The organism is Kitasatospora herbaricolor, from assembly GCF_030813695.1.
GTDB lineage: Bacteria > Actinomycetota > Actinomycetes > Streptomycetales > Streptomycetaceae > Kitasatospora > Kitasatospora herbaricolor.
Genome location: NZ_JAUSVA010000002.1, coordinates 8,026,348 through 8,084,018, shown reverse-complemented (window position 1 = coordinate 8,084,018; position 57,671 = coordinate 8,026,348). Strand labels below are relative to the sequence as shown.

At 72.9% G+C, this 57,671-nt stretch carries 42 protein-coding genes and 1 pseudogene (1 of these 43 running past the window's edge); 18 read left to right on the top strand and 25 right to left on the bottom strand.

Going from position 1 to position 57,671, the window contains the following annotated elements; translation table 11 throughout:
* Positions 1 to 30 precede the first annotated feature (30 nt).
* Positions 31 to 2,886 carry a helix-turn-helix transcriptional regulator gene (locus J2S46_RS35100; protein ID WP_191293630.1) on the bottom strand — a complete coding sequence of 952 codons (2,856 nt, stop codon included), beginning with the start codon at positions 2,884 to 2,886 and terminating at the stop codon, positions 31 to 33.
* Positions 2,887 to 3,987: 1,101 nt separating this feature from the next.
* On the opposite strand from J2S46_RS35100, the gene J2S46_RS35095 reads away from it, so the two are divergent.
* Positions 3,988 to 4,989, top strand: coding sequence for a collagenase (locus tag J2S46_RS35095; RefSeq protein ID WP_229913266.1), 1,002 nt, complete (start codon positions 3,988 to 3,990; stop codon positions 4,987 to 4,989).
* A gap of 334 nt (positions 4,990 to 5,323) precedes the next feature.
* On the opposite strand, the gene J2S46_RS35090 is transcribed toward J2S46_RS35095, so the two are convergent.
* Positions 5,324 to 5,770: a helix-turn-helix domain-containing protein gene (locus J2S46_RS35090; protein ID WP_191293628.1), complete on the bottom strand. Its 447-nt coding sequence runs from the start codon at positions 5,768 to 5,770 to the stop codon at positions 5,324 to 5,326.
* 144 nt (positions 5,771 to 5,914) lie between these two features.
* Between J2S46_RS35090 and J2S46_RS35085 the strand changes: the two genes are divergently transcribed.
* Positions 5,915 to 6,772, top strand: a complete 858-nt coding sequence (locus tag J2S46_RS35085) for a universal stress protein (RefSeq protein ID WP_191293627.1) — start codon at positions 5,915 to 5,917, stop codon at positions 6,770 to 6,772.
* A gap of 117 nt (positions 6,773 to 6,889) precedes the next feature.
* On the opposite strand, the gene J2S46_RS35080 is transcribed toward J2S46_RS35085, so the two are convergent.
* Positions 6,890 to 7,717, bottom strand: a complete 828-nt coding sequence (locus J2S46_RS35080; RefSeq protein ID WP_191293626.1) for an SDR family NAD(P)-dependent oxidoreductase — start codon at positions 7,715 to 7,717, stop codon at positions 6,890 to 6,892.
* A gap of 256 nt (positions 7,718 to 7,973) precedes the next feature.
* Here J2S46_RS35080 and J2S46_RS35075 point away from each other — a divergent pair, with 256 nt between their 5' ends.
* Positions 7,974 to 8,513: a MarR family winged helix-turn-helix transcriptional regulator gene (locus J2S46_RS35075; RefSeq protein WP_191293625.1), complete on the top strand. Its 540-nt coding sequence runs from the start codon at positions 7,974 to 7,976 to the stop codon at positions 8,511 to 8,513.
* Between the two features lie 178 nt (positions 8,514 to 8,691).
* Here the strand turns inward: J2S46_RS35075 and J2S46_RS35070 are convergent, their stop codons facing one another.
* The 3 genes from J2S46_RS35070 to J2S46_RS35060 form a co-directional block, all read right to left on the bottom strand.
* Positions 8,692 to 9,054, bottom strand: coding sequence for a hypothetical protein (locus tag J2S46_RS35070; protein WP_191293624.1), 363 nt, complete (start codon positions 9,052 to 9,054; stop codon positions 8,692 to 8,694).
* Between the two features lie 238 nt (positions 9,055 to 9,292).
* A complete protein-coding gene (locus tag J2S46_RS35065) occupies positions 9,293 to 9,805 on the bottom strand; it encodes a protein-tyrosine phosphatase family protein (protein ID WP_191293623.1) in 513 nt (170 codons plus the stop codon).
* Positions 9,806 to 10,072: 267 nt separating this feature from the next.
* A complete protein-coding gene (locus tag J2S46_RS35060) occupies positions 10,073 to 10,867 on the bottom strand; it encodes an SDR family NAD(P)-dependent oxidoreductase (protein ID WP_191293622.1) in 795 nt (264 codons plus the stop codon).
* A gap of 103 nt (positions 10,868 to 10,970) precedes the next feature.
* Here J2S46_RS35060 and J2S46_RS35055 point away from each other — a divergent pair, with 103 nt between their 5' ends.
* Positions 10,971 to 11,885, top strand: a complete 915-nt coding sequence (locus tag J2S46_RS35055) for a LysR family transcriptional regulator (RefSeq protein WP_191293621.1) — start codon at positions 10,971 to 10,973, stop codon at positions 11,883 to 11,885.
* A 78-nt stretch (positions 11,886 to 11,963) separates the two neighbouring features.
* On the opposite strand, the gene J2S46_RS35050 is transcribed toward J2S46_RS35055, so the two are convergent.
* Positions 11,964 to 12,467, bottom strand: coding sequence for a hypothetical protein (locus tag J2S46_RS35050; protein WP_191293620.1), 504 nt, complete (start codon positions 12,465 to 12,467; stop codon positions 11,964 to 11,966).
* Between the two features lie 271 nt (positions 12,468 to 12,738).
* Complete coding sequence (locus J2S46_RS35045; protein ID WP_191293619.1) at positions 12,739 to 12,921, bottom strand: hypothetical protein; 183 nt, start codon at positions 12,919 to 12,921, stop codon at positions 12,739 to 12,741.
* Between J2S46_RS35045 and J2S46_RS35040 the strand changes: the two genes are divergently transcribed.
* The gene (locus J2S46_RS35040) at positions 12,920 to 13,486 is read left to right on the top strand and encodes a hypothetical protein (RefSeq protein WP_191293618.1); all 567 of its coding nucleotides are present in this window, start codon (positions 12,920 to 12,922) and stop codon (positions 13,484 to 13,486) included. The two genes, J2S46_RS35045 and J2S46_RS35040, sit on opposite strands and share 2 nt — an antisense overlap.
* A 174-nt stretch (positions 13,487 to 13,660) precedes the next feature.
* On the opposite strand, the pseudogene J2S46_RS35035 reads toward J2S46_RS35040, so the two are convergent.
* Positions 13,661 to 13,927 (bottom strand): annotated as a pseudogene (locus tag J2S46_RS35035) (SUMF1/EgtB/PvdO family nonheme iron enzyme); the annotation flags it as partial.
* Between the two features lie 948 nt (positions 13,928 to 14,875).
* Between J2S46_RS35035 and J2S46_RS35030 the strand changes: the two are divergent.
* From J2S46_RS35030 to J2S46_RS35010, 5 genes are all read left to right on the top strand, one after another.
* Positions 14,876 to 16,870, top strand: coding sequence for an NPCBM/NEW2 domain-containing protein (locus tag J2S46_RS35030; protein ID WP_191293617.1), 1,995 nt, complete (start codon positions 14,876 to 14,878; stop codon positions 16,868 to 16,870).
* A gap of 168 nt (positions 16,871 to 17,038) precedes the next feature.
* Positions 17,039 to 17,866, top strand: a complete 828-nt coding sequence (locus tag J2S46_RS35025; RefSeq protein WP_191293616.1) for a DeoR/GlpR family DNA-binding transcription regulator — start codon at positions 17,039 to 17,041, stop codon at positions 17,864 to 17,866.
* A gap of 608 nt (positions 17,867 to 18,474) precedes the next feature.
* Entirely contained in the window at positions 18,475 to 18,930 is a 456-nt protein-coding gene (locus J2S46_RS35020) for an ATP-binding protein (RefSeq protein ID WP_191293615.1), read from the top strand.
* 95 nt (positions 18,931 to 19,025) lie between these two features.
* Positions 19,026 to 19,439, top strand: coding sequence for a recombinase family protein (locus J2S46_RS35015; RefSeq protein WP_191293614.1), 414 nt, complete (start codon positions 19,026 to 19,028; stop codon positions 19,437 to 19,439).
* Complete coding sequence (locus tag J2S46_RS35010; RefSeq protein ID WP_191293613.1) at positions 19,436 to 19,879, top strand: hypothetical protein; 444 nt, start codon at positions 19,436 to 19,438, stop codon at positions 19,877 to 19,879. The genes J2S46_RS35015 and J2S46_RS35010 overlap by 4 nt, the downstream gene beginning before the upstream one ends.
* Positions 19,880 to 20,118: 239 nt before the next feature.
* On the opposite strand, the gene J2S46_RS35005 is transcribed toward J2S46_RS35010, so the two are convergent.
* The gene (locus J2S46_RS35005) at positions 20,119 to 21,168 is read right to left on the bottom strand and encodes a substrate-binding domain-containing protein (RefSeq protein WP_191293611.1); all 1,050 of its coding nucleotides are present in this window, start codon (positions 21,166 to 21,168) and stop codon (positions 20,119 to 20,121) included.
* Between the two features lie 745 nt (positions 21,169 to 21,913).
* Here J2S46_RS35005 and J2S46_RS35000 point away from each other — a divergent pair.
* The 3 genes from J2S46_RS35000 to J2S46_RS34990 all read left to right on the top strand — a co-directional run bounded on the left by J2S46_RS35000 (position 21,914) and on the right by J2S46_RS34990 (position 27,144).
* On the top strand, positions 21,914 to 22,642 hold the full coding sequence (locus J2S46_RS35000) for a DivIVA domain-containing protein (protein ID WP_191293610.1): 729 nt from the start codon (positions 21,914 to 21,916) through the stop codon (positions 22,640 to 22,642).
* Positions 22,643 to 24,225: 1,583 nt separating this feature from the next.
* Entirely contained in the window at positions 24,226 to 25,593 is a 1,368-nt protein-coding gene (gene phoH2 / locus J2S46_RS34995) for an RNA 5'-3' helicase PhoH2 (protein ID WP_286158121.1), read from the top strand.
* A 249-nt stretch (positions 25,594 to 25,842) separates the two neighbouring features.
* The gene (locus tag J2S46_RS34990; protein WP_229913403.1) at positions 25,843 to 27,144 is read left to right on the top strand and encodes a serine hydrolase domain-containing protein; all 1,302 of its coding nucleotides are present in this window, start codon (positions 25,843 to 25,845) and stop codon (positions 27,142 to 27,144) included.
* 210 nt (positions 27,145 to 27,354) lie between these two features.
* Here J2S46_RS34990 and J2S46_RS34985 read toward each other — a convergent pair whose 3' ends face one another.
* The 10 genes from J2S46_RS34985 to J2S46_RS34940 all read right to left on the bottom strand — a co-directional run bounded on the left by J2S46_RS34985 (position 27,355) and on the right by J2S46_RS34940 (position 41,981).
* Complete coding sequence (locus J2S46_RS34985; protein ID WP_191294520.1) at positions 27,355 to 28,446, bottom strand: aldose epimerase family protein; 1,092 nt, start codon at positions 28,444 to 28,446, stop codon at positions 27,355 to 27,357.
* 121 nt (positions 28,447 to 28,567) lie between these two features.
* On the bottom strand, positions 28,568 to 30,073 hold the full coding sequence (gene araA, locus J2S46_RS34980) for an L-arabinose isomerase (RefSeq protein WP_191294521.1): 1,506 nt from the start codon (positions 30,071 to 30,073) through the stop codon (positions 28,568 to 28,570).
* Positions 30,074 to 30,087: 14 nt separating this feature from the next.
* On the bottom strand, positions 30,088 to 30,759 hold the full coding sequence (locus J2S46_RS34975; protein WP_191294522.1) for an L-ribulose-5-phosphate 4-epimerase: 672 nt from the start codon (positions 30,757 to 30,759) through the stop codon (positions 30,088 to 30,090).
* Positions 30,756 to 32,489: a ribulokinase gene (locus tag J2S46_RS34970; RefSeq protein WP_191294523.1), complete on the bottom strand. Its 1,734-nt coding sequence runs from the start codon at positions 32,487 to 32,489 to the stop codon at positions 30,756 to 30,758. Before J2S46_RS34970 ends, J2S46_RS34975 begins: the two co-directional genes overlap by 4 nt.
* 558 nt (positions 32,490 to 33,047) lie before the next feature.
* Positions 33,048 to 34,022: a galactofuranose ABC transporter, permease protein YjfF gene (gene yjfF / locus J2S46_RS34965; RefSeq protein ID WP_191294524.1), complete on the bottom strand. Its 975-nt coding sequence runs from the start codon at positions 34,020 to 34,022 to the stop codon at positions 33,048 to 33,050.
* Positions 34,019 to 35,068, bottom strand: coding sequence for an ABC transporter permease (locus J2S46_RS34960; RefSeq protein ID WP_191294525.1), 1,050 nt, complete (start codon positions 35,066 to 35,068; stop codon positions 34,019 to 34,021). Before J2S46_RS34960 ends, yjfF begins: the two co-directional genes overlap by 4 nt.
* Positions 35,065 to 36,588: a sugar ABC transporter ATP-binding protein gene (locus tag J2S46_RS34955; RefSeq protein ID WP_191294526.1), complete on the bottom strand. Its 1,524-nt coding sequence runs from the start codon at positions 36,586 to 36,588 to the stop codon at positions 35,065 to 35,067. Before J2S46_RS34955 ends, J2S46_RS34960 begins: the two co-directional genes overlap by 4 nt.
* Before the next feature lie 76 nt (positions 36,589 to 36,664).
* Positions 36,665 to 37,651: an ABC transporter substrate-binding protein gene (locus J2S46_RS34950; protein WP_191294527.1), complete on the bottom strand. Its 987-nt coding sequence runs from the start codon at positions 37,649 to 37,651 to the stop codon at positions 36,665 to 36,667.
* A gap of 490 nt (positions 37,652 to 38,141) precedes the next feature.
* A complete protein-coding gene (locus tag J2S46_RS34945; RefSeq protein ID WP_191294535.1) occupies positions 38,142 to 39,131 on the bottom strand; it encodes a LacI family DNA-binding transcriptional regulator in 990 nt (329 codons plus the stop codon).
* Positions 39,132 to 39,554: 423 nt separating this feature from the next.
* On the bottom strand, positions 39,555 to 41,981 hold the full coding sequence (locus J2S46_RS34940; RefSeq protein WP_229913401.1) for a M4 family metallopeptidase: 2,427 nt from the start codon (positions 41,979 to 41,981) through the stop codon (positions 39,555 to 39,557).
* A 731-nt stretch (positions 41,982 to 42,712) separates the two neighbouring features.
* On the opposite strand from J2S46_RS34940, the gene J2S46_RS34935 reads away from it, so the two are divergent.
* Positions 42,713 to 44,617 (top strand): alkyl/aryl-sulfatase, encoded by a 1,905-nt coding sequence (locus J2S46_RS34935; RefSeq protein WP_191294528.1) that lies wholly within the window; start codon positions 42,713 to 42,715, stop codon positions 44,615 to 44,617.
* A 208-nt stretch (positions 44,618 to 44,825) separates the two neighbouring features.
* Positions 44,826 to 45,422 (top strand): DUF1349 domain-containing protein, encoded by a 597-nt coding sequence (locus J2S46_RS34930; RefSeq protein WP_191294529.1) that lies wholly within the window; start codon positions 44,826 to 44,828, stop codon positions 45,420 to 45,422.
* A gap of 172 nt (positions 45,423 to 45,594) precedes the next feature.
* Here J2S46_RS34930 and J2S46_RS34925 read toward each other — a convergent pair whose 3' ends face one another.
* Positions 45,595 to 46,245, bottom strand: coding sequence for a hypothetical protein (locus J2S46_RS34925; RefSeq protein WP_191294530.1), 651 nt, complete (start codon positions 46,243 to 46,245; stop codon positions 45,595 to 45,597).
* A 690-nt stretch (positions 46,246 to 46,935) separates the two neighbouring features.
* Between J2S46_RS34925 and J2S46_RS34920 the strand changes: the two genes are divergently transcribed.
* Positions 46,936 to 48,375 carry an RICIN domain-containing protein gene (locus tag J2S46_RS34920; RefSeq protein WP_229913402.1) on the top strand — a complete coding sequence of 480 codons (1,440 nt, stop codon included), beginning with the start codon at positions 46,936 to 46,938 and terminating at the stop codon, positions 48,373 to 48,375.
* 131 nt (positions 48,376 to 48,506) lie between these two features.
* Positions 48,507 to 50,963 (top strand): RICIN domain-containing protein, encoded by a 2,457-nt coding sequence (locus J2S46_RS34915; RefSeq protein ID WP_191294532.1) that lies wholly within the window; start codon positions 48,507 to 48,509, stop codon positions 50,961 to 50,963.
* Positions 50,964 to 51,047: 84 nt separating this feature from the next.
* On the opposite strand, the gene J2S46_RS34910 is transcribed toward J2S46_RS34915, so the two are convergent.
* The 4 genes from J2S46_RS34910 to J2S46_RS34895 form a co-directional block, all read right to left on the bottom strand.
* Positions 51,048 to 52,112, bottom strand: a complete 1,065-nt coding sequence (locus tag J2S46_RS34910; RefSeq protein ID WP_191294533.1) for a LacI family DNA-binding transcriptional regulator — start codon at positions 52,110 to 52,112, stop codon at positions 51,048 to 51,050.
* A gap of 251 nt (positions 52,113 to 52,363) precedes the next feature.
* Positions 52,364 to 53,398: an ABC transporter permease gene (locus J2S46_RS34905; protein ID WP_307352294.1), complete on the bottom strand. Its 1,035-nt coding sequence runs from the start codon at positions 53,396 to 53,398 to the stop codon at positions 52,364 to 52,366.
* On the bottom strand, positions 53,395 to 54,984 hold the full coding sequence (locus J2S46_RS34900) for a sugar ABC transporter ATP-binding protein (protein WP_307352291.1): 1,590 nt from the start codon (positions 54,982 to 54,984) through the stop codon (positions 53,395 to 53,397). The genes J2S46_RS34905 and J2S46_RS34900 overlap by 4 nt, the downstream gene beginning before the upstream one ends.
* 141 nt (positions 54,985 to 55,125) lie before the next feature.
* Complete coding sequence (locus J2S46_RS34895) at positions 55,126 to 56,172, bottom strand: substrate-binding domain-containing protein (protein ID WP_191290336.1); 1,047 nt, start codon at positions 56,170 to 56,172, stop codon at positions 55,126 to 55,128.
* A gap of 565 nt (positions 56,173 to 56,737) precedes the next feature.
* Between J2S46_RS34895 and J2S46_RS34890 the strand changes: the two genes are divergently transcribed.
* On the top strand, positions 56,738 to 57,671 hold the 5' portion of the coding sequence (locus J2S46_RS34890; protein ID WP_073921209.1) for a carbohydrate ABC transporter permease. The gene runs 17 nt beyond the window's last position; 934 of the gene's 951 nt are visible here — the first part of the coding sequence; the start codon lies at positions 56,738 to 56,740; the stop codon falls past the right edge of the window.

Here is a 57,671-nt window from a genome sequence, read left to right as displayed (position 1 = left end):
CCGCCCCGGCGGCCGAGCGCCCCTTCGTCGCTAGGTGTGACGGGCGAGATCGTGCCTGGAGAGGGCACCGGTCTTGCGCATGGCACGGGCCACGTGCTGTTCCACCGTCCGGGAGGACAGGTGCAGGGTCGCCGCGATCTCCCGGTTCGTCAGCCCGCCGGCCGCGAGCTGCGCCACCTCGCTCTCCCGGGGCGAAAGCTCGTCCGCGTGCGAGGGCCGGCCCGGCGGACGGCCCTTCCGGGCCGGCTGCTGCGCGCGCAGCAGGGCCCGGACCCGGGCGGCGTCCCAGGTCGCGCCCAGGTCGCCGAACTGCCGGGTGCAGGAGTCCAGGGCGGCGACCAGCTGCGCCGTCGCGCCTGCCGCCGGGTCGCCGTCCCCCGCCGACTCCGACTCCGGCTCCGGCTCCGGTGCGCCGGGTGACCGCTCGGGCGGGGAGCCCGGGGTGGGCGCCGCCCCCTCGGCGCCGCCCGGCGGCCGGGCCGAGCCCGCCAGCAGGCAGCGCGCCGCGCCTTCCGCGGTCAGGGCACCGGCGTACGGCCGGCTCAGCGCCCGGTAGGCCGCCGCGGCCTCGCCGTACAGATCCGCCGCCTCCCGCGGCCGGTCCTCCAGCTCCGCCAGTACGGCCCGGCTCCAGGTGAGCGAGGCCCGGGCGGCGGGCACGTCACGGTCCTCGATGCCCTGGCCGAAGTCCCGCACCATGGCCCGGGCGGCGGCCGCGTCCCCCGCGCGTGCGGTCGCCTCCACGGCCCACGGGGCGAGTTCGGCGGCCCATACCCACACGCCCTTGCCGGCCACCTCCGACCAGGCCTTCCTGGCCTGCTCGGCCGCACCGGCCAGGTCCTGCCGCGCCAGCGCCAGCCGGACCAGGGCGCCCGAGGCGGTCGCGGCCAGCGCCGTGGGCATGCTCTCGGGCGCGATCGCGCCCTGTCCGGACAGCCAGGAGAGCGCCGCGCCCCAGTCACCCTCGGCGAAGGCGAGCAGGCCCCGCACCACGCGGGCGTCGGAGGCGATGAAGGGCATGTCGGCGGTCGTGGTGACGAGGCGCTCGCACCGCTCGGCCAGGCCGGCCCACCGGCCCGTCCACCACGCCAGCAACAGACTCGTCCCCAGCGCGGTGTGCTCGCTGTAGGGGGCGCCGCTGGTCGCGGACAGGTCGAGGCCCTCGGCCAGCAGGTCCTTCGCCCGGTCGTAGAAGCCCAGCCAGACCGCGGCGTCCGCCGCGTTGCACAGGCCGCGCGCGGCGTGCCTGCGACAACCCGGGTCCGGACTGTCGGTGGGCAGCGCCGCCACCAGCTCCCAGGCGTCCCGGTCACCGCAGCTCATGGCCAGGGAGGCGCGGGCGACGGCGGCCGTGGCGAGCGCGGCCTCGTCCCCGCTGTCGGCGGTGGCGGCCACGGCCTTGCGCAGCCAGCCCCGGTGGACGTCGATCGCGGGGCCCGGCCAGTAGGGCATGGCCAGCGCGGACATCGCCCGCGCCGCGAGATCGGGCCGGACGGCACGGAGCTCGGTCGCGGCGGTCTCCAGCTCCTGCCATCCGGCGGCGACCCGGCCGACCTGGTTGCACAGCATCAGTCCCAGGTCGAGCCGCAGTTCTCCGCGGACGGTCGCCGGCAGGGTCGGGTCCCGCACGATCTGCGTCAGCACCTCGACGGTCTGGTCCGACCGCAGGGCGAGCACGGCGCTGCGGGCCAGCAGTGGTGCGAGCCGGGCCCGGGTCTGCGGCGGGACGAGGGCGGAGGCGAGGGCCTCCTCCAGCAGGCCGATCGCCTGCTGGTGGCGGCCCGCGTCCGCGGCGGCCAGGGCCGCCCGCTCCACCGCCCGCAGCCAGCCGCCGACCTGGCCGGCTGCCCTGCGGTGGCGGGCCACCGCCGCCCACGGCACCGGCTGCCTGCCGGTCAGCACGTCCGCCGCCCGCTGGTGGAGCTCCTGGCGGAGCGGCCCGGGGACGGCCGCGTGCACGGCGGACGCGGCGAGCGGGGCGGGGAACCCGTAGGCGCCCTCGGCCAGCTCCGCCAGCGCCGCCCCCGTCAGGGCCGCCAGCAGGGCGCTCCGGCCCTCCACCGGGTCGAGCCCCGAGACGGCGACCAGTTCGTCCCGGCGGGCGGGCTCGCCCAGGACGGCGGCCGCCCAGACGACCGGCCGCTGGGCGGCGGACAGGGCGGACGTCCGGCCCAGGACCAGCTCGGCCAGACGGACCGGCACCCCCGCCGAGTCCACCCGGCCGGCCGTGCGCTCCTCCCCCGGGCGCTCGCGGAGCACGGCCAGCAGGTCCATGACCACCTGGGGCACCCCTCCGGAACGCTCCAGCAGCCGGCCGGCCACCTCGGGCGGGCAGTGGTCGCCCAGCGCCTGCTCCGCGGCCCGACGGACGCGCTCCTCGTCCCAGGCGACCAGCCGCTGCCTGAGCACGGTCAGCCCGGACGGGTACCTCGTCGCCGGTGCGCCCAGTGGCAGGCCCGGGGTGCGCAGTTCCTCGGGGCGGTAGGTGACCACGGCCGCCAGGCCGGGCCACGCCCCCTCCAGCAGCCGGCGCAGCCGTCCCCGCTCGTCCTCGTCGGCCCGGTGCAGGTCGTCCACCAGCAGCAGGACCGGCCCCTCCCGACGGCCCTGCGCCGGCGGTCCGGCGTCGGACCGGTCTTGCTCCGCCCCGCCTACCTCCCGGCAGTCATCCTCCGGCCGGTCCTGCGCCGGCCGGGCACCGGGGGCGCCGCACCGCCACTCCACCAGGGTCGCGTCAGCCGGCCTCGGCAGGGCGCCCAGTTCGCGCAGCAGGTGGCTCTTGCCCGCGCCGGCGGTTCCCTCCACCCAGACGAGCAGCGGCCCGCCGGCCTCGGCGGCGAGGGCGCGCCGCAGCACGGGCCGCCAGTCCAGTCCGTGCGTCGTCATGCCACCGCCCAAGTTCTCGGTCTCTGGTCGCCGTACACGCCTCAGGCGCGTCCGGGGACTCCCATGGAAGGGCGGCAGGGCCCCGGTGACAAGGGCAACAGCGGGCCGTCCTGTGCCGTCACCGGCTTCCCGGAGCCGGTCCGTACGCAGCCGAAAGGTACGCCGCCCTCGCCTGCGCCGCCACCGCTCGGAGCCCGGCGGGGTGCGGGCGTCGTCCGCGGACACACGTCCCAGGCTCCGGCCCCGCGCGGGGCTTCGGCGGGCGGCGCCGTCACGCCGTCCGGCCGGCGGCGGGCCGGCGGCCCTGGTGGATCGCCCCCACCGGTCGTGGTCGGCGGGTGGGGGGTGCCCGGGCATGCGGAGGAACCTCCGTCCCGCAGGTGCCGCTTGAGCACCTGCGTACGGCTGCCGGAAGCAGTGCGCCCTGCCGGTCGGCCGGGTAAGGCCGGAAGTCGGTGACGCAGCTCGGTCCGCATGCCCGTGCACAGGTGTCGGCCGACCGCGGCGGCGGCCAGGGATCCCCTGGTGGCTCCTGCACGTCCGGTCGGCCGACAGCCGGAATCTACGGTGCCGGCGCGGACCCCGACCATCCGTAGGGGCGCGGACCCGGATACCTCATTAATGCGATCCGCTGACACCGGCGGGCCGGCTGGGGAGGTTCAGGGGCGACGGGACGGCCTGGTCGGGGCCCCGAGCGACAGGACCGGCCCGGCGCGTCCGGGGCTCGGACGCGCCGGCCGGCTCCGCACCCGGGCGACGACCGCGCAGTGCACCGGACGGATCCTCCCGCGGGCGAAAACCCGGCCGCTCCGTCCAGCCGCGCCCTCCCGTGCCGGGTGACGCCCGATCAGCGGCGCCGCGGAAGCCGTGCTCAGGCCGTACCCCCTGCCGCGCGGCCGCAGCGCCGCCAATTCTGCGTATCCGTAAATCCGACTTCCTGATGGAACCCGCCGCAAGGCCGGTCCTATGGTTCCGGCCAAGCGGGACACCGGACTTGGCGCTCGTACCTGCGCCTTCCCCCGGGCCGAACGCGACACCCCCACACCCCACGGCCGGCCTTCACCTGCTCCCGGCCGGCCGGAGCATCCCCCAAGGAGAACCATGTCCAGGTCCGACATACCGTTCAGACGGTCCCTCGTACAGGCCGCGGTGTCGCTGCTGGCGATGTGCGCCGCCACCGCCGTCATGGCCGTCCCGGCCTCGGCCACCGCCGCCGTCGGGACCGCCACGGGCGTCACCGGGCCGGCCGGCGCCCAGGCCCCGCTGGGCTCCGTGCCGCACCCGGGAGCACCCGGTGCCGCGCCGCTGCCCGACCGGGTCGGCGTGGCGGGCCCGGTCGCGACGCAGGCGGCCGATGCCACCCTCCCCGTCAACCACACCTGCAGTGCCACGCTGCGCATCCGGGCCCAGCGGATGACCGCCCAGGATCTCAAGAACACCTGCGACAGCCTCGCCGGACAGGACGCCTGGTTCCACAGTGTGGTCAAGGACGGCGGGCAACCCGTCCGGGACGACCGCAACACCTCCCTGGAGGTGGTCGTGTTCGACTCCCGCGCGGAGTACGTGCGGCTGGCCGGAAGTCTCTACGGGGTGAGCACCAACAACGGCGGGGTGTACCTGGAGGGCAACCCCGCGGCGACGGGGAACCAGGCCCGCTTCGTCGCCTACCGCGACGAGACCGCGCAGACCTTCGCGGTGGTGAACCTCAACCACGAGTACACGCACTACCTCGACGGCCGGTACGACATGTACGGCGACTGGAACGCCAACGTCTCCACGCCCACCCTGTGGTGGATCGAAGGCCTGGCCGAGTACGTCTCCTACGGCTACCGGGGCGTGTTCAACTCCTGGGCCGCCGGCGAGGCGTCGAAGCAGACCTACGCACTGAGCAGCCTGTTCGACACCACGCAGCAGAACGACCAGAACCGGATCTACGCCTGGGGCTACCTGGCCGTCTACTACCTGGTGGAGAACCACCCCGCCGACGTGGCGAAGATCCTCGGGTACTACCGCACCGGCTCCTGGCAGACGGCGCGCAGCTACGTCAAGCAGACCATCGGAACCCGCTACGACGCCGACTTCCGCCGCTGGCTGCTGACCTGACCCCACGGCCGGCCCCGACCCGCACCCCGTGCCGGGTCGGGGCCGGCCGCCCCGGGCCGGTCGTCCCGCAGCGGCTTCGAGTTCGGCCTCCGGGCCCTTCTCGACGGCTTCGAGGCCCGCCTGGCCGCGGTCACCCCGACCGGGTGAACCGGGCGCGGGGGCTGCGGACGGCGAGCCGCCGAACCGCCCCGGCGGCACCGGCCCGGACCGCACCGACGGCCGGTGCACCCGGCCGGGGCGGTGATCCCGGGCTCGACCACCACCGCCACCACCACGACCCGGCGATCGACTCCACGGAGCAGGACGCTGCTCCCGCACGGCGGATGCCGGCGGTTCAGCCCGGGCCGCTCAGGCCGGTGTCCGGGCCGACGGCGCCGATCCGGTCCCGGCACTCGTCGTCGGTGAGGTGGACCAGGACGGGGTGGGTCGGCGCCCCGCCCTGTCCCGGCGACGGACCGCTGCGGCCTTCCAGCAGTTCCGCGTAGCTGAGTCCGAGGCCTGCGGCGATCCGCAGGAAAGCGGCCCGGTCGAAGTCCGGCCCGGCCTGGACTAGGTGGCGCAGGCAGGACGGGGCCATCCCGGCCCGGGCGGCGAGATCGTCCTCGCTGAGGTCGAGCCGGCCCCGGCGCGCGGCGATCCAGCGGGCGACGCCGGCCGGGTCGGGCCCGGTCGGGCGCGGCGCGCCATCGGAAGTCCCGTCGTGCTCCCGTCGGCGTTCGCCAGGGTGGGGGGTCGGCGGCCCGCTGCCACCGTCCGGCTCCAGGATCGGTCCGGGGGCCACCGGCCGCCACGGCGCCCCTTGGCCCGGCCCCCGTCGGGCCGACTACGCGCTGCCCCGGCGCGGGCCGCGGCTTAGCCTGGATCCACGGCCGCGACCGGGGCGGCCGGTCGCCCCGCACCGTCCCCGGGATCCGGAGGAGCCGCGATGAATGACCCCGTGGTCGTAGGCGTGGACGCGTCGGAATCGAGCCGGCACGCGCTCGACTGGGCCGCCGACGAGGCCTGGCTGCGCTCCCGGCCGCTGCACGTCCTGCACGCCTGGTTCGGCGAGACCTCGCGGGTGCCGGCCGGGCAGGAGTTGCGGGTCGCCCAGCAGGACGGGGAACGGCTGCTCGCCTCGGCGCGCGAGCAGGCCCTCGGCCGCCGTCCCGGCCTGAGCGTGACGACCGAGCTGGTCGACGACCACGCCCGCGAGGCCCTCGCCGCGGGCTCCAAGCGGGCGGCGCTCCTGGCGGTCGGCGCGCGCGGGTCCGGCGGTTTCACGCGGCTCCTGCTGGGCTCCACCACCCTGCACGCCACCGCGAACGCCGGCTGCCCGGTGGTCGTGGTCCACCCGGCGGCGCACGGCCCCGGCAAGGGCGGGGTGGTGGTGGGGGTCCAGGGCAACGGTCACGACGACCCCGCGCTCACCTTCGCGTTCGAGGCGGCCCAGCGACGCGACCTCCCACTGCTGGCCCTGCACACCTGGACCTACCCCCTGATCAGCGGCCCGGGCCACGAGCTGCCCCTGGTCTACGAGGAGGGGCACATCGAGGCGGACCACGACCGCCTGCTGGCCGAGGTGCTGGCCGACTGGCGCGAGCGCTTCCCCGGCACCCCGGTCAGCACCACCTCGCTGCGGGCCACCCCGGCCAAGGAGCTGGTGGCGGCCTCCCGGGAGCACCAGCTGGTCGTGGTGGGGCGCCGGGGCGAGCCGCGCGGTCCGCTGGGCCGCCTCGGGTCCACCAGCCAGGCCGTCGTCCAGCACGCCGAGTGCCCGGTGGCCGTGGTGCCGGCCGACTGAACCGGACGGGCCCCGCCCCGGGAAGCGTCTGCCCACCGAGCGGGTGCGGGCATCCCGGGCCCGCCCGCCCGGGGCGCCCGGGCGGGCGTCAGCCGGGCACGCCTCGGTGGGCAGGCCTCAGTGGGGCAGGCCGGCCAGCAGCTTCTCGGTCTCCTGGTGCAGGCGGGCGGCGTCCCGGGGGTCGAACCCCGGGCCCTCGGTGCTGACCCGCCGGCCCTCCAGCACCGCCGTGAGCCGGGCGGGCGGGGCGTCCAGGAAAGGCAGGATCTGGGCGACGGCCAGCGAGACCGGCTTGCCCGACGTCCGGAGCCGGTCGACGTGCGCCGCCGTCGAGCTGTCGTACTCGCCGGCGAAGCTGGTGGCGACCACCCCGGGGTGGTCGAGCACGTAGCGGATCGGGGTGTCGCGGTGGACCCTGCCGAAGTGCACCCCGAGGAGGTCGCAGAGCGCCCCGCCGTGGCCGAGGGCCCCGGTGCCGGGATAGTTCCGGCGCAGCTGGAGGTCGTTCCAGCGGACCGGGCCGGTGAGGCCCGCGCCGCCGAAGTTGAGCACGGTCCCCCGCTCGGCGCGGCCGAGGAGCTCCACCAGCCCGTGACTGAGCAGGAATCGGCTGAGGTAGAACAGCGCGAAGTTGCTCTCGAACCCGTCGGGGGTCTCCACCCGTGTCGAGCGGTGGTAACGCGCCCCCAGGACCAGGACGTCGACCGCCGGGCAGGTCTCGGTGATCAGGTCGATGACGCGGCGGTTCTCCGCCACCAGGCTCAGGTCGGCCCGTACGAAACGGGCCCGGTCCCCCGCGCCGCTCCGGGCGGCGGCGTCCACGAAGGCCCGTCCCTTCTCGGCGCTGGTGCCGAGGACCAGCACGTCGTGGCCGCGCTCCAGGTAGGTGTCGGCGAGGGCCCGGCCGATGCCGTCGGTCCCGCCCGTGATGACTGCTGTGGCCATGGTTCCCTCTCGGCCGGCCGGCGGCCGGGGACTCGTGCCGACAGGTGCGGCACGAGCGCCGTCGGCGGTGCGGAGGCGGGCCGCCCGGTGCGGGAGCCCTGAATATTTAGTTTTAGCAATCAAAGCAGATCCCAATGCGGCGGGCAACAGCCACATCTGACGGGCCGCCAGCCTTCGGGGGCCCCGGGGCGGACCGCCCGGCACGGGAACGACGGAGCGGAGGATCAGGGCCACCCGGGCCTTGTAGCCTGGGTGGATGACCTCATCCAGGACGGCGTCCGGCGCGACGCCGGTCGAACCCGCCGCCGCACCGGAACTGGCCCGCCTGGAGGTCGCGCTCTCGGCGCTGGTGCGCTGGAGCGAGAGCAGGCACACCCGGGCCGAGGTGACCCGCCTCTCCGGCTGCGACGTACCAGCGAGCGCCCTGCGGCTGCTGGAACACTTCGACGTCGCCGGCGCGATGCGGGTCTCCGACATCGCGGACTGCCTGCGGGTCGACGTCTCGACCGTCTCACTGCAGCTGCGCCGGCTGAAGGCCGACCAACTGGTCAGCCGGCAAACCGACCTGGCCGACGGCCGGTCCGGGATGATCGCGATCACCCCGGACGGCCGGCAGGTGCTGGAGCGCGTCCGGGCCGCCCGCCGGGACCTGCTCGCCGAGGCCTTCGCCCAGGCCGCGCCGGGTGAACTCGGCCGGGCCGCCGATGTCCTGATCCGGCTCCAGAACCACATGCTCGCGGGACCCACGGCAGCCGGACCCGGCGCCACCGCCGGCCCGGGGCCCGCGCCCGACTGATCACGACCACCTCGGGCCCGGCACGCCACGCGGCGCGCCGGCAAAGCCTGGCCCTCGACGGCGACAGTCGCGCTCCTGCTCGTCGATCCCCTGGACAACCCACGGCTGGGACGTGACGACCTCGCACTGCCGGACGCGACGGGAGGTGCGACCGTTCACTGGTTCCGGGCCTCCGGCTCTAGCCGAGATTCCCGAAGACCCGCGGCACCCACTGATCGAGCTGGGTGCCGAAGGCCGCTGATGATGAGATGTCGAACGCCGGTATCGGTCCGGCGTCGTCGAGGCCGTCGAAGTAGTCCACGTCGGCCCAGCCGCCCCGGAACACCACCACGGACAGCTGAGCGTCCCCCGGGCCGGAGATGAGCACGCCGACGGAATCGGGATCACGCACGCGAGTTCTGTCAGTCTCCAGCCGCTGAGGCCACGACGCGGTTTCGTCCCGCCACGTCACCTGCTCCACCTTGAGACCGGCCGCCACCCATCGCGCGGTCCGCTCAGCGATTGCTGCCGCTGCCTGATCAAGATCGATGACACGCTCCATGAGCGGATCATGACCCACTCCGACGCACCGCTCCACCGACTTCCACACGCTCTCCGGGCGGGCCGCCCATTGCGGAGCCGACTCCGGTGCTCGCCATCCTCGGCGACATCTGCGGAGCGCCCTGCCGTCGACCGCTCCTGGAAGCCGGCGCCGGCGCCGCAGCCATCGGCGTTCCACGGCTTCCTGACCCGCGCCCCGATTGCCTCCTGAGCTTGATCTCAACCTCTGCGGATGCGGGTCAGGTGAGGGTTTCGAGTCCGGCCAGGAGACGGGCGACGTCCAGTCCGGCGGTGAGGTACTGCTCGAAGGTCTGATTGTTCAGGGCCCAGGGCGATCGCTTCTGCCGGATGAGCGCGACGGCGTCGGCGGGCTCCTGGCCCAGCTCGATCAGAGTCTGGGCGACGACGAGGCCGGAGCGGTTGTAGCCGGCGTGGCACCGAACGAGAACGATGCGGTCAGTCCGTACGGCCTCCGCGGCACGGAGGGCCAACTGTTGGACCGAGTGGATTTGCCCGGCCGTGAGCGGACCGTCCGGCATCTCGCTGATCAGATGCTCGACCCCGGGGTCCGGTCCGTGGGCCGGTCGGGTGAACAGGCTGATGACCAGGTCGAACTCCGCACCGACCACGGCGGTCCGCACCTGACCGTCAGAGGCCGCCCAGAAGTGCCCGCCCAGCCACAGCCGTGGCCTGACCTCGTTCCAAGGCGCCTGCGGTTCGGGTGCACTTCGGTCCCGCTGCCGTGTCTTCACGGACGCTCCTCTCCGGCCTCTCCCGTGGACCAACGACACGGGCAAGCGCCCGCGTTCCCTGGTGCACCCGCTGTCGCCGTTGTCCGACCACCAGGAGCACCGTGTCCACGGCGGCGCTCAGGCGTCGGCGTCGGACCGACCAGGGTCTTCACCGGCCCGTCCGCGCAAGGCATCGCGTCGAACGGTTCGAACCACACATTCGGCCGGGCCCTGAGACAGCCGTGGCCGGCCGGTCGGCCGGCCACGGGCAGTCGTCAATGAGCGGGCTCAGGACCGGCCGGTGACGTAGCCGCCGTCGGCCCGCAGCACGTGCCCGGTGGTGAAGGCCGCGCCCGCCAGGTACAGCACCGCGTCCGTGACCTCGGAGGCCTCGCCGACCCGGTCGAGCAGGGCGAGAGCGCCGTAGGCGTCCACGTCGGCGCCCGTGTGCAGCGGGGTCCGCACGATGCCCGGCGCCACCAGGTTGACCCGGATGCCGTCGGCCGCGAGTTCGGCCGCGAGGCTGACGGTCAGGGCGTGCACGCCGCCCTTGCTGACCACCGGAGCCGAGGCCGGGAAGCCGCCGATGGCGTGCTCCACCAGGACGGTGCCGATGTTGACGATGCTGCCGCCCTCGCCCTGGGCGCGCAGCCGGCGCACCACGGCCTGGGTGGTCAGGTAGGTGCCCTTGAGGTTGCCGTTCAGGAAGCCGTCCAGCTCCTCCTCGGTGACGTCGGTGAACGGCTTCGCGGCGAAGGTGCCGGCGTTGTTCACCAGCACGTCGACCCGGCCGAAGCGCTCGACCGCCGTACGGACCAGGGCCTCGCCGGTGGCCGCGGCGCCGATGCCGCCCACCACCGGGGCGACCCGGTCCGGCTGCCCCAGCAGCGCGGCGGCCTTGGCGAGCCGCTCGGGGTCGCGGCCGTTGAGCACCACGTTGGCGCCCTGCTCCAGGAAGCCGCGGGCGATGTCCAGGCCGATGCCGCTGGACGAACCGGTGACGATGACGGTGGGCGCGGCCTTCGCCGTGAAGGCGGCAGAGGTGAGGGCGGTGCTGCCGGTGGCGGGTGCGGGCGTGGTCATGGTGGAGCCTCCGTCGATGTGTACGTGGGGTGTTGGTGAAACCGTAGGCTCGTACGATCCATAAGACCACGACACATATTGGAGTCTGAGATAACCTCACATTATGGATGTCGATCTGCGTGACCTGGAACTGCTCGACACGGTGGCCGACACCGGCTCCCTCACCGCCGCCGCCGAACGCCTCTACGTCAGCCAGCCCGCCCTGAGCCAGCGGCTCACCAGGATGGAGGAGCGGCTCGGGGTCCAGCTCTTCGACCGGCAAGGACGCCGACTGGTGCCGAACGCGGCCGGCCGGCGGATGCTGCTGGCAGCCCGACAGGTCATCGCCGAGCTGGCCTCGGCCACCCGTGACGTGCGGGAGCTGCGGGACGGCCGGGACCGCCGGGTCCGGTTCGCCGTCCAGTGCAGCACCACCTTCCAGTGGCTGCCGCCCGTCATCCACGGCTTCCGCGACCGCTGCCCGGACGCCGAGGTGCGGATCGAGACGCTCCCCGGCGACACCCTGATCACCGCCCTGCTGGAGGACCGCCTCGACGTCGCCCTGATCACCAAGGCGGACCCGGAGATGGACCGGGTCGACCTGGTCCGGCTGTTCGAGGACGAGATGGTGGCCGTGGTGCCGGCCACCCACCCCTGGGCGACCCTCCCCCACCTCACCGCACGGGACTTCGACGACTCCCGGCTGGTCCTCTACGACCTCTACGACCAGAGCCGGGTCCCCGCCACCCCGCTCCCCCTCCCGCACGGCGCCCGCCCCGGGCGGATCACCACCATGCCGGTCATCACCGACCTGGTGATCGAGATGGTGGCCGGCGGTCAGGGCGCCACCGTCCTGCCCGGCTGGGTCGCCGCCCCGTACGTCGCCTCGCACGGCCTGGCCCTGGTCCGGATCGGCGCCGAGCCGATGACCCGCACCTGGTACTGCGCCACCCGCCCGGGCCCCCGGCCGGCCCTCGTCCAAGCCCTGGTGGACGAACTCACCACCCGGCTGGGCGGGCGCCTGCCCGTCAACTCCTGAACCGGGCCGGGGTGCCGAGGCTCGGCACCCGACGGCCGCCCCGGTGCGCAGCGGCCGTCGGCGAGCTGCGGGGCGGGCTCAGGAGGGGTTGCCGACCAGCTGGAGCGGGCCGCTCAGGGAGTTCGGGGTGCAGCCGGGGCCGGTCAGGGTCAGGTGGTCGCGGGTGTTCAGCACGCTCAGCGGACCGTTGAGGACGGCGCCGCAGAACTGCACGGTGCCGGCGCCGACCGCCTGCACCGGGCCGGTGAGCTCCGACCCCCGGACCACCAGGCTCGCCCCGGCCCGGACCACGACCGGGCCGGTCTGCCGGGCGGCGGTCAGGCAGGTGGTGCCGGTGGCGACCACCAGCGGGCCGGTGTGGCTGCCGGTCACGGTGTTCGTGCAGGCGGGTCCGGTCGGGACCTGGGCGCGGAGGTCCAGGGCGTAGGCGATCTTGCCGGGCTTGGCGTCCGTGATCGGGGCGCTCAGCTTGCCGAACTCGCCGCCGGTGGGCTTCTTGCCGGCGTTCCACGGGGTCAGCCGGCCCAGCTGGTCCGCGGTGCGGCCGTCCGCGATCACCGTGTCGCCGGGCACGGCGGACATGGCCTGCGAGGCCGCTCCCCCCGGGGTACACGGTCACGAAGCTGCCGGCGGTGGGGTCGGTGACGGTGACGTTCAGTGCCGCGGCGGGTGGGGGCGTCCGACGGCCGACGCCACGTCACCGTCGCAGCAGCCCGGCGAGGGTGCTGCGGCGGACGGCCGGCCCTCGAACGCGCCGGTCACCGCCCCCGTGGAACTTTCGGGTCGTCACGGAGAGCACCGACTGACTAGGCTCGGCCCAGGTCGATCCAGGGGGAGTCATGGGCCAGGTCCGTCACAGCAGTCTTGCCATGCTCGGCGCAGCGATTCTGCTGGCCGCCGGGTGCACGGAAGTGCCCGAGGAGTCACCGAAGGTGGTTCCCGTCCCGGCGGCGGCCTTGTCGTCGACCGCCGCGGTGCCCGTGGTGCCCGCTGCGACGAGCGCCGGCCCGTCCGGACCCACGGCGATCCCCACCATGACGATCTCGCCCTCCCGGGACGGCCGGCCGCCGGTGACCCGCGAGCAGGCGGAGCAGCAGATCCGGGAGCTGGCCGAGCAGGCCGGCGACACCCCCGCCGTCGAGCGGCTGGTCACGGTGTTCCAGGACCCGGCGGCGGAGACCTACTGGTTCGTGTGGCCGAAGAGCAGCGGCGCGCTCTGCTGGGGGCAGCGCACCTGGGTGGCCGTCGCCCGCAGCTGCTTCGCGGAGACGACCCTGCCCGCGGGAGACACGCCGGCGCTCCGGGCCGTGCTCGGCCCGGGCGTCGTGGACGGCGGCCACTGGGCCACGGTGTTCCTCGCGGACCAGCAGAAGGTCGGCCGGATCTCCTGCAACGGCTCGGCCCTCACCCTGACCGAGGCAGGCAGCGTGCGCACCCCCGCCGGGACCCGCACCTTGTACACGCTGGTGACCCCGTGGGCGGTCTCCGGCACGTTGCCCGCCGAGGTCCTGCGGGACGGCGCCCCGGCCGCCGACACCCTGACCATGGGCGCGCCCACCGGCGTCAAGGACGACGACCCCCGCTTCCGGGATTGCAGGTAGCCGCTCCGCACGGGCCACGGAGCACGACGCCGACGGCGCGGGGCCGGCTACGGCACGCAGGACCGAGCCCCGGGGAACGCGACGGTCCCGCGTTCCCCGGGGCTCACCCCGTCGGGCCTTGGGCTCGCCCGGAGGGGGCCATTCCCGGGCGAGCACGGCCTGGGCCTCGCTCTGCCCCTGCCGGGCGGCGGGCCGGTAGCGCAGGCAGTAGTCCGGCGCGCCCAGGTGCGAGCCTCCCTTGATCACCCGCCGTGGGAAGCGCTCGGCGGACGGGCCGCTGCCGTCCGCGGGTGGTGCGTCGACGCGCGGGTTGCGCGGTGCGCAGCAGGCGCCGGCCGCGGGATCGGGATGGCGGCCGGTCCAGCGGTCCGTGGTCCGTTCCCAGACGTTGCCGGCCATGTCGTACAGCCCGTAGCCGTTGGGCGGGTAGCAGCCGACCGGGGTGGTGCCGGGGGCGGGGTCGGTCTTCCGAGGCCCGCCGTCGTCAGGGCCGGCCGACTTGGCTGGACAACTGCTGCTTCAGCATCTTCCACTTCAAGCCATCCAAACGAAAACCAACACCCGAGGCCGGGAATCGATCGGCGAGGCCCTCTTGCCTGAGCGATACCGATGGGAATACCGTCTCGTTCTGTCGGTATCCGACGGTTAATGTTGACTCTTGTGGGAGGACTGCACATGCTTCCAGGGGGCGTCGGCCAGGGAGCGGTACCCGGCGGGACCGATACCGGGAGCACCTCACCCGGCCGATCCCCGCTCCACCCCCGGCCACCGGCACCCGTCGTCCTCGGCCGCGCCGGCCCCACCGAGGAGCCACGCACGCACTCCCCCGAGGTCCTCGTCCGTCACCACCGACGCACGGCGCAAGCGCTCGACCGCCTCGTTCGTACCCGATGACGAGCCGTCAGCGGCTGGCCCGGTGCAGTTCACCGCGCCCGCCGAGGACCGTCCGCCGACGTTCACCCACCGTCGACGGCAGCGCCGCGAAACCTCCGACCCACCTCACCCCGCCGGAGCACGGCCGGCCGGCGCGGCGGTCACCGATCGGGTGACCGGAGGGGGCGGCGGCGCAAGACATCGACAAGCGAACGGAAAGCAACAGATCCGATCACGGACAGGGCTTCCGCCCTGCCGGATCCGCCCCCGTGCGGCCGCCACGGCCCCGGGCTCCCGGTCGCGACGTTCACCACGTCCGCCACCGGGGCCCCGGCTACCCCCTGGCTCACCAGGCCGCTCAAGACCCCCACCTGAGGAGTCCTCATGCGCTTATTCCGGTCCGACAGATTCCGGGCGGCATCATCCGCCGCCGACCCCCACCCGCTGCCGGCCGGCCCGCCCCTCCGGCCGGCGCCCGCCCGCAGGAGGGGGACCGCGGTCCTCACCTCCGGGGCCATGGTGCTGGCGGCGCTCAGCGCCGTCGGCACGCTCCAGGTCGTCCAGTCCCAGTCCGCCTCGGCGGCGGTGCCGGTCAGCTACGCCAAGACGCCGCCGATGGGGTTCAACGACTGGAACTCCTTCGCCTGCGACGTGGACGAGCAGCTCGTCAAGCAGACCGCCGACCTGTTCATCAGCAAGGGCCTCAAGGCCGCCGGCTACACCTACGTCAACATCGACGACTGCTGGATGACCAAGACCCGCGACGCCCAGGGTCACCTCGTGCCGGACCCGGTCAAGTTCCCCGACGGGATCAAGGGCACGGCCGACTACGTGCACGGCCTCGGTCTCAAACTGGGCATCTACGAGTCGGCGGGGACGGAGACCTGCCAGCACTTCCCGGGCAGCCTCGGCCACGAGCAGACCGACGCGAACGACTTCGCCGCCTGGGGCGTGGACTTCCTCAAGTACGACAACTGCGGTACCACCAAGGAGAACTCCAGCACCCAGGCGCAGCACATGGCCCGGTACCAGGCGATGGCCGACGCGCTCGGCAAGTCCGGCCGGAAGATCGTCTACTCGCTGTGCCAGTGGGGTGCGCAGAGCCCTTGGACCTGGGGCAGCTCCATGGCCAGTCTGTGGCGCACCACCGGGGACATCTACGACGGCTGGGCCAGCGTGAAGAAGATCATCGCGGCCAACGCCACACTGTCCCAGTACGCCCGGCCCGGTGCGTGGAACGACCCGGACATGCTGGAGGTCGGGAACGGCGGCATGACCGACACCGAGTACCGGACCCACTTCGCGATGTGGGCGGTGATGGCCGCGCCCCTGCTGATCGGCACCGACCTGCGCACCGCGACCCCCGAGACGATGGCGATCCTCACCAACGCCGATCTCATCGCCGTCGACCAGGACAGCCTCGGCGTCCAGGGACAGATCGTGGCCTCCGTCAACGGCACCATGGTGCTCAGCAAGCCGCTGGCGAACGGCGACCGCGCGGTGGCCCTCTACAACCCCACCGACGCACCGGCCGGCATCAGCATCCGGAGCGGCCAGCTCGGGCTGCCCGCCTCGGCGGCCTACCGGGTCAAGGACCTGTGGTCGAAGGGCACCTTCGAGACCGCCGGCACCATCAGCGCCGACGTGCCGGCGCACGGGACCGCCGTCTACCGGGTCAAGGCGATCGGGGACTTCTCCACCGTCCAACCGCTCGTCCTGGTGTCGGCCCAGGCGCCCGCGAACCCCGCCGGGACCGACCTCGCCGTCGCCCCGGGCCGGTCGGCGACCTTCACCAGTTCGGTCACCAACTACGGGAAGGCGACCCTGGCCGACGTCCGCGTCACCGGCGCCCCGTCCGGCGGCTGGAGCGTCAGCTCGTCGAACGCGTGGTCCAAGGCCACCCTGGCCACCGAGAAGACGCTGACCACGACCTGGAGCGTGACCGCGCCGGCCGGGGCGGCCCCGGGCAGTCACGTGATCCCACTCGTCGTCACCTACGCCTGGGGTGACGGGCACACGGTGACCGTGGCCAGGCGTGACGTCGACGTCCAGGTGCTCCCCGCCCCGCCCACCGGCACGGTCGGGCTGTCGGGGGTGGCCTGGGTGTCGGCCACCAACGGCTGGGGCCCGGTCGAGAAGGACCGGAGCAACGGCGGGAAGGACGCCGGTGACGGAAAGCCGCTGAGCATCCGTGGCACCACCTATCCGAAGGGGCTCGGGACCAACGCCACCAGCGACATCCTGTACTACCTCGGCGGCGCCTGTTCCTCGTTCACCGGCACCGTCGGGGTCGACGACGAGATGGCCGGCCACCCGGGCGACGTCGTCTTCCAGGTCTACGGGGACGACACGAAGATCGCCGACAGCGGCGCGGTGACCGGCACCTCGGCACCCGTCGCCCTGACCGCGGACCTGACCGGCGTGACCTGGCTCCGGCTGCACGTCGACCCGCACGGGTCCACCCTCTACGACCACGCCGACTGGGCGGCCCCGGCTCTGACCTGCCACTGAGCGGGCACGGCCGGCCCGGGTACGCACTCCCGGGCCGGCCGGCCGGTGACCGAGCAGGACCGGCGTCGGCCACGCCTTCGCCCGGGGCCGACGCCGGGCGAGGACGTGGCCCCGGGTCGTGCCACCCGGCAGAACCCACCTGTTGACCGACGATCAGAAAGCAAGGCAGTGGCAGACCAGGGATTCCTCGCACATCAACGACGGGCCGTCATTCTCGATCTGGTGCACCGCGGGGGTGGCGTCCGGGTGGCCGACCTGGTGGAGCAGCTCGGCGTCTCGGACATGACGGTCCGCCGGGACCTCGACACCCTGGCCCGAACGGGCGCGGTGGAGAAGGTGCACGGCGGCGCCCTGGTCCCCGTGGCCGGAAGAGCACTCGACGAGCCCGGGTTCGAGGCGAAGTCGGGCCGCGAGTCGGGCGCCAAGGCGGCCATCGCCGACGCCGCTGCCCTGCTGGTCCAACCGGGCAGTGTGGTCGGTCTCTCCGCGGGGACCACCGCCTTCGCCGTGGCGACCCGGCTGCTGGACCGGCCGGATCTCACGGTGGTGACCAACTCGCTGCCGGTGGCCGGCCTTCTGCGGGCCGCCGACCGGGAGCAGGCGCACGTCTCGCCCGCGGTCCTGGTGACCGGCGGCGCCCCCACCCGTTCGGCGGCGCTCGCGGGGCCCCTCGCCAATCTGACGATCGAGTCGCTGCACGTCGATCTGCTCATCATCGGCGCCCACGGCGTCTCCGAGCGGGCCGGTCTCACCACGCCCGATCTCGCGGAGGCGCAGACCAATCGGGCGCTGCTCGCCTGCGCCCGGCGGGTCGCCGTGGTGGCGGACCACACCAAGTGGGGCGTGGTCGGCCTGAACGGCTTCGCGGAGCTGGGGGCGGTCCACCACTTCGTCACCGACGACCGGCTGGACAGCCACGCCCGGTCGGTGCTCGCCGACAGGGTCGGGGAGCTGATCCTGGCGCGCGAACCGTCGGGCGGGCACGACCCGGCGTAGCGGCCGCCCGGACGGCCCGGGCCGTCCTTTTTCAGGGAATCGCCGTTTCCGACGCCCGCCGGAATTCCGGGCTCGGCACACTCCGTAGACCTGTCGAATTCCCGGCCGGCGATCCGCCGGGGCAGTTCGCGAGGGCAGGGTATTCCGGTCGCCCGCCGGCGCGGCCCGGCGTCGGGGCGGCCGACGCCGGGCCCACGGGTTGCGGGGGACCAGTCGGCCGGCCGGGCGGAAGCCGAGCCGGAGCCGGCTTCCGCGAGTACCATCGACCCATGTCAGGGCGGCCTTCCGGCCGGATGGGGCGCCGGTGCTCCGGCTCCGCCCCGGCGGGTGAGGTGAAGCGGCCGGCCCGTCCCCGGCAGGACGGCCCGTGGTACGAGGGGACTACCTACCCATCCCCGTACCCGGCGCGCGCCACTACCCAGGCACCTCCCTATCAATGACCCGGGAATTACCCACAGGTCGCCTGCCATCGGCGCCATTCGTTATCAGGAAAAGGCTCTTTCCCGTGGCTTTTGACCCGTCCTGTGCCGTTTTCTGGATTCAGAGGCAATCGAACTGCCGGCGGAAGGCGGACCAGCGGCCTCGATGACACCCAGCAGGAGGCGATCATGGGACCGAGCCCCGGGACAACCACCACCGTCGACGACCCGCGAACGGGGCGCGACCGGGACCCGGCGGGCGGGCTGCCCGTGGTCCGGGCCATTCCCCACCACCCCGGCTCGGTGCGCGCGGCGCGCCGGATCGCCCGTACGGCCCTGCGGGAGTGGGGCGTGGACGAGGACACCACGGAGCTGGCCCTGCTGGTCGTCTCCGAACTCGTCACCAACGCCGTCGAACACGCGCTGCCGCCGGTCGCCCTGCACGTGGAGCGTCCCACCGAGCGCACCGTGCACATCGAGGTCGACGACGGGGGGCCGGCCTCCGTGCAGGGTGCGTGGTGCGCGAACCGAACGCCGGAGGAGGGCGGCCGCGGCGGCGGCATCATCGACGTCCTCGCCTCCGCGCACGGCAGCCGCCCGCTTCCCTCCGGCGCCAGCCACTGGGCGGACCTCACCACCTTCTGACGACCCGACGACCCGACCGGCCACCGGCCCGGTCCCCTGTCCGAACGACGTCGGCCACCCCCGCCGGCCCGTACGACCACCCAGGGACGATTCTCATGACCACACTCGACCTGCCCCTGCCCCTGCGTCTCCCCCCGGCCGCCTACCTGCGGTACTACCCGCACAACCGCTCGGCGGTGGACCGCCACCGCGAGGCCCTGGACCGCTTCGCCCGCCGCCTGGGGCTGCCCTCGCCCGCGGTCTACCTCGACAACGGCCGCAGCTCCACCGGCCCCCGGCCCGGTTTCGAACAACTGGCCCGGGCCGTGCTGGACGGCGTCCACCGGGTGCTCATCGTGCCCGGGCCGTGGGTCTTCTCCGTCGACGACGCGAAGGCGCGACTCGCGGTGCGCCTGCTCACCGCCGCCGGCTGCCACCGCATCCTGATGCTGCCGCCACCCGGCGGGGGAGGATCCGCGCCGCCGCCGGAGACCGACCGGCGGACCGAGCCGGGAAGGACGAGGACGTGAGCCGGGCGGGCCTGTCGTTCCGGGCCGCCACCGGGGACACACGGTCACGACCTGTCGGGCGCCGCGGCGGGGCACCGCACCAGGAGGACCGGACGGTTGGCCCCACCAGGGGCACCGGCGCCACCGCGATGTACCTGCGCTGCTACCCGTACGACACCTGGCGCATGGCCTGCCACCACGAGGCCCTGCTCGGCCAGGCCGTCCGGCTCGGACTCGGCCGGCCCCACCTCTACCTGGACAACGGGTTCCGCTCGCGCGCACCGCTGCCGGCGCTGGAGCATCTGTTGCGCCTGACCGCCGACGGCGGCTACCGCACGGTGCTGGTCCCGGGGCCGTTCGTCTTCTCCCTGGACGACACCGAAGCGCGCGGCCTCGTCCGGCGGTTCACCGCCGCGGGCTGCGAGGTGCTGGAACTCCTCCCGACGCGCGGCGGGTCGTAGCGGCACCCCGGTGACCGGCAGGTCCGGCACGGGCGACGCGCCGGCCCGCCCCGCCGCGTCGTCCGGGGTGTCGCCCGATGACCTCAGGGTGGCCGGCGTCCTCGGGGCGTCCCCCCGCGTCGGACGGCGGACGGGCCGGGCAGGTCCGGGCCGGCGACGCGGGTGGGGCCTGCGCGAATGAGGGGCCGGTGCGGTGTGTCCGGGAGGTTCTCACCGCACCGGCCCGGTTCGGGGCAGCGTCAGCTGCAGGTGGCGCCGGCGGACTGCCAGCTGCTCGCGTCGACCATGGTGGTGGGCGCGAAGGCCTCGGCGGGGAAGTCCTTGCCGTTCTTGAGCTTGTCGTACATGGTCTGGACGGCCAGCGCGCCGACGTCCTTGCCGTTGATGAACAGCGCGGCCTTCATGCCCGAGGGCTTGCCCGACCCCCAGTCCTTGCAGGCCAGGTAGGCGCCCAGGCCGACGCCGGCGATGTTGTCCGCGCTCACGCCGGCGTTCTCCAGCGCGGTGACGCCGCCCTGGACGTTCTCGTCGTTGCAGCCCCAGACCACCCAGTGCTTGACGCCCGCGTTGGCGGTGATGGTGGCGGCCACCTTGTCCTGGGCGCCGGTCGGGGTGTTGTCGGTGGCGATGTCGATGTTCTTCACGTCCGCCCCGCCTCCGGCCGAGAAGGCGTCCTTGGCGGCCTTGACGCGGTCCCCGCAGACGGTCACGTCCTGCTTCCAGGCCGAGATGATCCGGGTGTCGGCTGCCGACCAGCCGGCCTTCTTGAACTCCTCCGCGGCCCGCTTGCCGACCTCGCCGCCCATCTGGGCGCCGCTGAAGCCGATCCGGGCCACCAGGTCGGACTTGCCGCAGGACTTCGGGTCCGGGCCGGTGGCACAGATCTGGTCGTCCGAGGTCAGCAGCGCGACCTTGGCGTCCTTCGCGATCTGGACCACCTGCGGGCCGACGGCCGGGTCCGGCACCACGATGATCAGGCCGTTGCTCTTCTGCGCGACGGCCGACTGCACCTCGCTGATCGTCTTGTTGGCGTCACTGCCCAGGTTGACGACCTTGAGGTCGACCCCCAGCTCCGCGGCCTTCGCCTTGGCGCCGGCCGCCTCGCCGACGAAGTACTCCTGGTCGCCCTGCTTCTGCAGGTAGGTGATCGAGACCTTCCCGTCCACCGGCGCGGCGGGTCCGGAGGCGGCCGAGGACGACTCCTGGCCGGTGGAACAGGCGCTCAGGCCGAGGGTGACCGCCAGGCCGAGCGCGGCGGCCGAGGCGAGGCGGTTGCGGGAGGTGTGCATGAGGTGCTCCAGGGGCGGGGAGGGCCGACCGGCTCAGACATCAGAACCAATCAGAATCAATCGTTTTCCAACGACGTGGGGCAAGGAAAGCGCTCCGCCGACATCCACGTCAAGCCACCCCCGGCAGGGCGCCCACTTTCGCAACCTCTCCGTTACAAGAAGCATTGCTGATACGTAGATTGGGGGCCCATCCGCTACCGCGCCAGGAGCGGTCGCATCCCGCCGGCCCAACACGGCAGGGTGGGCCGGACCGGAACTACCTGCCACAGATGGCAACGCACCCGACCGATCAGCCATTCAGAGCTGACGTATTGTGTTTGATTTCAGTCATGGGCAACCCCACGCCGGCCACCACCCGGCCTCCGGGCGGACCGGCGAACGGGCCGAGGGGCCGGGCCGAGGGGCCGAGGAGCCGAGGAGCCGGGGCCGATTCCGGGAGGCGAGAAGTACTGGACGCGCGGCCGGGCGATGGGATAGAAAGCCCGCACGGAAATTCGTGCACACACCGCCGTCGGCCGGCACCCGCCGCCAACCCCGGCTCGCCGCCCCACGACGACTGCCACCCCCGTCCGCCGCCCGGAGCGGGCCGGCTCGTTCTCGCGCCGCCCCCACCGCGCCGGCTCTCAGCTGCCCCGATCAGGAACCGGGCCAGAAGACGGGTCCCCGCCGCCCCGGCCGTCCCTCCGCCCGGGCGCACCACCGGACCTCCGCACGCCGAACCAGCACCACGCCGGGGTGAACCACCATGACCTTGACCCTCGAAGACATCCGCGCCCAGCAGTTCACGATCGTCCGCCTCCGCGAGGGCTACGCCGTGAAGGAGGTCGACGACTTCCTCGACGACGTCGAAGCCGCCCTCACTCGCCTGCGCCACGAGAACGAAGCACTGCGGGCCCAACTCGCCGCAGCCACACGGAACCGATCGCAGCAGCAGAGCCGGCAGGAGGTGGCGCGGCCGCACCCGGCGGTGCCACCGGCCGACCGGGCCGGGCCGCCTGCCCCTGCCCCGTTCCCGCCCCGGCCGGCCCCGGACCCCGGCAACGCCGCCCGGCTGCTGGAGATGGCCCAGCAGGTCGCCGACCGGGCGACCGAGGCGGCGCGCCGGGAGGCCGAGGCGCTCGTCGGCGAGGCACGCGGCCGGGCCTGGAGCATCGAGCGGGCCGCCCGTTCCAGGGCCGACGCCCTGGAACGGGACGCCGAGGACAAGCACCGCTCGTCGATCGGCGCCCTGGAGTCGGCCCGGTCCGTGCTGCAGGCCCGGATCGACTCCCTGCACAGCTTCGAGCAGGAGTACCGCACCCGCCTGAAGTCCTTCGTCGCGTTGCAGCTGGACCAGCTGGAGACGCCCGTGGACGGGCCGCCCGCACCCTCCGGCCGGCCGGAGACCACCGCGCCGTCCCGACCGTCCCCCGCTCCCCTCAAGGTCCCCGTCCCGACCCAGCTCCGAGGCTTCCACCTGGACGACGACGACTGAGCCGCCGCCGCGCCCGGCCGCGGAGGACGACACGGGATCCCCACCGGCCGGGCGCGGCACCGGCACGCACTGTTCCCGGGCCGACCGGTCGTCGGCCGCTCCGCACCGCTCCGGCCGGCCCGGCCCGGGGGACGGACGAAAGGCCCTGCCACCATGACCAACCAGGCGAAGCACCGGCGGAGCCCCGCCCTGAGCCGCAGGCTGGGCGCCGCGGGCGCCGTCGCGGCCGTCACCGCCGCCGGCCTGGGCTGGGCCCTCCAGTCGCCCTCCTCCGGCGGCCCGGCGGCCCTCGGGGCCCCGGCCGCTCCCAGCGCGTCCAGCAGCATCCGGGGCGATGCGACGGACCAGCCCCTGCCGGCCGCCCCCTCGTCCTCGCTGCTGCCCGCCGGCACGGGCGCCGGCGCGGTCTCCCCCGCGTCGACCGCCCTCTGGTCCGCACCCGCCGGGCCCCCGGCTCCGGGCACCCCCGCACCGGTCGTGGCACCCTCGGCGGCCGCCTCCCCGAGCCTCCGCGCCCCCGCCCGGGCGCCTGCCCGGACGCCTACCCGGGCAAAGGGCGGCCCGGCGGCCCCGTCGTCCCCGAAGTCCCCGACCGCCTCGGCGGCGGCCGGTGCTCCCGGCACCCCTTTGCCCCCGACCGTTCCCGGCCCGACCGTTCCCGGCGCTGCGCCGTCCGGCCCCCTGTCCGACCCGGCGCCGGCCGCCCGAACCCGGGCGGCTGCGGTGCCCTCCGGCCAGGGGACCGCGACGGCGACGCCGGGCGACGGCGACGCCGAGCCGTCCGGGACGCGGGACCGGACGAAGGCCGTGCCGTCCGGCGCCCCGACCACCGCCCGGACACCGGTACCCACCCGCGCCCCGGCGGTCAGCCCCTCCCCGGACCCGACGCAGACCCCGAGGCCGAGCCGGACCCGTACTCCTGCGCCGACCCCCACACCCACGCCCACGCCCACCCCCACCCCCACGCCCACGCCCACGCCCCCAGCGACGGCGGCACCGACCGCGGCCGCCACCCCCGCCGGCCCGCCCTCACCGTCCCCGTCCCCGTCCCCGACGCCGACGCCGGCCCCGTCCCCGTCCCCGTCCCCGTCCCCGACGCCGACGCCGACCCCGACGCCGAGCGCGGCCACTTCGACCGCACTCGCCGCATCGCCACCCGCAGCCCCGTCGCCCTCCTGAGCCACCGCGCTCCCGCCGCCGGCACCCCGGCCGCGCCCTCGGACGAACACCCCGGGAGAGCGACCGGACACCCTGGGCGACCAGGGCGGGGGACGGGACAGCACCCCTCCGGTCACGGTTTCCGGAACACCTTCGGTCGACCCTTGACAGCCACACCGGCGACAGCGTCAACTCGCTGATCAGGGCGAAGCTCACCGAACAGTGGGCCACCCGCCCTGCACCCGAACGGCAGCCATGCCGCCCTGCGAACAGCCGGAGGCCCGCCACAGCCGACCGCCGCTTCCCCGCGAAGCGCGGTCCTCCCGTCCGAGAAGCGCTCCGGACAACGACCGGAGCACACGGCGACCCAACGACGGTCCCGGAGTTCCGAGGGACCGAGACCAGCTGCCTGAGGAGACGAGCACATGGACGACCGAGCCTTCATGGCCAACGGATCCGACCGGGACTCCCGGTCCCGCAAGGGCGACCGGCGCTCGTACGTTCTCGACACCAGCGTGCTCCTGGCAGACCCTCTCGCCATGACGCGCTTCGAGGAGCACGAGGTCGTCCTGCCGGTGGTCGTGGTCACCGAGCTGGAGGCCAAGCGGCACCACCCCGAGCTGGGCTACTTCGCCCGCCAGGCACTGCGCCTGCTCGACGACTACCGGATCCGGCACGGCCGCCTCGACGAGCCGATCCCGGTGGGCGAACTCGGCGGCACCATCCGGGTGGAACTCAACCACTCGGACACGTCGATACTGCCCGCCGGCTACCGCATCGGCGGCGGCGAGGCGGACACCCGCATCCTCGCCGTCGCCCGCAACCTGCAGGCCGAGGGCTACGACGTCACCGTCGTCTCCAAGGACCTCCCCCTGCGCATCAAGGCCAGCTCGGTCGGCCTGCTCGCCGAGGAGTACCGCGCCGAACTCGCCGCCACCTCCGGCTGGACCGGCATGTCCGAACTCCACGTCACCGGCGACCAGGTCGACGCCCTCTTCGGCGCCGGCCACGACCACACCGTCGAGGTCGACGGCGTCCAGGACCTCCCCGTCCACACCGGACTCGTCCTCACCTCCGAACGAGGCCGGGCCCTGGGCCGCGTCGCCGGCGACGGCCGCGTACGCCTGGTCCGCGGCGACCGCGAAGCCTTCGGCCTGCGCGGACGCAGCGCCGAACAACGCGTCGCCCTCGACCTGCTCCTCGACCCCGAGGTCGGCATCGTCTCCATGGGCGGACGCGCCGGCACCGGCAAGTCCGCCCTCGCCCTGTGCGCCGGACTCGAAGCCGTGCTGGAACGCCAGCAGCACCGCAAGGTCATGGTCTTCCGCCCGCTCTACGCCGTCGGCGGCCAGGAACTCGGCTACCTGCCCGGCTCCGAGTCGGAGAAGATGAGCCCCTGGGCCCAGGCCGTCTTCGACACCCTCTCCGCCGTCACCAGCCCCGACGTGATCGAGGAGGTCATCTCCCGCGGCATGCTGGAGGTCCTGCCCCTCACCCACATCCGCGGCCGCTCCCTGCACGACGCCTTCGTGATCGTCGACGAGGCCCAGTCCCTGGAGCGCAACGTGCTCCTCACCGTCCTCTCCCGGATCGGCCAGGGCTCCCGCGTCGTCCTCACCCACGACGTCGCCCAGCGCGACAACCTCAGAGTGGGCCGCCACGACGGCGTCGTCGCCGTCGTCGAGAAGCTGAAGGGCCATCCGCTGTTCGCCCACATCACCCTCACCCGCTCCGAACGCTCCCCCATCGCCGCCCTCGTCACCGAGATGCTGGAGGACATCCAGCACCCCTGACAGCACCACCCGTTCGAGCGCACCTCGTTCGAGCGCACCCCCTGTTCCGCGCGGAGCCGCAGCCACCAGGCTGCGGCTCCGCGGTCGTCCGGGGGTCCGATGCCGCGTCACCCGTACAGCTCGTCAGAGTCGTCACCTTGGTCCGTAGGCGCAGACGATCTCTCCAAGAGCTGGACACGACCCGGAACGAGGACGACCGCGATGACCCGAGCGCTTCCCCACCGACGGACCACGACCGCCCGCCGAGGCTTGCTGGTGGCTGCGATAGCCATGGCCGGGCTGCTCCCGGTGGCCGCCACACCGGCGAACGCGGCCGTACCCGGCCTGGTCGGCGCGCACGGACACGAACACCACCACGGTCACGGTCACGGCCACCGGCACGGCGAGGCCCGGGCCGAGAACCACCGGGGCGGCCACCACCACCGCGGTGAGGACGTCAGTTCCGAGGACGTGAGCACCCCGGACGCCGGTACCGACGAGGACTGCACGTCGGGCGCCCTGAGCCCGCAGCTGGTGGCCGAGCTGGACGCGGCCGTGCAGCAGACGATGAGCCAGACGGGTGTTCCCGGGGTGAGCGTCGGGATCTGGCTGCCGGGGCAGGGCCGGTACGTCAAGTCCTTCGGCGTCGCCGACAAGAAGACCGGCGCTCCCATGACCGAGGACCTCTACGTCCGGATCGGCAGCGAGACCAAGACCTTCACCGCCACCGCGCTGCTGGAGCTGGTCGACGAGGGCCTGGTCGGGCTGGACGACCCCATCTCGGCGTACGTGAGCGGCGTCCCGAACGGCGAGAACATCACCATCCGCAACCTGGCCGAGATGCGCAGCGGCCTGTTCCCGTACTCCGCGGACCCGGACTTCATCACGGCGCTGGAGGCGGACCCCACCAAGCCCTTCACCCCCGAGCAGCTGCTCGCGTACGGGTACAAGCACCCCAACCTCAGCGCACCCGGGGTCCAGTTCCTGTACAACAACAGCAACTACATCCTGCTCGGCCTGGTCGTCGAGAAGGTGAGCGGCACCCCGCTCGCCGAGTTCATCCACGACCGGGTGACGGAGCCGAGCGGCCTGGAACACACCCTCTTCCCCAAGGGGGCCGAGTTCCCGTCGCCGCACGCGCACGGCTACACCGACCAGACGCCGACCGGCGCGACCGTGGACGCCACGGACTGGAACCCGAACTGGGGCTGGGCCGCCGGTGCGATGATCTCCACCCTGGACGACCTCAAGCGCTGGGCCAAGATCGTCGCGACCGGCGAGCTGCTCTCCCCCGAGACCCAGGCGCAGCGCACCAAGTTCCTGCCCACCACCCTCCCCGGTGCGGGCTACGGGCTCGGCCTCTTCGACATCCAGGGGTGGATCGGCCACAACGGCTCGCTGCCCGGCTACGAGTCCCTCACCCTCTACATGCCGGAGACCGGCGCGACCCTCGTGGTCGTCCTCAACACCGACGTCCTCACCCAGGGCAACGAGCCGAGCACCCTCTTCGGCAAGGCCCTCACCAGCCTGGTGACGCCGGACAACGTCTTCTTCATCCCCGCCGTGAAGTAGCCCTCCCCTCACCGTGAAGTAGCCCTTCCCCACCGTGAGGCGGCCCTCCCCGCCGTGCGGGCGCTGTCGCCGCCGGCCGGCCGCACGCTTCCCCGCGGTGGCGCGCAGCGCCCCGGGCCCGGCCCGGGGCGCTGCGCCGTACGGGGCCGTACCGCTGGTGAAAGGTTCGGCGTCGGCGCCGCACGATGGCCGGCGCCGACCCTTCGCCGGTCAGGAGAACGGGCCGAAATCCCCCGCGGCGACGCGGTAGACCGTGCTGGAGCGGTACTCCTGGCCCGGGCGCAGGACGGTGCAGGGGTACTCGGGGCGGTTCGGGGAGTCGGGGAAGTGCTGGGTCTCCAGGGCGACTCCGGCGAAGGCCGGGTAGCGGCGCCCGGACGGACCGCGCAGCGAGCCGTCGAAGAGGTTGCCGGTGTAGATCTGGAGGCCGGGTTCGGTGGTGAGGCACTGCAGCCGCCGGCCGCTCGCCGGGTGCCACAGGGTCGCCACCCGGCGGAGCGCGCCTCCCGCCGGGTGGCGCAGCACCCAGTTGTGGTCGAACCCACCACCGGCCAGGGCAAGTTGCGGGTCGGGGCCGGCCAGGGTCCGTCCCAGCGTCCGCGGCTCGGTGAGGTCGAAGGGGGTGCCCTCGACGGATGCCGGCGGGCCGAGCGGGATCAGTCCGGCGTCCACCGGCAGGTAGTGGTCGGCCTCGACCTGGAGGACATGGTCCAGCACCGTGCCCTCACCCTCGCCGGCGAGGTTGAAGTAGGCGTGGTTGGTGAGGTTGACGACGGTCGGCGCGTCGGTGACGGCGGTGTACTCCACGGTCAACGCGCCGTGCGCGTCCAGGAGATAGCTGACCCGCGCGGTGAGGGCGCCGGGGAACCCCTGGTCGCCGGCCGGACTGCGCAGGGTGAGCCGCACCCCGGAGCCGGCCTGGCCGTGGGCCTCGGCGGCCTCCCAGAGCCGGGTGGCGAAGCCGTCCGGGCCGCCGTGCAGGGTGTGGCCGCCGGGCTGGTCCGGCAGGCGGTGGAGCGCGCCGTCCAGGGGCAGCCGGCCGTGCGCGATCCGGTTGGCGTAGCGGCCGACGGTGGCTCCGAAGTAGGCGGCCCCGCCGAGGAGGTCCGCCGCGTTCGCGCCGGCCAGCACCACGTCGGCGCGCCGTCCCTGCCGGTCGGGGACGTACAGGGCCTGCAACCGGGCCCCGAGGGTGAGCACCTCGGCGGTCACCGCCCCGCCCGCGCCGAGCGTCCAGCGCTCCACGGTCCGGCCGTCGGGCAGGGTGGTCCAGGCTTCGCGGTGGATCCCGGGGGTGGTCATGGTGGTGGTCCGTCCTCTGTGCTCGGGGTGACGGCAGCCCCGGCGCAGGGCGCGAGGCGGCCCGACAGGCCGCTGGGACCGTCCTCGGCTGCGAGGACGGCCCCAGAACGGCGGTGGCGGCTCAGAAGCCCTGGGCGAGGCGGTGGTAGGCCTGGTTCCAGCGCAGCTCGCGGGTGAACTGCCGCATGGTGGTGCCGGCGTCGATCAGCACCAGCTCGGTGCCGATCATCTCGGCGAGGTCGTCCAGCTCCTCGGTACCGATGGCGGTGGAGAGCACGGTGTGGTGCGGGCCGCCGGCGGTGAGCCAGGCCTCGGTGGAGGTCCGCAGGTCCGGACGGGGCCGCCAGACCGCCCGGGCGACGGGGAGGTTGGGCAGCGGCTCGGTCGGCTCGACGACGTCGATCTCGTTGGCGACCAGGCGGAACCGGTCGCCCATGTCGGCCATCCCGACCACCACCGCCGGTCCCGTGGCGGCGTCGAAGACCAGGCGGACCGGGTCCTCCCGGCCGCCGATGCCGAGCGGGTGGATCTCGCAGGACGGGGTGACGGAGGCGATCGAGGGGCAGACCTCCAGCATGTGCGCGCCGAGGATCAACTCCTGCCCGGGCTCCAGGTGGTAGGTGTAGTCCTCCATGAAGGAGGTGCCGCCGGGCAGGCCCTGCGCGACCGTCTTGAGGGTGCGGAGCAGCACGGAGGTCTTCCAGTCACCCTCGCCGCCGAAGCCGTAGCCGTCCGCCATCAGTCGCTGGACGGCCAGGCCGGGCAGCTGGCGAAGGCCCCCGAGGTCCTCGAAGTTGGTGGTGAAGGCGCCGAAGCCGCCCTCGGTGAGGAAGCCGCGCAGGCCGAGTTCGATCCGGGCGGCGTACCGCAGGGAGTCGTGGCGCTCGCCGCCGGCGCGCAGCTCCGGGGCGAGGCGGTAGCCGTCCTCGTACTCCTTGACGAGCTCGGTGACGTCGGCGTCGCTGCTCGCGTCGACGGCCGCCACCAGGTCGTTCACGCCGTAGGTGTTGACGGAGACGCCGAGGCGCAGCTGGGCCTCGACCTTGTCGCCCTCGGTCACGGCGACGTCGCGCATGTTGTCGCCGAAGCGGGCGAGCTTGAGGGTGGCCAGTTCGGCGCGGCCGGCGGCGGCGCGGGCCCAGGCGGCGATCCGGCGGGCGGTGGCGGGGTCGGAGGCGTGACCGGCGACGGTCTTGCGGGCGACGCCGAGGCGGGACTGGATGTAGCCGAACTCGCGGTCGCCGTGGGCGGCCTGGTTCAGGTTCATGAAGTCCATGTCGATGGTGGACCACGGCAGGCGGACGTTGGCCTGGGTGTGCAGGTGGAGCAGGGGCTTGCGCAGGGCGTCGAGTCCCGCGATCCACATCTTGGCCGGGGAGAAGGTGTGCATCCAGGTGATCAGGCCGACGCAGCTGTCGTCGGCGTTGGCGTCCAGACAGACGCGACGGATCGCGGTCGCGTCGGTGAGGACGGGCTTCCAGACGATCCGGACGGGCATGCCGGCGGCGGCGACGGTGTCGGCGACCTCGCGGGACTGCTCGGCGACCTGGCGCAGGGTGTCCTCGCCGTAGAGGCCCTGGCTGCCGGTCAGGAACCAGATCTCGCGGGCTCCGGTGCTGTGCGTCATGGGGTGGTTCTCCTTCACCGGGCCGCGGACTGCTGGCCGTAGACGTGCTGGTAGCGGTGGTTGAGGGCGTCGATGTGGGCCTGCGCGATGGGCAGGGGTTCACCGAGCTGGCGGGAGATGTGGACGGTCCGGGCGACGTCCTCGCACATCACGGCGGCCTTGACGGCGGCCTTCGCGTCCTTGCCGACGGTGAACACGCCGTGGCTCTTCATCAGGACGGCGGGCGAGCGGTGGTCACGCAGGGTGTCGACGATGCCGCGGCCGATGGAGTCGTCGCCGATCAGGGCGAACGGGCCGACCGGGATCTCGGCGCCGAACTCGTCGGCCATCGCGGTCAGGACGCAGGGGACGGCCTCGCCGCGGGCGGCCCAGGCGCAGGCGTACGTCGAGTGGGTGTGCACCACTCCCCCGACCTCGGGCAGGTGCCGGTAGACGTAGGCGTGCGCGGCGGTGTCGGAGGACGGGCTGTGGGTGCCCTCCACGACCTTGCCGTCCAGGTCGCAGACGATCATGGCTTCGGGGGTGAGTTCGTCGTAGGAGACGCCGCTGGGCTTGATGACCATCAGGTCCTCGCCGGGGACGCGGGCGGAGACGTTGCCGGCGGTCCAGACGACCAGCTGGTAGCGGACGAGTTCCTGGTGCAGGTCGCTGACCTGCCGGCGGATCAGGTCGATGGGGTCGTTCATGCGGGTCGGACCTCGCTGTTCCGGTCGGTGGCGGCGGCGCCGGCCTCGGCCCGGCCGAGGGCGGCGTTGCGGATGGCGCGCAGGCGGTGCAGCTGCTTGTCGGGGCCGGTGCCGAAGTGCTCGTGCAGCAGGCGGTACTCGGCGAACAGGTCGTCGTAGGCGTCCGCGCGGGCCGGGTCGGGCAGGTAGGCGCCCTGCCGGACCCGGCCCATCGCGGCGGATGCGGCGCGGACGCCCGGGTGGGCGCCGGCGGCGACCGCGGCGTGGATCGCGGAGCCCAGCGCCGGCCCCTGCTCGGACTCGGCGAGCGAGACCGGCCGGCGCAGCACGTCCGCGTAGATCTGCATCAGCAGGGCGTTCTTCTTGAGGCCGCCGGTGACGACGAACCCGGTGATGGGGACGCCGGCGTTCTCGAAGGCCTCGACGATGGTGCGGGTGCCGTAGGCGGTGGCCTCCAGGAGTGCCCGGTAGACCTCCTCGGGGCGGGTGGCGAGGGTGAGGCCGACGATGACGCCGCTCAGGTGGTGGTCGACCAGGGTGGAGCGGTTGCCGTTCATCCAGTCGAGGGCGACCAGGCCGTGGCCGCCGACCGGCTGGTCGGTGATCTTGCGGGTGAGGAGCTGGTGCAGGTCCTCACCGGTGCGCAGCGCCTCGTCCCGGTAGTCGGCGGGGACGCCCTGGCGCAGCCACCAGGCGAAGATGTCGCCCACCGCGCTCTGACCGGCCTCGTAGCCGTAGGCGCCCTCGACGATGCCGCCGTCGACGACGCCGCAGATGCCGGGCACCTCGGCCAGGGCGGCGCCGTTCAGGACGTGGCAGGTGGAGGTGCCCATGATGGCGAGCAGCTGCCCGTTGTCGACGGCGCGGGCCGCGGGGGCGGCGACGTGGGCGTCGACGTTGCCGGCGGCGACGGCGATGCCCTCGGGCAGGCCGGTCCAGGCGGCGGCCTCGGCGGTGAGGGAGCCGGCCCGGGAGCCGAGCGCCAGCAGGGGGTGCTCCAGGCGGGTGCGGGCGAAGTCGGCGAAGCCGGGGTTCAGGGCGGCCAGGAAGTCCTCGTCCGGGTAGTGGCCGTCCTGGTGGATGCCCTTGTAGCCGGCGGTGCAGGTGTTGCGGCTCTCGGCGCCGGTGAGCTGCCAGACGATCCAGTCGGCGGCCTCGATCCAGCGCTCGCAGGCGGCGTAGACCGCCGGGTCCTCCTCCAGCACCTGGAGGGCCTTGGCGTACTGCCACTCGGCGGAGATCCTCCCGCCGTAGCGGGAGATCCACTTCTCGCCGCGGGCGTGCGCCAGGGCGTTGATCCGGTCGGCCTGGGCCTGCGCGGCGTGGTGCTTCCACAGCTTGGGCCAGGCGTGCGGACTGGCCGCCCAGGCGGGGGTCTCGGCGAGCGGGGTGCCGTCGGCCCGGACGGGCAGCACGGTGCAGGCGGTGAAGTCGGTGCCGATGCCGATCACCGCGGCGGGGTCGACGCCGGCCGCGGCGAGGGCGGCGGGGACGGCGGTGCGCAGCACGTCGCGCCAGTCCTCGGGGTGCTGGAGCGCCCAGTCGGGCGGCAGTTTCTCGCCGGTCCCGGGAAGCCGCTCCTCGACGACGGCGTGCGGGTAGGGGTGGACGGCGGTGGCGATCTCCTCGCCGTCCCGCACGCGCACCACCACGGCGCGGCCGGAGAGTGTCCCGAAGTCGACGCCGACGACGTAGGTCTCCGTGTCGGGGGCGGGGGAGGTCTCGGTCACTGTCTCGTCCTTACTGGCGGGCGCGTGGGTTCCTGCCGCGGTGCGGGCGGCGGGCGGCCACGCCGCGGGGGTGTCGGTTGTCGGGGCCGGTGGCCGTGCTGGGCCCGGTTCCTGTTGTCGGCTTGGGTATCGGTCGCCGGCCCCGGTCGCTGTTGTCGGCGGCGCTCTGTGGTCGGGGCCGGGGTCTGTGGTCGGGGGGGTCTGGTGACGGGGTGGTCCTTCGACGGGGCCGCCGGACCGGTCCCGCTCCGTTGCGGGGGTCCGGCGGCCGGCCGCCGCCGCACCGGCCTCACCTTCGGGAGGCGGCACGGCGGTGGCCGCCGGTACGGGCGGACCGAAGCGGGGAAGGCCGCCCGTACCGGCGTACCGGGGAACTTCCGGTGGGCCCGGTGCAAATTGTTAACGCTAACAACTCTGTGCGCAAGAGCCCGGGGAAAGTCCGTCGAGCGCACCCGGCCGTCCTGACCGGCACGTCCGCCCCGGCGGGGCCGCGCGCAGACCCTGCCGAGCGGTCAGGTGCGCCGCCGCAGGCCGGTCAGGTGGCGGGTACGGGACCGGTCAGGAACGCCGGCGCAGCGCGGTCAGGCGCTGGAGCACGATGAAGACGAACAGCAGCGCCCCGATGACGATCCTGGTCCACCAGGAACTGAGGGTGCCCTGGAAACTGATCACCGTCTGGATCAGCCCGAGCACCAGCACCCCCAGCACGGTGCCCAGCACGTAACCGGTGCCACCGGTGAGCAGGGTCCCGCCGATGACCACCGCGGCGATCGCGTCCAGCTCCAGCCCCACCGCGTGCAGCCCGTATCCGGAGAGCATGTAGAAGGTCAGCAGCACACCGCCGAGGGCGGAGCAGAAGCCGCTCACCGCGTACACCCCGATCTTGGTCCGGGCCACCGGCAGGCCCATCAGCAGCGCCGACTGCTCGCTGCCGCCCAGCGCGTGCACGTTGCGCCCCCACCGGGTGTGGTGCAGCAGCACGAAGGCCACGGCCACCACCAGCACCGCGATCACCGCGCTGGGCGAGAGGAAAACGCCGCCCGGCAGCGGGATCCGGGCCTGCGCCATCGTGGTGTAGCTGGAGTCGGTGATCGAGATGGACTCCACGCTGATCGTGTAGCAGAGACCGCGGGCCAGGAACATGCCCGCCAGGGTGACGATGAACGGCTGGATCTCGAAGGTGTGGATCACCCAGCCCATCACCCAGCCCGCCCCGGCGCCGATCGCCAGCACCAGCGGCACGACCGCGAGGATCGGCCAGTGATGGTGCTCCACCAGCGAGGCCGAGACCATCGTGGACAGGGCGACCACCGCACCCACCGAGAGGTCGATCCCGCCGGCGAGGATCACGAAGGTCATGCCGACGGCGACCACCAGCAGGAAGGCGTTGTCGATCAGCAGATTGAGCAGCACCTGGCCCGAGAAGAAGCCCTCGTAGCTCACCGAGCCGACGCTGAACATGGTGACCAGCAGGAGCGCGGTGACCAGCAGCGGGATGTGCTCACGGAGCCGGCGTGTCAGGGTGGCGTTCATCGGCCCACCTCCAGGTTGGCGGGTGCGGCGGATTCGGACCGGCTGCCGCGCCCGGCCCCGGACCGCCGCCGGTTGGCCAACTTGGCGCGGAACTTGGGGGATTGGACCAGACAGACGACGATCACGACGACCGCCTTGAAGACCAGCGTGGTCTCCGGCGGGACGCCGATGGTGTAGATGGTGGTGGCCAGGGTCTGGATGACCAGCGCGCCCAGCACCGTCCCGCCGAGCGAGAACCGGCCGCCGACCAGCGAGGTGCCGCCGATCACCACCGCGAGGATGGCGTCCAGCTCGATCCACAGACCGGCGTTGTTGCCGTCCGCGGCGGAGACGTTGGAGCTGATCATCAGGCCCGCCACCGCGGCGCACACCGCGCTGAACACGTACACCAGAGCGATCAGGCGCTGCGCCCGGATGCCGACCAGGCGGCTGGCGACCGGATTGCCGCCGACCGACTCCAGCAGCATGCCCAGCGCCGTCGACCGGGTGAGCAGCGCGGTCAGCAGCACCATGACCGCCGCCAGCACGACGGCGAACGGCACGGTGAGCCAGTAGCCGCCGCCGATCAGCTGGAACGGGTCGCTGGTGACGGTGATGATCTGTCCGTCGGTGACGAGCTGGGCGACGCCCCGGCCCGCCACCATCAGGATCAGCGTCGCGATGATCGGCTGCACTCCCACCTTGGAGACCAGGAAGCCGTTGACGCCGCCCAGCACCAGCGCGACCAGCAGGGCCAGGCCCACGGCGGTCAGCACGGTGCCGGTGCTGCCGGGTTCGGCGGACCGGCTGATGTACAGGCAGGCCAGGGCACCCGCGATGGCGACGGTCGAGCCCACCGAGAGGTCGATCCCCCCGGTGGCGATGACCAGCGTCATGCCGAGCGCGACGAGGATCAGCGGCGCCCCGAAGTGCAGGATGTCGATCAGGCTGCCGTAGAGGTGGCCGTCCTTGATCCGGACCGCGAAGAAGTCCGGGGTGAAGGCCACGTTGGCCAGCAGCAGGGCCGCGAGGATCGCGGCCGGCCAGAACAGGCGGTGCTTGGTCATCCCTGTGCTCCGCTCGCGATGGTCTCCATGATCAGCTCCGGGGTGAGGCCGCCGTCGTTGCGCAGTTGGGCGACCATCCGGTGGTCGCGCAGGACACCGACCTTGTGGCTGAGGCGCAGCACCTCCTCCAGTTCGGCGGAGATGAAGAGCACCGCCATGCCCTCGCCGGCGAGCTTCGCCACCAGCTTCTGGATCTCGGCCTTGGCGCCGATGTCGATGCCCCGGGTGGGCTCGTCGAGTATGAGGAGCCGGGGGTCGGTGATCAGCCAGCGGGCGAGGAGCACCTTCTGCTGGTTGCCGCCGGAGAGGTTGCGGACCAGCGCCTCGGGGTTGTTCGGGCGGATGTCCAGGGCCCGGACCCAGCGGATCGCGAGTTCGTCCTGGATGCTCCGGCCCAGCGGCCTGGTCCAGCCGCGGGCGGCCTGGAGGGCGAGCACGATGTTCTCACGCACCGTCAGATCGCCGATCAGGCCCTCGGTCTTGCGGTTCTCGGAGCAGAAGGCGATGCCGTGGCCGATCGCGGTGCGCGGGTTGCGCAGCACGGTCTCCTCGCCGTCGACCCGGACCGTCCCGGCGTCGGCCTGGTCGGCGCCGAACAGCAGCCGGGCGGCCTCGGTGCGCCCCGACCCGAGCAGGCCGGCGAGGCCGACCACCTCGCCGGGGCGGACGGTGAGATCGTAGGGCTCCACGGCGCCCCGGCGGGCGAGGCCGGTGGCGCGCAGGAAGGGCCCGGCGCCCCCCAAATCGGCCGGCTGCTTGCGGGCGGTGTCCGACAGGCCTTCCAGGCCCTGGAGTTCGGCGCCGATCATCCGCGCGACGAGCTGGCGCTGGCTCAGCTCGGAGGTGAGGTACTCCCCCTCCAGCCGGCCGTTCCGCAGGACGGTCATCCGGTCGCAGATCTCGTAGATCTGGTCGAGGAAGTGCGAGACGAACAGGATCGCGACGCCCCGCTCGCGCAACCGCCGCATCACGGCGAACAGTTGCGCCACCTCGTCGCGGTCGAGACTGGACGTCGGCTCGTCCAGGATCAGCACCTTGGCGTCGATGTCCACCGCGCGGGCGATCGCCACCAGTTGCTGGACGGCGATGGAGCAGTCGGCGAGCGGCATCGAGACGTCCAGGTCGAGGTCGAGCGCCGCCACCGCCCGGGCCGCGCGGCGCCGCACCTCCGCCCAGTGGATCAGGCCCAGCCGGCGCGGTTCGCGGCCGATCAGGATGTTCTCCGCCACCGACAGGTTCGGGCAGAGGTTCACCTCCTGGTAGACCGTCGAGACACCGGCCTGCTGGGCCTGCGACGGGCCGGTGATCGTGGTCGGCCGGCCCGCCAGCAGCACCCGGCCGCCGTCCGACTCGTGGACCCCGGTGAGCACCTTGATCAGGGTCGACTTGCCCGCGCCGTTCTCACCCATCAGCGCGTGCACCTCGCCGGGGAAGAGCCGGAAGTCGACCCCGTCCAGTGCCAGCACGCCCGGGAACTCCTTGCGGATCCCGTGTACTTCCAGGACCGGTTGCCGGAGCATCGCAGTCCTCCTCTCATGGTGGGCACCGGGGCCCCTGGCGTCGCCGCGCGCAGGGACCCAGGCCACCCGGGGCCGGTCAGTACTGGCGGGTCGGCAGGGCGGCGGCGGCCTGGTCCTGGGTGAAGACACCCTCCTCGGTCTTGATCCGGCGCTCGACGCTCTCGCCCTTCTTGACCTTCTTCGCCAGCTCCATCAGCTGGTCGCCGAGGAGCGGGTTGCACTCGACGACGACGTTGATCTTGCCCTGGCTCATCGCGGTGAAGGCGTCCTTGACCCCGTCGATCGAGATGATCCTGATGTCCTTGCCGGGCTGCTTGCCGGCCTCCTCGATCGCCTGGATCGCGCCGAGCGCCATGTCGTCGTTGTGCGCGTAGAGGACGTCGATCTTCGGCTGGGACTTCAGGAAGGCCTGCATGACCTCCTTGCCCTTGGCCCGGGTGAAGTCACCGGTCTGCGAGGCGAGGACCTTGAACTTCGGGTCGCCCTTGATGACGTCGGCGAAGCCGGACTTGCGGTCGTTCGCCGGCGCGGAGCCGGTGGTGCCCTCCAACTGGACGATGTTCACCGGATCGGCCTTGCCCTGGTACTCCTTCACCAGCCAGTCGGCGGCCCGCTTGCCCTCCTCGACGAAGTCCGAACCCAGGAAGGAGACATAGAGCGACTCGTCCTGGGAGTCGACCGCGCGGTCGGTGAGGATCACCGGGATCTTCGCGGCCTTGGCCTCCTTCAGGACGGTGTCCCAGCCCGACTCGACCACCGGCGAGAAGGCGATGATGTCGACCTTCTGCTGGATGAACGAGCGGATCGCCTTGATCTGGTTCTCCTGCTTCTGCTGGGCGTCGGAGAACTTCAGGGTGACGCCGGCCTTCTTCGCCGCGTCCTGTACCGACTTGGTGTTCGCCGTGCGCCAGCCGCTCTCGGCGCCCACCTGGGAGAACCCGATGGTGATCTTGTCCGACCCGCCGCCCGCCGCACCGTCGGCGGCGGCGCCACCGCTCGAACAGGCACTGAGGACCACGGCCATCGCGCCGGCCGCCAGGGCCGCCGCAGCTCTCTTGAACATAGTTGTTTCCTCTCGGGTGGCCACCGTCGGGCATCGGCTCGGGGCCCGCTCGACGGGGAGCACGGTCGTCCGCGCGGCACGCTTGCGACGACCGGGGTGGAAGGAGGTTCGGCGGGGCCCGTACCGGGTCGCGCACCGAGGTGAGGTGGGTGTCCGACGGAGGTCCGGCGCGGGTCCGGGTGAACGGCGGGTTTCGTCGTCGTTCCGTCGATGGGGAGATTGTTAACGCTCACAATTAGCGGGTCAAGAGACCCGGAGCCGCGTTACTCAACCTTTATGATCGCCGTACCGCCTGCCCGGCGATGCTCTTCTCGCCGTCAGGAGAGGCCAGTTGACGGCAGGCGAGGGAAGACCTCGCAGGTGGACGGCCCACGTCGGGGCGGCGGCGGCCCGGCCGGGCCGGGAGGCCGCGACGGTCCCGATCGGCCACCGGACCGGGACCAGCCGGCCGCGGACCTGCCCCGGGCGGCGACGGAACCGCGCAGCGGCCTCAGGGACGAGCAGCCGGGCCGGTGCTCCGGCGCACCACCAGCTCGGGCGGCACCAGCACCTGGGTGTGCGGACGCGACGCACCGTCCAGCTCCGCCACCAGCAGGGCCAGGGCGCGCCGGCCCAGCTCCGCGAAGCCCTGCCGGACGGTGGTCAGCGGCGGCGTGAGGTACGCGCCCTCCGGGATGTCGTCGAAGCCGACCACGCTGACGTCCTCGGGCACCCGGCGACCGGCCTCGTGCATGGCGCGGAGCAGGCCGAGGGCCATCTGGTCGTTGGCGCAGAACACTGCGGTGACCTGCGGGTCCTCGGCGATCCGCCGTCCGGCCTCGTAGCCGGACCGGGCGCTCCAGTCGCCGGTCCACGGTTGCGGGACGGGCGCCCCGGCCGCCTCCAGCTCCCCACGCCACCCGTCGCTCCTGAAGGCGCTCTCCAGCCAGTCCCGCGGGCCGGCGACGTGCTGGACGGTCCGGTGCCCGAGGTCCAGCAGGTGACGGGTGGCCGCGGCCGCTCCCGCCCGGTTGTCCACCGCCACGATCGGCATCCTGGACCGGGCCGCCGAACAGACCGACACCACCGGCACCGCGCTCGACAGCGTGGAGATCGCCCGCACCGCCATCAGCTGCGGCGCGATCACCACGATCCCCTCGACGCCCTGGTCGCGCAGCCGGTCGGCCGCGTCCTGGACCGAGCGGGCGTCCAGCGATCGCAGGGTGGCGACGCTGACGAAGTACCCGGCGTCGCGGGCCGCCTGCTCGATGCTGTCGAGCATCAGGGCCGGGCCGTAGAGCGTGCCGCCGAAGCTGACCACCCCCAGCAGCTGCGACCGGCGGGTGACCAGGGCGCGGGCGGCCGGGTTGGGCCGGTAGTCGAGCTCGCGGATGGCCGCCAGGACCTTGTCACGGGTGCCCGGCCGGACGTGGGGGGCGCGGTTCAGGACCCGCGAGACCGTCTGGTGCGACACCCCTGCCACCTTGGCCACGTCCGCCATCACGGCGTGGCGCACCGCCTGCTTGGCATTTCCGTCCGTCACTGCCGGCTCCCTCGTCTCGGCACCAGGATAGCCACATGATCTGTTTGCGCTCACAGGTCGGGCGGCGGGCGGCGGCGCACCCCCTGCCCTGCCGGCTCCCGGGCGCTCCCGGGTGCCCCCGGAGGGCACTGCGGGCCCCGGAGGCGGCACCCGGACGGCCGGGCCGGCGCCGCGAGCCTCCGGACCGTCAACGCCACCGTCGGCCTGCCGCTGGGCGCCCATGACATGTCGACGGCGGACGGCGGCCAGGCCGTGCAACGGGACGACAACGGCACCCGCGACCACCTCTGACGCTTCGTCCGAAGGGTCGGGGCCCGGACGCCTAGGCGTCCGGGCCCCGACCCTTCGAGGAAGGCGTTCGCAACGGGTGGGGCGGACGGTTCAGTTGCCGACCGTGAACTGGGTGTCGTCGATCAGGAAGGTGGTCCGGGCCGAGAGGTCCTCCTTGCCCACGAAGCGCACATTGACGTACTGGCCGGCGTAGGCGGACAGGTCCACGGTCTTCTGGACGTATCCGGTGGTCGCGTTCAGGTTGGAGTAGGTCGCCAGGACGGTGTCGCCGGCCTGGACGGTCAGCTTGTCGTACGGGACGGTGGTGGTGCCTTCACTGGTGGTGATGTGCACCCAGAAGGTGAGGGTGGCCCTGCAGCCCCAGGGGATGTACACCGTCTGGGACAGCGTGTCGGTGTGCGGGTCACCGTAGCCGTTGAGCCAGGCCTTCCACGAGCCGCTGCGCGGGAGGGTGTAGGGGTTGGTGGAGTCGATCATCCGGGCGGTCGAGGCGGACCAGGCGACGGGGCCGGACTCGAAGCCGGGGTTGGCGAACTGCTGGGACACCGTGCACTGGCCCATGGTGTAGGTGGTCCAGAGGAAGGACACCACGTCGAGGGCACCGGTGGTGTCCTTCACGGTGAGCGTGACGGTGCTCAGGGCCTGGGTGGTGGGCGTGCCGGTGATCTTGCCGGTGGAGGCGTTCAGGGTCAGACCGGCGGGCAGGCCGGTGGCGGTGTAGGTCAGGGCGCCGGGGTTGCTGCTGACGGCCTTGGTCTGCAGGTTCACCGCCGTGCCGGTCCTGGTGACCTGGTCACCGGGGTTGGTCACGGTCACCCCCTGCGTGTTCCGGGCGCCGACGTTGACCGCGGCCCAGGCGTTGGCGGTGTTCCTGTACGTCGGGGTGCCGGCGCCGTAGAGGTCGGCGGCGGCCTGCAGGGTGGCGGTGCGGGCGCCGGCGTAGTCGGTGCTGGAGGTCATGTACGTGCTGAGCGCCCGGTACCAGATCTTGGTCGCGGCGTCGCGGCCGACCGGGTTCACGGGCAGGCCGTCGTAGGTCGGGGAGCTGTAGTTCACCCCGTTGACCAGCTTGGCGCCGCTGCCCTCGGAGGCCAGGTAGAACCAGTGGTTGGCGACCCCGGAGGAGAAGTGGACGTCGCTGGAGCCCACCGAGGAGGACCAGTAGTCCGCGGACCAGCCGTCCTTGGAGGGCTTGTCCATGTAGCGCAGAGGCGTACCGTCGCCGTTGATGTTGATCTTCTCGCCGATCAGGTAGTCACCCGGGTCGGCGGCGTTGTTCGCCCAGAACTCCACCGCGGTGGCCATGATGTCGGAGGTGGCCTCGTTCAGACCGCCGGACTCGCCGCTGTAGTTCAGGCCGGCGGTCGCGGACGTGACGCCGTGCGTCATCTCGTGGGCGGCCACGTCGATGGAGGTGAGCGGGTTGACGTTGCCGTCGCCGTCGCCGTAGGTCATGCAGAAGCAGCCGTCCCACCAGTACGCGTTCACGTAGGAGTCGCCGTAGTGCACGCGGCTGTGGGCGGCGACGCCGTTGTTCCCGATGCCGTTGCGACCCAGGACGTTCTTGTAGAAGTCCCAGGTCAGCTGGGCGCCGTACTGCGCGTCGACGCCGGCGGTCTGCGCGTTGCCGTTGGTGCCGTTGCCCCACACGTCGTCCGGGTCGGTGAACAGCGTGCCCGGCACGTCGTCGGTCTCGACATGCTGCAGGTCGTAGGTCTTGTGACCGCCACGGGCGTTGTCGGTCATGCTGTACGAACCGCCGGACCCGGCCGTGCCGATGGTGACCTGGCCGGAGTACTGGCTGTTCCCGACGCCGTTCTTGACGTCCTGGAACTCGAACAGCTCGGCGCCGGTCCCCGCGTCGGTGATGACGTGCAGCTCGGAGGGGGTGCCGTCGTGCTGCTGACCGCCGACGACGCTCTCCCAGGCCAGCACCGGGGTACCCGACGCGGCCCACACGACCTTGCGGACCGAGTCCGCCTTCGCGTCCTTCCCGCCCCCTGACCTGGCGCGGCCCACCGCGAACTCCTCGGCGGAGTCGGCGGTCACCGCCCCGGTGGTGGAGGCGACCGCGATGGTCTCCCGGGTGGCCTTGTCGACGCCCTTGGGCGTACCGTCCGGGGCCGTGTGGACGACCAGGTCGCCGCCGAGGACGGGCAGCCCGGCGAAGGTGCGGTCGTAGCGGGTGTGCAGGGTGCCGTCCGCGTCCTTCAGCACGGATTTCGCCTGCAGGTCCTCCTGTGCCCCGAGGCCCAGGGCCTTGGCGGTGGTGGCGCGCCGGCTCTGCGCGTCGGCCAGCAGCGCCGACCGCTCGCCGGGGCTCAGCGCCACCGCGAGGGCTCCCGCCCTGGGCGCGGGGGCGGTACTGGCGGTACTGGCGGTGGCACCCTGGGCCGCGGGCCCGTGCCCAGGGATGCTGTCGGCGGTGGCGACACCGGCCGGCAAGGTGATGGCGACCATCGCGGCCGCGGCTGTCAGCGCCCTCGCGGTGACAGCCTTGTGGGGGGAACGCCTCAACGGAACTCCTCAGGGGGACGGCCGACTGCGACTTCGGCCGGTGCAGTCCCGGACGGGCGGCTGCGCGCCGTCCGGGTGGAGCGGGAGAGCTCGGTGACGCTGCATCAACTGCACGGACACGCACAATTGTTGACCGTGTCCGGGCAAGCGGAAGCGTTCCATGTTTGCGCGGCCATGTCATCCGCCCCCTGGCGACTTGGCCGAAAGGCGCGCATCCCGAAGGCCAACACCCCTGCCGACCGGGCGCATCGCGGGCAAGCATCGCGAACCGACCATCGGGAGGCGTCTGACGCATCGTCATATCTGGTGCACTGGAGCGAAGATCGCCGATCCGTCACACCGGGGTCCGGATCGGCCCGACGGTGGGCGGCACCGATCTCGGGAGCTACCGCGCCACCAGCCGAACTCCCTTGCCCGCCGGGCGATTTCCAGCCGCCCGGGCCCGACCCGGATGTGCGCGTGGCCACAGCTCCCGGAACCGAGATGCGACCGTCCCCGGAACCGAGATGGAGCGACGGGATCCTCCGTGGGCACCGACCGGGCCGCGAGGGGCAGACGGAGGCAGCGGCCCCTCACCCGTTCGGTTCACTCGAACGGCCTACCCGTCTTGCCGCCCCCGAACGGTCGGGACAGCGTGGGGCGCGGACCCGGGAGGGTTCGCAAACCGCCCAGCGCCACCGGGGGCCGGGATCAGCGACCGGGGCCGTGGCGACGGAACAGGAGAGGTCGTCGTGACCTACACGCCGAAGGACGCCACCCCCACCACGGCCGCCACGAACAGGGCGGCGGTCGCCAGGTACGACATGGCGGACCGGCAGGACTTCGCCGACGCCGACCGGGGCCTGATCGCCCCCTTCCCGGACCGGCTGTACGGCGCGGACGGGCGGGTCATCTTCGACGCGGCCCGCTTCGACTACCTGGCCGAGGACGCCCCGGCGCCGGACACCGTCAACCCCAGCCTGTGGCGGCAGTCGCAACTGATCCGCAAGGGCGGCCTGTACAAGGTGGTGGACGGCCTCTACCAGGTGCGCAACAACGACATCGCCAACCTGACGGTGGTGGAGGGCGAGGACGGGCTGGTCGTCGTCGACTGCATGGCCGCCGTCGAGTCCGCCCGGCAGGCGATGGGCATGATCCGGGAGCACGTCAGCGACAAGCCGGTCTCCGCCGTGATCTACACCCATACCCACATCGACCACTACGGCGGGGTGAAGGGCGTGGTCGACCCCGCCGACGTGGCGTCCGGGAAGGTCCCGATCATCGCACCGGGAACCCGGGCGTCCTTCGACAAGCACGCGCTCGGCGAGAACGTCATCGTCGGCAACGCCATGTCGCGCCGCGCCGCCTACGCCTTCGGCAGCCTGCTCGACCTGAACGCCTCCGGGTGCGTCAGCTGCGGCATCGGCATCGCCTCCGTCCCGGGCGTGACCATCTCCTACATCTCCCCCACCGACTCCATCACCCGGACCGGCACCACCCGTGACCTGGCCGGTCTGACCTTCGAATTCCTCTACGCCCCCGACACCGAGGCACCGGAGGAGATGCACATCTGGATCCCGGAGCTGGCCGCGCTCACCTGCGCGGAGAACGCCAACCACTCGCTGCACAACATCCAGACCCTGCGCGGCGCCCGCACCCGCGACGCCCGCAACTTCGCCCGGTACCTGGACGAGACGCTCGAACGGTGGGGCGACCAGGCTCAGGTGCACTACGGCCCGCACACCTGGCCGGTCTGGGGCAACGAGGGCGTCGTCACCCTGCTGGAGTCCCAGCGCGACACCTACAAGTACATCCACGACCAGGCGCTGCGGCTGGCCAACAAGGGCTGGACCCCGCTGGAGGCCGCCGAGGAGATCGAGCTGCCCGAGGCGCTGGGCCGAAAGTGGTTCAACCGCGGGTACCACGGCACCCTGCACCACGACGTCCGGGCGGTGTTCACCAAGGAGCTGGGCATGTGGGACGGCGACCCGGTCTCCCTGCACCCGTACCCGCCGGTGGAGACGGCCCGCCGCTTCGTCGGCCTGATCGGCGCCGACCGGATCCTCGCCGAGGGGCGGCGTGCCTTCGAGGCGGGCGACTACCGCTGGACCGCGCAGATCCTGCACACCCTGGTCTTCGCCGAGCCCGGCAACGAGGCCGCCCGGCAGCTCCAGGCCGACGCCTACGAGCAACTGGGCTACCAGGCCGAGGGCCCGCAGTGGCGCGGCATCTACCTGACGGCCGCGAAGGAGCTGCGCGAGGGCGTCCAGCCGGCCACCTTCGCCACCGCCAGCTCCGACACCGTCCTGGCGATGCCGATCGACATCCTCTTCGACTTCGCGGCCGTCCACCTCGTCGGCGACAAGGCCGCCGACGCCGACCTGCGGGTCGACTTCCGCTTCACCGACCTCGACGAGACCTGGACGATGTGGGTGCGCCGCGGCGTGCTCAACGCCCGCCGCGGGGCGTCCCCGGAGACCCTGCTGACGGTGTCCGGCCCCAGACCGGCCCTCGCCGGTGTCCTGCTCCACCCCGCCACGGCCGACCGGCTGGCCCGCGACGGGGCGATCACCCTCGACGGCGACCCGAGCGTACTCGAGACCTACGGGGGACTCCTGGACGAGTTCGATCCCGACTTCCCGATCGTCACTCCCTGAAGGCGGCAGCGGCGGCGCCCGGGGCCGACGGGAGACGGGCGGACGAGCAGGCGAGCGGACGAACGGACGAACGTGGGCGAGCAGGCGGGACGGCGGGACGGCGGGAAGCGCCCGGCTGGGCAGCGTCGCGATCGAATCTGACGCCCCGTGTTGGATTGTTCGATGATTTCCTGGAGGAAAGCCGCCGCTCCTGTCGATAATTGACGGCATGAGCTTCGATGACGTTTCCTCCCTCTTCTCCCGGTGGGCCCCGGCCCCGGCCTCCTGGCAGCTGGCCGACGGCGTCCTGTCGGTCCGGGCCGACGCCAGGACCGACATCTTCACCGACCCGATGAGCGGCGAGGTGAAGCGCAACGCCGCCATGGCGCTGGTCAGCCCGCCGGACGGTGACTGGCAGTTCTCGGCGCGGGTCCGGGTGGGGTTCAAGGCATCGTGGGACGCGGGCGCCCTCATCGTGGTGGCCGGCGAGGAGCACTGGGCGAAGCTCAACTTCGAGCAGTCGCCGGACGGGGTGCCGAGCGTCTTCTCCGTCGTCACCCGCGGTCGGTCGGACGACGCGGTGGCGGGGGCGGTGGCGGGCGACGCGCTGTGGCTGCGGATCAGCCGGATCGACGAGGCCTTCGCCTTCCACGTCTCGGACGACGGCTCCGCCTGGCGCCTGGTCCGCCAGTTCGCCCTGGCCGGCGGGGACGGGCCCCGGGTCGGCGTCGAGGTCCAGTCGCCGGTCGGCGAGGGCTGCGAGGTCGAGTTCGACGAGATCCGCCTCACCCCGACCCGGCTGGCCCACCTCTTCGACGGCCGCTAGACCGGAGCGGCAGGCAGGGGCCGGCCCCCGTCGGCAGGTGGTGCCCGGCGGGGGCCGGTCCGTCCGGTGCGGGGATCCACCGCTCGGCGCGGCGGCGTCGCGGGGGCGTCACGGCCCGAGGGCGGCATGCAGACATGACCCGGGACGGCGTTCACCTGCCTCGGCACGGCGTTCAGCAGTGCGCGACCGGCCCGGCGCCGTCCCGCACGTCACGCCCGCCCCGCGCGGCACCCGGCTCCGCGGGTGCCCCCTTCTCCCCCGGGCTCCCGGGCTCCGCCCAGGCACCGGCCCGCGCGGAGAGGGCGTACACGTTCGCACCGCCCGCCCAGTACCGGCGGGGATCACCGTGGTCCCGCGCCGCCCCGCCGACAGCGGCCGGACGGGGATGGGGGACCTCACCGGGCAGGGCGTACGGTCCGCCGGGGTGGGTGGACGAGCGGACGTCCGGCCAGAACTCGGCGACCGCAGTGGCGTCCACCTCGACCACCGCGTCACGCCGGCGCCGGCGCGCGACCGGGGTCGCTGCCCGGCGCACCGCGGAGGCGATCGCCTGGGGCGAGGTCAGCGCCCATTCGACGAAGCTGTGGGTGCCGGACCGGCCGTCGCTGTGCCGGGTGCGCAGGGTGACGATCCACGGCGAGCAGCCGTCGGGGCTGGCCCGTCGGACCGGCTGATCGCGGTGTACGACGCCGGTCCTGACCGCGCCGCGGTGGGCCGCGCCGGTGAGGGGCGGGCCGTCGAGGGGCGGGCCGGTAAAGGGCGGGCCGTCGAGGGGCAGATGACGCTCCGCTCGCGGGACGAACGGACCGGAAGAGAAGGACATGGTGTGCTCCGACGGTGCTGGGGGCCTGCGACCGGTCGGGTGAATCACCAGAAGCGAACATATTCAAACCCGATTCCACAATGACACTCGCTCGCCAGCCTCGACGTCAAGCCCCGCAACGGCGTCGATATCCCGACGTAACCTTCCGGCCGCCGGGCGGCCCGCAATTCGTGACCTCTTGCACCCCCTCGGTCACTCCTCGCGCACACCCACGGGTAGCGATGCCGGACTTTGTCCAAGTTTGACGAATCCCTTGACATAGCGAGGGCGCGCTTCGAGACTCTCGGTCGACCACTTGTTTGCGCCAACATGGCGGGACGGCCGTGCCGGCGCAGCAGGGGTCGATGTCCCCGGTCGTCCCCCGCCCCAACGGGCGGGGGACGACCGGGGACTACCAGGAAGCGGGCCCGGACCTGACCGGTCCGGCATGCACGGCCTCCCCGTCAGGGTGGCCGGCCTCCCTGACGCCGTACCAGAAGGTCCGCCCCACGCCCCCGACTTGAGCAGCGCCCCCACCCCCACCCACGTTGCATGCATGGAGCACGCCCCACCCAGTCCCCCGGCCGGGAGACAGCGGTCCGGGCGGCACTCCCCCACGCCGCGGAGCAGTTCCCCCGCCCTGTCATGTTTGCGATGCCACGGCCCAGGAGCTCGTCCGGCTCATGCACCGGAGAACGAAGGTATGAGAACGTGCCGAGATTGCGAACGATCCTGTTCAGCGCCCTGCTGGCGCTGGTCCTTCCGCTCCTGCAGGGAGTGGGCACCGCCCAGGCGGCCACGGTGACGATCACCAACGGCACCCAGTTCAGCGACACCGCCGGCAACCCGGTCCAGGCCCACGGCGGCGGTGTCATCAAGGTCGGCCAGTACTACTACTGGTTCGGCGAGGACCGGAACGCCGACAACACCTTCCGCTACGTCTCGGTCTACCGGTCCAAGGACCTGAAGAGCTGGGAGTTCCGCAACCACGCCCTGACCCAGGCGGCGGACCCGGAGCTGGGCTACGCCATCATCGAGCGGCCCAAGGTCATGTACAACGCCGCGACGCACCAGTTCGTGATGTGGATGCACAAGGAGAACGGCTCGGACTACGGGCAGGCCCGGGCCGCGGTGGCCGTCTCCGGCACGGTCGACGGCGACTACAGCTACAAGGGCAGCTTCCGCCCGCTGGGCGAGATGTCCCGCGACATCACCACCTTCGTGGACGACGACGGCACCGGCTACATGATCTCCGCCGCCAACGAGAACCGGGACCTGCACATCTACCGGCTCACCGCCGACTACACCGCGATCGAGTCCCAGGTGCAGAACCTCTGGGCGGGCCAGTCCCGCGAGGCGCCGGCGATGTTCAAGCGCAACGGCGTGTACTTCCTGCTCAGCTCCACCACCAGCAACTGGGACCCCAACCAGCAGCGGTACGGCACCGCCACCAGCATCACCGGTACCTGGAGCGGCCTGACGGACATCGGCGACGGCGTCACCTACGGCACCCAGACCGCGTACGTGCTGCCCGTCCAGGGCACCGGAGCCACCAGCTACCTGTACATGGGCGACCGCTGGGGCGGCTCCTTCGGCGGGACGGTCAACGACTCCAAGTACGTCTGGCTGCCGCTGTCCTTCCCCACCGACACCACCATGACCATGGGTGCCTCGCCGCAGATCAACGTGAACGCCGCCACCGGTGTCATCACCCCGATGAAGGCCACCTGGGAGAGCCTGACGGGCCGCCAGAGCGGCCGTTGCGCCGACGTGGGCAACTACTCCTACAGCCCGAACGCCCAGGTACTGCAGTGGGGTTGCGGCAACGGTGCCAACCAGAACTTCTGGCTGAAGAACCTCGGCACCGGCTACGTGCAGATCATGGCCCGGCACAGCGGCCTCTGCCTGGACATGAGCGGCGCCTCCACCGCGGACGGGGCGCTCGCCGTGCAGAACACCTGCAACGGCCAGACCTCCCAGCAGTGGCAGGTCCAGAAGGTCACCGGCACCAGCTACGTCCGGCTGATCGCCCGGCACAGCGGCAAGTGCCTGGACGTCACCAACCAGTCCACCGCGAACGGCACCGCCCTGGAGCAGTGGACCTGCGGCACCGGCACCAACCAGCAGTGGCTCCGCACCATCACCCCCTGAGCCGGCGCCCCTGAGCCGGCGCCGCCGAGCCGGCCACCCATCCCCCTGTCCCGCCCCCGTCGACGCCCCTCCACCCCCCGTACGGCGGAGGGGCGTCGTCGTACCCACCCGCCCCCAGCCCAGGAGGACCCGTGTCCCCACGCAAGCAGCCACCCGCCCGTACCCGCAGGACCCGGGCCGGCGCCGGCGCCGCCGCAGTCGCGATCGCCGCTCTCACCGCGAGCACCCTGACGGCCCCGCCCGCCGCGGCGGCCGAGGCCGCCTGGCACGTCACCGTCCGCCTCGACCCGAGCTACCAGCAGCAGCCCTTCCAGGGCTGGGGGACGGCGCTGGCCTGGTTCGCCAACGTCACCGGCGGCTGGCCGGACGCCAAGCGCAACGAGCTGGCCGACGACCTGTACGGCGCGAACGGCCTCGGCTTCACCCTCGCCCGGTACAACATCGGCGGCGGCGACAGCCCCGAGACCCAGCCGTACCTGCGCCCGGGCGCGGCGGTGCCGGGGTACTGGAACCGCCCCGCCGCGTACGGGCCGCCGGCCGGCGGCACCGCCGGCTGGACCGAGACCGCCAACTGGTGGAACCCGGCCGACCCGACGCACTGGAACGCCGACCCCGACCCGAACCAGCTCTGGTGGCTGAAGGCCGCCAAGGACCGCGGCGCCGACACCTTCGAGGCCTTCTCCAACTCCGCGCCGTACTTCATGACCAACAGCGGTCTGGTCTCCGGCGCGTCCAACAGCTGGCAGGACAACCTCCGCGCCGACCAGTACGACCGCTTCGCCGCCTACCTGACCGGGGCGGTGCAGCGCGCGCAGGCCGCCACCGGTGTGACCTTCGACGCCGTCTCCCCGGTGAACGAGCCGGGGACGTCCTACTGGGGCGCCGGCGGCGGGCAGGAGGGCTCCCACTGGGACCCGGCCTCCCAGGAGCACATCATCACCAGCGTCAGGAGCGCGCTGACCGGTGCAGGCCTCAGCACGCCGGTGTCGGCGATGGACGAGACCAACTCGAACCTGTTCCGGGAGAACTGGGACGCCTACGGCGCCCCGGCCCGCGCCGCCGTGGGCAAGCTGAACACCCACACCTACGGCACCGGCGGCAGAACCGGGGCACGCGACATCGCCAAGGGCACCGGCAAGCCGCTCTGGATGTCCGAGGTCGACCTCGGCGGCAGCGGCCCGCAGAGCTTCACCGACATGTCCCCGGCCCTCGACTTCGCCCAGCACATCAACGACGACATCAGGGAGCTGGAGCCCAGCGCCTGGGTGATGTGGCAGGCAGTCGAGGACTACACGAACATGACGCCCGGTCACGAGAACTCCAACTGGGGTCTGATCCAGACCGCCCTCACGTCCACCGACCCGGCCGCCGAGCCCCTGCGCCTGAACAAGAAGTACTGGGCGATGGGCAACTACAGCCGGTTCATCCGTCCGGGCGCCCAGGTCATCGGGACGGACTCCACGAACACGCTCGCGGCCCTGCGGCCCGGCGGTACGGGCGCGGTGGCCGTCTACACGAACTCCACCGGCTCGGACCAGACCGTCACCCTCGACCTGGGTGCCTTCCAGAGCGTCGACACCGCCACCCCGGTGCAGCGGTGGACCACCGACGCCGGCAAGAACCTGCAGCGTGACGGCGACCTGACCGCCACCGCCGCCAAGACCATCACCACGACCGTCGGCCCCGGCTCGGTGACCACCTTCGTGATCCCCGGCGCCACCGGCGTCGACGGCTCGCTGACGACCGACCCGACCACCCAGGTCAGGCAGCTGCTGAACGACAACGGCGGCCTGGCCCTGTCGGCCGGCGCGACCTCGACCGCCGCGCCCGTCCAGCACTCCTCCAACCCCGCCGACACCGCCCAGCAGTGGAAGTTCACCAAGGTCTCCGGCACCTGGGAGAGCACGGCCGCCTACCGCGTCACCAACGTGAAGACCGGCAAGGCGCTCAACGTCAACGCCGGTGTGCTCGGTTTCGCCGCCGCCGGCTCGTCCACCCAGCAGCGCTGGATGCTCTCCACGACCGGCAACGGTCGCAGCACGCTGATCAACAGCGCGTCGGGCCTCCTGCTGGACGTCTCGGGTGCCTCCACCAACGACGGCGCGCCGGTCGGCGTCTACAAGCCGACCACCGGGGACAACCAGTCCTGGAACGTGCGCAGCGCCGCCCCCGACGCCTGGAAGGCCCTGCGGGTGCGCAGCAGCAACAAGTGCGTCGACGTCCAGGGGTCCTCGACCGCGGACGGCGCGCCGACCCTCCAGTACACCTGCGCCGGTGCCTCGAACCAGAAGTGGTCCCTGCGGGCCGCGAGCCCCGGCTACGTGAACGTGGTGGGCCTGCAGAGCGGCAAGTGCCTGGACGTCTCGGGTGTCTCCACCGCCGACAACGCCGCCGTCCTGCTCTACGGCTGCAACGGGGCCGCCAACCAGGAGTGGTCGGTGCGCACCACCGCGACCGGCTACGTCACCCTGATGGCCCGGCACAGCGGCAAGTGCCTGGACGTCTCCGGCGGGTCCCTCAACAACAACGCCCCGCTGGTCCAGAGCCCCTGCACCGGGGGCACCAGCCAGCAGATCAAGGTCGGCTGACGGCCGACGGCCGGGTCGCGCACGGTGTCCCGTGCGCGACCCGGCCGTCCCGGACTGCGGCGTACCCCTCGGGGTACGCCGCAGTCACGCGTTCCCGTCCTGCGGGGCGCGGGCGGAGCTGGCCCGGACGACCAGCTCGGGGGTGACGGAGATCAGCCGGGTGGCGGGGCGCTCGCCGGCCGGCGAGTCGATCTGGTCCAGCAGGAGCGCGACGCACTGCCGGCCGACCTCCTCGAAGTCCTGCCGGACGGTGCTCAACGGAGGGGCGAAGTAGGCCGATTCGGGCACGTCGTCGAAGCCCACGACGCTGACGTCCTCGGGCACCCGGCGGCCTGCGTCGCGCAGGGCGAGCATCAGGCCGAGCGCCATGTGGTCGTTGGCGGCGAAGACGGCGGTGACGTCCGGGCGGGCGGCCAGTTCCTTGCCGATCCCGTAGCCGGACGCGGCGGTCCAGTCGCCCAGCGCGAGCGGCGGGACGGGCGCGCCGGCGTCCTTCAGGGTGGCGTGCCAGGCGGCGGCGCGGCGGCGGGCGGCGTAGGAGTCCTGCGGGCCGCCGATGTGCCAGACGGTGCGGTGACCGAGGCCGAGGAGGTGGCGGGTGGCCGCCGTCGCGCCGGCCGCCTGGTCGGTGTCCACCGAGTGGAAGCGGCGCTCGGGGTCGCCGTCGGCGACGACCACCGGGGTCCCGCCGGGGACGGTGAACCCCCGCCGGTCGAGGATCTGCGCCTCGACGACGATGAGGCCGTCCACGGCCTGCTCGGTCAGCTGGCGGACGGCCTGCTGCACGGCGTCCTCGGTCTGGGCCTCCGCGCAGACCACGTTCACCGAGTACCCGGCCGCCTGCGCGGCGTGCGAGATGGCGGCGAGCGTGCGGGCGTTGCCCTGGGCGGCGAGGTCGAAGGTGACCACGCCGAGCACGTGGAACCGCCCGAGGGTGAGCGCGCGGGCGGCGCTGTTGCGCTGGTAGCCGAGCATCCGCATCGCCGACAGGACCCGCTCGCGGGTCTCCGGCTCGACGTTGGAGCGGGCGTTGGCCACCCGCGAGACGGTCTGCGAGGAGACGCCGGCGAGGGCGGCGACATCGGCCTGGGAGGGAGGGCGCTGCCTGCCTCGGGTGCCGTCGCCGGGCGTCGTCGCTCTTCGTACCATGCCGGTCCTTCCTCGCGTGTCTGCGTGAACATCGTAGCGGTGGGATGCGAAGGACCACGATGCGGGTGGGCGGGGCAAAAGGGAAGGCTGCCGGTCCCCCTGTCTGTGCGGACAGGAGAACCGGCAGCCCGGTGGCGGTACGGCCGACCCTCGGCGGCCTACCGCCGGTCCGTCCTCCCGCCGGCCGGGACCACCACGACTACGGGGTGGCCCCTGGGCGGCTCGGCGGGGGACGGAAGCGCGGGGTGGGGTCAGGCGGGGAGGCCGATGCGGCGTTCGCCGTTGCGGCGTTGCTGGATGACGACGGCGACGACGAGGAGGGCGCCCTGGGCGACGTTCTGCCAGAAGGCGTTGATGCCCTGGACGGTGAGGCCGTTCTCGAGGGCGCCGAGGAGGGCGACGGCGAGGAGGGTGCCGCCGATGCCGCCCTTGCCGCCCTTGAGGGCGGCGCCGCCGAGGGCTGCGGCGGTGATGGCCTTGAGTTCGAGGCCTTCGCTGCCGGAGGTGGGCTGGCCGGAGCCGGTGCGGGCGGTGAGGAGGATGCCGGCGAGGGCGGCGACGACGCCGATGAGGGCGTAGACGGCGACGAGGTATTTGTTGATGTTGATGCCGGCGAGGCGGGCTGCGGTGTCGTTGCCGCCGATGGCGTAGATGTTGCGGCCGATGTCGGTGTACTTGAGGAGGAGGTGGACGGCGAGGGCGACGACGATGAGGATCCAGACCATGACGGGCAGGCCGGCGATCTTGCCGCGGCCGAGGAAGACGAAGACGTCGTTGTTGAGGACGTAGCCCTGGGCGCGGCCGTCGGAGATGAGCTGGGCGAGGCCCTTGTAGGCGGCGAGGCCGGCGAGGGTGGCGATGGTGGGGTTGACGCGGCCGTAGACGATGATGACGCCGTTGAGGATGCCGACGAGCAGGCCGACGCCGACGGCGGCGGCGATGCCGGCGAGGGCGTTGGAGCCGGTGGTGGTGAAGGCCATGGCGCTGACGACGGAGGCGACGCCGGCCTGGGAGCCGACGGAGATGTCGAGGCCGCCGCAGATGATGACGGCGGTCTGGACGACGGCGAGCAGGCCGGTGATGGTGGCGGCCTCGGCGATGACCTGCATGTTGGGGACGCTGAGGTAGTTGTCGTTCAGCACGCCGAACAGGCCCAGGACCAGCACCAGCGCGCCGATCAGGCTGAGGTTCTGGCCGCCCAGCGAGGCCAGCGGGGAACGCCCCCGCTTGGTGGGCCCGTCCGCGGGCCGGTCCTTCACGGCCGGGGTGGGGGTGATGGTGCTCATGAGGATGCTCCAGGGAGGGTGGTGGTCACGGCGGAGGTGGTGGCGCCGGCGAGGTCGTCGGCCATGGCGAGGGCGAGGATGGCCTCCTCGGAGGCCTCGGCTCGGTCGAGTTCGCCGGTGATCCGGCCGTTCTGCATCACGACGACGCGGTCGGCCAGGCCCAGGACCTCGGGCAGTTCGGAGGAGATCACCAGCAGGGCGACGCCCTCCTTCGCCAGGTCGGCGATGATCTGGTAGATCTCCGCCTTGGCGCCGACGTCGATGCCGCGGGTCGGCTCGTCGAGGATCAGGACCTTCGGCTTGCGGGCCAGCCAGCGGGCGAGCACGACCTTCTGCTGGTTGCCGCCGGAGAGCTTGCGGACTTCGTGCTCGATCGAGGGGGTGCGCACCCGCAGCCGGTCGGTGTACTCCTGCGCGAGCTGCCGCTCGGCGCCGCGGCGCACGAACCGCAGCCGGCGCAGCCGCTCCAGGACGACCAGGGAGGTGTTGTCGCGGATGGTGCGGTGCAGCAGCAGGGCCTGGGCCTTGCGCTCCTCGGGGGCCAGGCCCAGGCCGGCCCGGATGACCTCGCCCGGCCGTCCGGAGCGCAGCTTGACCCCGTCCAGGGTGACGGTGCCGCTGTGGATCGGCAGGTCGCCGGCCAGCGCGAGGGCGAGCTCGGAGCGTCCGGCGCCGATCAGGCCGGCCAGGCCGACCACCTCGCCGGCCCGGATCTGCAGGTCGATGCCGCGCACCGCGTCGGTGGTGACGCCTTGGACGTCCAGGACGACGCGGTCGGTGGCGACGTCCTGGCGGACGAACATGGCGGACAGGTCGCGGCCGACCATCAGGCGCACCAGGGCGCCTTCGGTGGTGGTGCGGGCGTCCTGGACGCCGGCCAGGGCGCCGTCGCGCAGGACCGCGATCCGGTCGGCGAGCTGGAAGATCTCCTTCATCCGGTGGGAGACGTAGATGATGGCGATGCCCTGGTCGCGCAGCCGCCGGATGAGGCTGAAGAGGGCGTCGACCTCGTGCTCGGAGAGTGAGGAGGTGGGTTCGTCGAAGGCGATCACCCGGGCCTGCTCGCCGGTGACGGCCCGCATGATCTCGACCAGCTGGCGCTGGGCGGGGGTGAGCCGGGAGCCGAGCAGGTCGGGGTCGAGGACGCCGGCGAAGCCGAGGCGCTCCAGGTCGGCGGTGACGCGGCGGCGCAGCTCGGCGCGGTCCAGCATTCGGCCGGCCTTGCGGGGCAGGGAGCCGGCGTAGACGTTCTCGGCGACCGAGACGTGCGGGATGATCTCGGGTTCCTGCGGGATGATCCGGATGCCGGCGGCCCGGGCCTCGGCGGGGGACGCGAGGGCGAGGCGGGCGCCGTCCAGGGCGACGTGGCCCTCGGTGGGCTGGTGGTCGCCGGTGAGGATCTTCAGCAGGGTGGACTTGCCGGCGCCGTTCTCCCCCATCAGCGCGGTGACCTGGCCGGCCGGGAACTCCAGGGTGACCCCGCGCAGGGCCTGCACCGCTCCGAAGCTCTTGGTGACGCCCAGGACGGCGGCCGCTCCGGTCGGTGGCCGGGACCCCGGACTGGATGGGCCGTGCGCTGCGGTCATGACAGATCACCTCGATGACAAGTGGTACGGGACGGAATACCGGAGGGCGGGGTTGCCGCCCCCGGCCGCGGACGGGGGGCCGCGGGCCGGAGGGCGGCGGGAGCCGGCCCCGCTTGGGGGGCGTCAGGGCCGGCTGGTCTCTCAGCTGCAGGTGACTCCGGCGCTCTTCCAGGTGGAGGCGTCGACCATGGTGGTGGGCGCGAAGGCCTCGGCCGGGAAGTCCTTGCTGTTCTTGAGCTTGTCGTACATGGTCTGGACGGCCAGCGCGCCGACGTCCTTGCCGTTGATGAACAGCGCGGCCTTCATGCCCGAGGGCTTGTCGCCGCTCCAGTTCTTGCAGGCCAGGTAGGCGCCGAGGCCGACGCCGATCACGTTGTCCGCGGAGACGCCCGCGTTCTGCAGGGCCGTCACGCCGCCCTGGACGTTCTCGTCGTTGCAGCCCCACACCACCCAGTGCTTGACGCCCTGGTTGGCGGTGACCGTCGCGGCGATCTTGTCCTGGGCGCCGGTCGGGGTGTTGTCGGTGGCGACGTCGATGTTCTGCACGCCCGGGACGGCGGCGTTGAAGGCGTCCTTGGCGGCCTTGACGCGGTCGCCGCAGACGGTCACGTCCTGCTTCCAGGCCGAGACGATCCGGGTGTCGGCGGCCGACCAGCCGGCCTTCTTGTACTCCTCGGCCGCGCGCTTGCCGACCTCGCCGCCCATCTGGGCGCCGGAGAAGCCGATCCGCGGCACCAGGCTCTCCTTGGCACAGGAGGACGGGTCCGGGCCGGTGGCACAGATCTGGTCGTCCGAGGTCAGCAGCGCGACCTTGGCGTCCTTGGCGGTCTGCACGACCTGCGGGCCGACGGCCGGGTCCGGCACCACGATGATCACGCCGTTGGACTTCTGCGCGACCGCCGACTGCACCTCGCTGACGGTCTTGTTGGCGTCGTTGCCGAGGTTGACGACCTTGAGATCGACACCCAGCTCCGCGGCCTTGGCCTTGGCGCCGGCCGCCTCGCCGACGAAGTACTCCTGGTCGCCCTGCTTCTGCAGGTAGGTGATCGAGATCTTGCCGGAGACCGGCGCGACGGACGCGTCCGAGCCGGAGGTCGACTCCTGGCCGGTGGAGCAGGCGGTGGCCAGGCCCAGCGTCAGGAGGAGGGCGGCGGCGCCGGCAGCCCGGCTGCCATGGGTACGGAACATGGGGACACTCCTAGCGCGTGCACCGAGGCGGTGCTTGCACGGTGAGGGGGAGGGCGGGGACGGGCCACCGTGGGCCGGGCGACCGGACTGGCCGGACATCGGGGAACCAGGCGGGAGCCAAAATAACGATCAGAACTCAACAGATTCCAACGCGTTGGAACAATGACACTCGCCACGCGCTCGTGCGTCAAGCCGGTAAACGGACTGATATCCGCTCGTAACCTTCGAGTTCGCCGCCCGGACCCCCTCCCCGTCACGCGGATGCGGACGGACCTCACGGTCAGCGACCGGACGGCACGGACCGACCGCTCACGAAGCACTCCGCAGCCACCGCCCGAAGCCCCTTCGGGCCCGCTCACCAGGGCGAACTCCCGCACCGGGATGCCGGCGCCACCCTCCACCACGGGGGCCCCCGCAGGTCGTTGGCGATTGCACTGAGCTACCGGCGGGTTTCATCACGAAGGCGCATCACGCCGTGACGACCACTTGACTCCCCCGCCGTCCGCGGTCAAGACTCAACGCCAGCTTCATGTTGGCGTAAACATCAGCCGTGAAGGGCACCCCCGTGAGCACGACGCACCCCCCCGCCCAGTCCACCCCGGCCCGGCCGACAAGCCGGTCCCGGCCGGCACCGCGAGCCCGTCGGCTCGGTCACGGGTCCTTCGGCTACGTCTTCTTCGCCCCGTTCCTGGTCGTCTTCGCGATCGGCATCGCGGCCCCGCTCGGCTACGCCGCCTACCTGAGCTTCTTCCAGGACCGGCTGGTCGGCGGGAACGTCTTCGTCGGATTCGACAACTACACCCGCGCCCTGGGGGACGAGCTCTTCCGGGCCGGACTGTGGCGGGTCACCCTCTTCCTGCTCGTGCAGGTCCCGGTGATGCTGGCCCTCGCCCTGCTGGCCGCCCTGGCCATCGACAGCGGGCGGCTACGCTGGCCGGCGCTGTTCCGCATCGGCATCTTCGTCCCGTACGCCGTACCGGCCGTCGTGGCGTCCCTGATGTGGGGTTACCTCTACGGCGACCGCTTCGGACTCATCCGCCAGGTCGGGGACGCCCTGCACGTCGACGTCCCCCGGCTGCTCAGCGAATCCTGGATGCTGGCCTCCATCGGCAACGTCGTGACCTGGGAATTCGTCGGCTACAACATGCTGATCCTGTACGCGGCGCTGCGCACCGTCCCGCAGGAGCTGTACGAGGCGGCCGAGGTCGACGGCGCGGGCGAGCTGCGCAAGGCCTGGAGCATCAAACTCCCCGCCCTGCGGCCCGCGCTGGCGCTGGCCACGGTGTTCTCGATCATCGGGACGTTCCAGCTCTTCAACGAGCCCAACGTGATGCAGTCGCTGGCCCCGGACGTCATCTCCACCAGCTACACGCCCAACATGTACGCCTTCAACCTGGCCTTCAACGGTCAGCAGTTCAACTATTCGGCAGCCGTCGCCGTGGTCCTGGGCGGGGTGACCGCAGTGGTCGCCTACGCCGTGCAGGCCAGGTCGATGCGGA

Coding starts and splice junctions, on each gene's coding strand:
- J2S46_RS34950 (WP_191294527.1), bottom strand. CDS start 37,651: ATGTTCAAGAGAGCTGCGGCGGCCCTGGCGGCCGGCGCGATGGCCGTG.
- J2S46_RS35070 (WP_191293624.1), bottom strand. CDS start 9,054: ATGGAGCGTGTCATCGATCTTGATCAGGCAGCGGCAGCAATCGCTGAG.
- J2S46_RS35000 (WP_191293610.1), top strand. CDS start 21,914: ATGACCTTGACCCTCGAAGACATCCGCGCCCAGCAGTTCACGATCGTC.
- araA (WP_191294521.1), bottom strand. CDS start 30,073: ATGACGCACAGCACCGGAGCCCGCGAGATCTGGTTCCTGACCGGCAGC.
- J2S46_RS34895 (WP_191290336.1), bottom strand. CDS start 56,172: ATGTTCCGTACCCATGGCAGCCGGGCTGCCGGCGCCGCCGCCCTCCTC.
- J2S46_RS35005 (WP_191293611.1), bottom strand. CDS start 21,168: ATGCACACCTCCCGCAACCGCCTCGCCTCGGCCGCCGCGCTCGGCCTG.
- J2S46_RS34985 (WP_191294520.1), bottom strand. CDS start 28,446: ATGACCACCCCCGGGATCCACCGCGAAGCCTGGACCACCCTGCCCGAC.
- J2S46_RS34910 (WP_191294533.1), bottom strand. CDS start 52,112: ATGGTACGAAGAGCGACGACGCCCGGCGACGGCACCCGAGGCAGGCAG.
- J2S46_RS35055 (WP_191293621.1), top strand. CDS start 10,971: ATGGATGTCGATCTGCGTGACCTGGAACTGCTCGACACGGTGGCCGAC.
- J2S46_RS34930 (WP_191294529.1), top strand. CDS start 44,826: ATGAGCTTCGATGACGTTTCCTCCCTCTTCTCCCGGTGGGCCCCGGCC.
- J2S46_RS34945 (WP_191294535.1), bottom strand. CDS start 39,131: ATGGCGGACGTGGCCAAGGTGGCAGGGGTGTCGCACCAGACGGTCTCG.
- J2S46_RS34975 (WP_191294522.1), bottom strand. CDS start 30,759: ATGAACGACCCCATCGACCTGATCCGCCGGCAGGTCAGCGACCTGCAC.
- J2S46_RS35020 (WP_191293615.1), top strand. CDS start 18,475: ATGGGACCGAGCCCCGGGACAACCACCACCGTCGACGACCCGCGAACG.
- J2S46_RS35050 (WP_191293620.1), bottom strand. CDS start 12,467: ATGTCCGCCGTGCCCGGCGACACGGTGATCGCGGACGGCCGCACCGCG.
- J2S46_RS35030 (WP_191293617.1), top strand. CDS start 14,876: ATGGTGCTGGCGGCGCTCAGCGCCGTCGGCACGCTCCAGGTCGTCCAG.
- J2S46_RS35100 (WP_191293630.1), bottom strand. CDS start 2,886: ATGACGACGCACGGACTGGACTGGCGGCCCGTGCTGCGGCGCGCCCTC.
- J2S46_RS34905 (WP_307352294.1), bottom strand. CDS start 53,398: ATGAGCACCATCACCCCCACCCCGGCCGTGAAGGACCGGCCCGCGGAC.
- J2S46_RS35045 (WP_191293619.1), bottom strand. CDS start 12,921: ATGGTGGGGATCGCCGTGGGTCCGGACGGGCCGGCGCTCGTCGCAGCG.
- J2S46_RS35060 (WP_191293622.1), bottom strand. CDS start 10,867: ATGACCACGCCCGCACCCGCCACCGGCAGCACCGCCCTCACCTCTGCC.
- yjfF (WP_191294524.1), bottom strand. CDS start 34,022: ATGAACGCCACCCTGACACGCCGGCTCCGTGAGCACATCCCGCTGCTG.
- phoH2 (WP_286158121.1), top strand. CDS start 24,226: ATGGACGACCGAGCCTTCATGGCCAACGGATCCGACCGGGACTCCCGG.
- J2S46_RS35080 (WP_191293626.1), bottom strand. CDS start 7,717: ATGGCCACAGCAGTCATCACGGGCGGGACCGACGGCATCGGCCGGGCC.
- J2S46_RS35075 (WP_191293625.1), top strand. CDS start 7,974: ATGACCTCATCCAGGACGGCGTCCGGCGCGACGCCGGTCGAACCCGCC.
- J2S46_RS35095 (WP_229913266.1), top strand. CDS start 3,988: ATGTCCAGGTCCGACATACCGTTCAGACGGTCCCTCGTACAGGCCGCG.
- J2S46_RS35040 (WP_191293618.1), top strand. CDS start 12,920: ATGACGATCTCGCCCTCCCGGGACGGCCGGCCGCCGGTGACCCGCGAG.
- J2S46_RS34955 (WP_191294526.1), bottom strand. CDS start 36,588: ATGCTCCGGCAACCGGTCCTGGAAGTACACGGGATCCGCAAGGAGTTC.
- J2S46_RS35085 (WP_191293627.1), top strand. CDS start 5,915: ATGAATGACCCCGTGGTCGTAGGCGTGGACGCGTCGGAATCGAGCCGG.
- J2S46_RS34925 (WP_191294530.1), bottom strand. CDS start 46,245: ATGTCCTTCTCTTCCGGTCCGTTCGTCCCGCGAGCGGAGCGTCATCTG.
- J2S46_RS34960 (WP_191294525.1), bottom strand. CDS start 35,068: ATGACCAAGCACCGCCTGTTCTGGCCGGCCGCGATCCTCGCGGCCCTG.
- J2S46_RS34900 (WP_307352291.1), bottom strand. CDS start 54,984: ATGACCGCAGCGCACGGCCCATCCAGTCCGGGGTCCCGGCCACCGACC.
- J2S46_RS35015 (WP_191293614.1), top strand. CDS start 19,026: ATGACCACACTCGACCTGCCCCTGCCCCTGCGTCTCCCCCCGGCCGCC.